54 protein-coding genes (1 of these 54 running past the window's edge) are annotated in these 55,988 nt (G+C 73.2%); 35 read left to right on the forward strand and 19 right to left on the reverse strand.

The annotated features are described in order from the left end of the window. The coding region (locus tag AB0J46_RS45650) for an acyl-CoA dehydrogenase family protein (RefSeq protein WP_364341930.1) at positions 1 to 122 on the reverse strand (122 nt) is incomplete at its 3' end. 74 nt (positions 123 to 196) lie between these two features. On the opposite strand from AB0J46_RS45650, the gene AB0J46_RS45655 reads away from it, so the two are divergent. The 6 genes from AB0J46_RS45655 (at position 197) to AB0J46_RS45680 (ending at position 5,475) form a co-directional block, all read left to right on the forward strand. Continuing rightward, a complete protein-coding gene (locus AB0J46_RS45655) occupies positions 197 to 754 on the forward strand; it encodes a hypothetical protein (RefSeq protein ID WP_364341803.1) in 558 nt (185 codons plus the stop codon). A gap of 136 nt (positions 755 to 890) precedes the next feature. Then, on the forward strand, positions 891 to 2,249 hold the full coding sequence (pafA, locus tag AB0J46_RS45660; RefSeq protein WP_125642647.1) for a Pup--protein ligase: 1,359 nt from the start codon (positions 891 to 893) through the stop codon (positions 2,247 to 2,249). An 89-nt stretch (positions 2,250 to 2,338) separates the two neighbouring features. Further along, positions 2,339 to 3,277 carry an FKBP-type peptidyl-prolyl cis-trans isomerase gene (locus AB0J46_RS45665; RefSeq protein WP_364341805.1) on the forward strand — a complete coding sequence of 313 codons (939 nt, stop codon included), beginning with the start codon at positions 2,339 to 2,341 and terminating at the stop codon, positions 3,275 to 3,277. A 94-nt stretch (positions 3,278 to 3,371) separates the two neighbouring features. Continuing rightward, the gene (locus AB0J46_RS45670; RefSeq protein ID WP_364341807.1) at positions 3,372 to 4,295 is read left to right on the forward strand and encodes an FKBP-type peptidyl-prolyl cis-trans isomerase; all 924 of its coding nucleotides are present in this window, start codon (positions 3,372 to 3,374) and stop codon (positions 4,293 to 4,295) included. A 19-nt stretch (positions 4,296 to 4,314) separates the two neighbouring features. Continuing rightward, the gene (locus tag AB0J46_RS45675; protein WP_364341809.1) at positions 4,315 to 4,962 is read left to right on the forward strand and encodes a helix-turn-helix domain-containing protein; all 648 of its coding nucleotides are present in this window, start codon (positions 4,315 to 4,317) and stop codon (positions 4,960 to 4,962) included. Positions 4,963 to 4,995: 33 nt separating this feature from the next. Then, positions 4,996 to 5,475: a DUF3291 domain-containing protein gene (locus AB0J46_RS45680; protein WP_357706945.1), complete on the forward strand. Its 480-nt coding sequence runs from the start codon at positions 4,996 to 4,998 to the stop codon at positions 5,473 to 5,475. Here AB0J46_RS45680 and AB0J46_RS45685 read toward each other — a convergent pair. Further along, positions 5,421 to 6,488: a DUF3866 family protein gene (locus AB0J46_RS45685; RefSeq protein ID WP_364341811.1), complete on the reverse strand. Its 1,068-nt coding sequence runs from the start codon at positions 6,486 to 6,488 to the stop codon at positions 5,421 to 5,423. The genes AB0J46_RS45680 and AB0J46_RS45685 overlap by 55 nt on opposite strands. Before the next feature lie 38 nt (positions 6,489 to 6,526). Here AB0J46_RS45685 and AB0J46_RS45690 point away from each other — a divergent pair, with 38 nt between their 5' ends. The 10 genes from AB0J46_RS45690 (at position 6,527) to AB0J46_RS45735 (ending at position 16,984) form a co-directional block, all read left to right on the forward strand. Further along, positions 6,527 to 7,489: a WYL domain-containing protein gene (locus AB0J46_RS45690; RefSeq protein WP_358299042.1), complete on the forward strand. Its 963-nt coding sequence runs from the start codon at positions 6,527 to 6,529 to the stop codon at positions 7,487 to 7,489. Continuing rightward, positions 7,486 to 8,454, forward strand: coding sequence for a WYL domain-containing protein (locus AB0J46_RS45695; RefSeq protein WP_364341813.1), 969 nt, complete (start codon positions 7,486 to 7,488; stop codon positions 8,452 to 8,454). The genes AB0J46_RS45690 and AB0J46_RS45695 overlap by 4 nt, the downstream gene beginning before the upstream one ends. Next, the gene (locus tag AB0J46_RS45700; RefSeq protein WP_364341815.1) at positions 8,451 to 8,669 is read left to right on the forward strand and encodes a hypothetical protein; all 219 of its coding nucleotides are present in this window, start codon (positions 8,451 to 8,453) and stop codon (positions 8,667 to 8,669) included. Before AB0J46_RS45695 ends, AB0J46_RS45700 begins: the two co-directional genes overlap by 4 nt. 13 nt (positions 8,670 to 8,682) lie before the next feature. Next, on the forward strand, positions 8,683 to 9,033 hold the full coding sequence (gene tatA / locus AB0J46_RS45705; protein WP_358299048.1) for a Sec-independent protein translocase subunit TatA: 351 nt from the start codon (positions 8,683 to 8,685) through the stop codon (positions 9,031 to 9,033). 36 nt (positions 9,034 to 9,069) lie between these two features. Then, positions 9,070 to 9,951: a twin-arginine translocase subunit TatC gene (gene tatC, locus AB0J46_RS45710; protein WP_364341932.1), complete on the forward strand. Its 882-nt coding sequence runs from the start codon at positions 9,070 to 9,072 to the stop codon at positions 9,949 to 9,951. A gap of 16 nt (positions 9,952 to 9,967) precedes the next feature. Beyond that, on the forward strand, positions 9,968 to 10,852 hold the full coding sequence (locus tag AB0J46_RS45715) for a YegS/Rv2252/BmrU family lipid kinase (RefSeq protein WP_352364096.1): 885 nt from the start codon (positions 9,968 to 9,970) through the stop codon (positions 10,850 to 10,852). A gap of 79 nt (positions 10,853 to 10,931) precedes the next feature. After that, positions 10,932 to 13,658, forward strand: coding sequence for a DEAD/DEAH box helicase (locus AB0J46_RS45720; protein ID WP_358299052.1), 2,727 nt, complete (start codon positions 10,932 to 10,934; stop codon positions 13,656 to 13,658). A gap of 574 nt (positions 13,659 to 14,232) precedes the next feature. Continuing rightward, positions 14,233 to 15,882, forward strand: coding sequence for an ABC transporter ATP-binding protein (locus tag AB0J46_RS45725; protein ID WP_364341818.1), 1,650 nt, complete (start codon positions 14,233 to 14,235; stop codon positions 15,880 to 15,882). A 128-nt stretch (positions 15,883 to 16,010) separates the two neighbouring features. After that, positions 16,011 to 16,589: a helix-turn-helix domain-containing protein gene (locus AB0J46_RS45730; protein ID WP_364341820.1), complete on the forward strand. Its 579-nt coding sequence runs from the start codon at positions 16,011 to 16,013 to the stop codon at positions 16,587 to 16,589. Positions 16,590 to 16,813: 224 nt separating this feature from the next. Further along, entirely contained in the window at positions 16,814 to 16,984 is a 171-nt protein-coding gene (locus tag AB0J46_RS45735; protein ID WP_352331507.1) for a hypothetical protein, read from the forward strand. Positions 16,985 to 17,104: 120 nt separating this feature from the next. Here AB0J46_RS45735 and AB0J46_RS45740 read toward each other — a convergent pair whose 3' ends face one another. Both AB0J46_RS45740 and AB0J46_RS45745 read right to left on the reverse strand, forming a co-directional pair. After that, positions 17,105 to 18,520 carry an RNB domain-containing ribonuclease gene (locus AB0J46_RS45740; protein WP_364341934.1) on the reverse strand — a complete coding sequence of 472 codons (1,416 nt, stop codon included), beginning with the start codon at positions 18,518 to 18,520 and terminating at the stop codon, positions 17,105 to 17,107. Positions 18,521 to 18,556: 36 nt separating this feature from the next. Then, entirely contained in the window at positions 18,557 to 18,889 is a 333-nt protein-coding gene (locus tag AB0J46_RS45745) for an STAS domain-containing protein (RefSeq protein WP_364341822.1), read from the reverse strand. Between the two features lie 270 nt (positions 18,890 to 19,159). Between AB0J46_RS45745 and AB0J46_RS45750 the strand changes: the two genes are divergently transcribed. After that, a complete protein-coding gene (locus AB0J46_RS45750; RefSeq protein WP_364341824.1) occupies positions 19,160 to 21,250 on the forward strand; it encodes an alpha-galactosidase in 2,091 nt (696 codons plus the stop codon). Between the two features lie 118 nt (positions 21,251 to 21,368). Here the strand turns inward: AB0J46_RS45750 and AB0J46_RS45755 are convergent, their stop codons facing one another. Then, positions 21,369 to 21,767, reverse strand: a complete 399-nt coding sequence (locus tag AB0J46_RS45755; RefSeq protein ID WP_352324746.1) for a DUF3592 domain-containing protein — start codon at positions 21,765 to 21,767, stop codon at positions 21,369 to 21,371. A gap of 168 nt (positions 21,768 to 21,935) precedes the next feature. Here AB0J46_RS45755 and AB0J46_RS45760 point away from each other — a divergent pair, with 168 nt between their 5' ends. The 3 genes from AB0J46_RS45760 to AB0J46_RS45770 all read left to right on the forward strand — a co-directional run bounded on the left by AB0J46_RS45760 (position 21,936) and on the right by AB0J46_RS45770 (position 25,508). Then, complete coding sequence (locus AB0J46_RS45760; protein ID WP_364341826.1) at positions 21,936 to 24,074, forward strand: FUSC family protein; 2,139 nt, start codon at positions 21,936 to 21,938, stop codon at positions 24,072 to 24,074. Between the two features lie 84 nt (positions 24,075 to 24,158). After that, positions 24,159 to 24,662 carry a MarR family transcriptional regulator gene (locus AB0J46_RS45765; protein ID WP_352364113.1) on the forward strand — a complete coding sequence of 168 codons (504 nt, stop codon included), beginning with the start codon at positions 24,159 to 24,161 and terminating at the stop codon, positions 24,660 to 24,662. 198 nt (positions 24,663 to 24,860) lie between these two features. Next, positions 24,861 to 25,508 (forward strand): DedA family protein, encoded by a 648-nt coding sequence (locus AB0J46_RS45770; RefSeq protein WP_352364115.1) that lies wholly within the window; start codon positions 24,861 to 24,863, stop codon positions 25,506 to 25,508. Here AB0J46_RS45770 and AB0J46_RS45775 read toward each other — a convergent pair. The 4 genes from AB0J46_RS45775 to AB0J46_RS45790 all read right to left on the reverse strand — a co-directional run bounded on the left by AB0J46_RS45775 (position 25,452) and on the right by AB0J46_RS45790 (position 28,417). Next, the gene (locus AB0J46_RS45775; RefSeq protein WP_358299066.1) at positions 25,452 to 26,192 is read right to left on the reverse strand and encodes a GntR family transcriptional regulator; all 741 of its coding nucleotides are present in this window, start codon (positions 26,190 to 26,192) and stop codon (positions 25,452 to 25,454) included. The genes AB0J46_RS45770 and AB0J46_RS45775 overlap by 57 nt on opposite strands. A gap of 28 nt (positions 26,193 to 26,220) precedes the next feature. Continuing rightward, on the reverse strand, positions 26,221 to 26,922 hold the full coding sequence (locus tag AB0J46_RS45780) for an HAD family hydrolase (protein ID WP_364341829.1): 702 nt from the start codon (positions 26,920 to 26,922) through the stop codon (positions 26,221 to 26,223). Continuing rightward, positions 26,919 to 27,644 (reverse strand): hypothetical protein, encoded by a 726-nt coding sequence (locus tag AB0J46_RS45785; protein WP_364341831.1) that lies wholly within the window; start codon positions 27,642 to 27,644, stop codon positions 26,919 to 26,921. Before AB0J46_RS45785 ends, AB0J46_RS45780 begins: the two co-directional genes overlap by 4 nt. A gap of 110 nt (positions 27,645 to 27,754) precedes the next feature. Continuing rightward, positions 27,755 to 28,417: a GntR family transcriptional regulator gene (locus AB0J46_RS45790; RefSeq protein WP_364341833.1), complete on the reverse strand. Its 663-nt coding sequence runs from the start codon at positions 28,415 to 28,417 to the stop codon at positions 27,755 to 27,757. Positions 28,418 to 28,477: 60 nt separating this feature from the next. Between AB0J46_RS45790 and AB0J46_RS45795 the strand changes: the two genes are divergently transcribed. Next, positions 28,478 to 29,665, forward strand: a complete 1,188-nt coding sequence (locus AB0J46_RS45795; RefSeq protein WP_358299074.1) for a CoA transferase — start codon at positions 28,478 to 28,480, stop codon at positions 29,663 to 29,665. Further along, the gene (locus AB0J46_RS45800) at positions 29,662 to 30,492 is read left to right on the forward strand and encodes an aldolase/citrate lyase family protein (protein WP_364341835.1); all 831 of its coding nucleotides are present in this window, start codon (positions 29,662 to 29,664) and stop codon (positions 30,490 to 30,492) included. The genes AB0J46_RS45795 and AB0J46_RS45800 overlap by 4 nt, the downstream gene beginning before the upstream one ends. Here AB0J46_RS45800 and AB0J46_RS45805 read toward each other — a convergent pair. Further along, positions 30,489 to 31,127, reverse strand: coding sequence for a TetR/AcrR family transcriptional regulator (locus AB0J46_RS45805; protein ID WP_364341837.1), 639 nt, complete (start codon positions 31,125 to 31,127; stop codon positions 30,489 to 30,491). The genes AB0J46_RS45800 and AB0J46_RS45805 overlap by 4 nt on opposite strands. 130 nt (positions 31,128 to 31,257) lie before the next feature. Here AB0J46_RS45805 and AB0J46_RS45810 point away from each other — a divergent pair, with 130 nt between their 5' ends. The 9 genes from AB0J46_RS45810 to AB0J46_RS45850 all read left to right on the forward strand — a co-directional run bounded on the left by AB0J46_RS45810 (position 31,258) and on the right by AB0J46_RS45850 (position 40,649). Beyond that, a complete protein-coding gene (locus AB0J46_RS45810) occupies positions 31,258 to 32,238 on the forward strand; it encodes a sugar ABC transporter substrate-binding protein (RefSeq protein ID WP_364341839.1) in 981 nt (326 codons plus the stop codon). A gap of 52 nt (positions 32,239 to 32,290) precedes the next feature. Beyond that, positions 32,291 to 33,331 carry an ABC transporter permease gene (locus AB0J46_RS45815; protein ID WP_364341841.1) on the forward strand — a complete coding sequence of 347 codons (1,041 nt, stop codon included), beginning with the start codon at positions 32,291 to 32,293 and terminating at the stop codon, positions 33,329 to 33,331. Then, positions 33,328 to 34,083: an ATP-binding cassette domain-containing protein gene (locus AB0J46_RS45820; protein WP_364341843.1), complete on the forward strand. Its 756-nt coding sequence runs from the start codon at positions 33,328 to 33,330 to the stop codon at positions 34,081 to 34,083. Before AB0J46_RS45815 ends, AB0J46_RS45820 begins: the two co-directional genes overlap by 4 nt. 109 nt (positions 34,084 to 34,192) lie before the next feature. Next, positions 34,193 to 35,152, forward strand: a complete 960-nt coding sequence (locus AB0J46_RS45825) for an alpha/beta hydrolase (protein ID WP_364341936.1) — start codon at positions 34,193 to 34,195, stop codon at positions 35,150 to 35,152. An 88-nt stretch (positions 35,153 to 35,240) separates the two neighbouring features. Beyond that, entirely contained in the window at positions 35,241 to 35,657 is a 417-nt protein-coding gene (locus tag AB0J46_RS45830) for a nuclear transport factor 2 family protein (protein ID WP_364341845.1), read from the forward strand. A gap of 186 nt (positions 35,658 to 35,843) precedes the next feature. After that, positions 35,844 to 37,163: an MFS transporter gene (locus AB0J46_RS45835; protein ID WP_364341847.1), complete on the forward strand. Its 1,320-nt coding sequence runs from the start codon at positions 35,844 to 35,846 to the stop codon at positions 37,161 to 37,163. After that, positions 37,160 to 38,095 carry a hypothetical protein gene (locus AB0J46_RS45840; protein ID WP_364341849.1) on the forward strand — a complete coding sequence of 312 codons (936 nt, stop codon included), beginning with the start codon at positions 37,160 to 37,162 and terminating at the stop codon, positions 38,093 to 38,095. Before AB0J46_RS45835 ends, AB0J46_RS45840 begins: the two co-directional genes overlap by 4 nt. After that, positions 38,092 to 39,147, forward strand: coding sequence for a DUF917 domain-containing protein (locus AB0J46_RS45845; protein WP_364341851.1), 1,056 nt, complete (start codon positions 38,092 to 38,094; stop codon positions 39,145 to 39,147). Before AB0J46_RS45840 ends, AB0J46_RS45845 begins: the two co-directional genes overlap by 4 nt. Continuing rightward, positions 39,144 to 40,649: a helix-turn-helix domain-containing protein gene (locus tag AB0J46_RS45850; RefSeq protein ID WP_364341853.1), complete on the forward strand. Its 1,506-nt coding sequence runs from the start codon at positions 39,144 to 39,146 to the stop codon at positions 40,647 to 40,649. The genes AB0J46_RS45845 and AB0J46_RS45850 overlap by 4 nt, the downstream gene beginning before the upstream one ends. 21 nt (positions 40,650 to 40,670) lie before the next feature. On the opposite strand, the gene AB0J46_RS45855 is transcribed toward AB0J46_RS45850, so the two are convergent. The 3 genes from AB0J46_RS45855 to AB0J46_RS45865 form a co-directional block, all read right to left on the reverse strand. Beyond that, positions 40,671 to 41,891, reverse strand: a complete 1,221-nt coding sequence (locus AB0J46_RS45855; RefSeq protein ID WP_364341855.1) for a right-handed parallel beta-helix repeat-containing protein — start codon at positions 41,889 to 41,891, stop codon at positions 40,671 to 40,673. A 124-nt stretch (positions 41,892 to 42,015) separates the two neighbouring features. Next, positions 42,016 to 43,644, reverse strand: coding sequence for a hydantoinase B/oxoprolinase family protein (locus tag AB0J46_RS45860; RefSeq protein WP_364341857.1), 1,629 nt, complete (start codon positions 43,642 to 43,644; stop codon positions 42,016 to 42,018). Then, the gene (locus AB0J46_RS45865) at positions 43,641 to 45,668 is read right to left on the reverse strand and encodes a hydantoinase/oxoprolinase family protein (protein WP_364341859.1); all 2,028 of its coding nucleotides are present in this window, start codon (positions 45,666 to 45,668) and stop codon (positions 43,641 to 43,643) included. Before AB0J46_RS45865 ends, AB0J46_RS45860 begins: the two co-directional genes overlap by 4 nt. A 135-nt stretch (positions 45,669 to 45,803) precedes the next feature. Here AB0J46_RS45865 and AB0J46_RS45870 point away from each other — a divergent pair, with 135 nt between their 5' ends. After that, complete coding sequence (locus tag AB0J46_RS45870) at positions 45,804 to 46,424, forward strand: YigZ family protein (RefSeq protein WP_364341861.1); 621 nt, start codon at positions 45,804 to 45,806, stop codon at positions 46,422 to 46,424. Positions 46,425 to 46,430: 6 nt separating this feature from the next. Here AB0J46_RS45870 and AB0J46_RS45875 read toward each other — a convergent pair whose 3' ends face one another. Next, positions 46,431 to 47,666 carry an isochorismate synthase gene (locus AB0J46_RS45875; protein ID WP_352329030.1) on the reverse strand — a complete coding sequence of 412 codons (1,236 nt, stop codon included), beginning with the start codon at positions 47,664 to 47,666 and terminating at the stop codon, positions 46,431 to 46,433. Positions 47,667 to 47,884: 218 nt separating this feature from the next. Between AB0J46_RS45875 and AB0J46_RS45880 the strand changes: the two genes are divergently transcribed. The 3 genes from AB0J46_RS45880 (at position 47,885) to AB0J46_RS45890 (ending at position 50,257) form a co-directional block, all read left to right on the forward strand. Next, a complete protein-coding gene (locus AB0J46_RS45880) occupies positions 47,885 to 48,715 on the forward strand; it encodes an SGNH/GDSL hydrolase family protein (protein WP_364341863.1) in 831 nt (276 codons plus the stop codon). Positions 48,716 to 48,834: 119 nt separating this feature from the next. Beyond that, positions 48,835 to 49,398: an RNA polymerase sigma factor gene (locus AB0J46_RS45885; RefSeq protein WP_364341865.1), complete on the forward strand. Its 564-nt coding sequence runs from the start codon at positions 48,835 to 48,837 to the stop codon at positions 49,396 to 49,398. Further along, complete coding sequence (locus AB0J46_RS45890; protein ID WP_364341867.1) at positions 49,391 to 50,257, forward strand: CU044_5270 family protein; 867 nt, start codon at positions 49,391 to 49,393, stop codon at positions 50,255 to 50,257. Before AB0J46_RS45885 ends, AB0J46_RS45890 begins: the two co-directional genes overlap by 8 nt. Before the next feature lie 69 nt (positions 50,258 to 50,326). Here the strand turns inward: AB0J46_RS45890 and AB0J46_RS45895 are convergent, their stop codons facing one another. From AB0J46_RS45895 to AB0J46_RS45915, 5 genes are all read right to left on the reverse strand, one after another. Further along, positions 50,327 to 53,512, reverse strand: coding sequence for a S8 family serine peptidase (locus tag AB0J46_RS45895; RefSeq protein WP_364341869.1), 3,186 nt, complete (start codon positions 53,510 to 53,512; stop codon positions 50,327 to 50,329). 92 nt (positions 53,513 to 53,604) lie between these two features. Then, on the reverse strand, positions 53,605 to 54,318 hold the full coding sequence (locus AB0J46_RS45900) for an HNH endonuclease family protein (protein WP_364341871.1): 714 nt from the start codon (positions 54,316 to 54,318) through the stop codon (positions 53,605 to 53,607). Between the two features lie 79 nt (positions 54,319 to 54,397). Continuing rightward, complete coding sequence (locus AB0J46_RS45905; RefSeq protein ID WP_364341873.1) at positions 54,398 to 55,450, reverse strand: hypothetical protein; 1,053 nt, start codon at positions 55,448 to 55,450, stop codon at positions 54,398 to 54,400. Next, entirely contained in the window at positions 55,447 to 55,773 is a 327-nt protein-coding gene (locus AB0J46_RS45910) for a helix-turn-helix transcriptional regulator (RefSeq protein ID WP_364341874.1), read from the reverse strand. The genes AB0J46_RS45905 and AB0J46_RS45910 overlap by 4 nt, the downstream gene beginning before the upstream one ends. Positions 55,774 to 55,873: 100 nt before the next feature. Further along, positions 55,874 to 55,988, reverse strand: partial view of a glycosyltransferase family 4 protein gene (locus tag AB0J46_RS45915; RefSeq protein WP_364341876.1) — the final stretch only. Its footprint extends 1,220 nt past the window's final position; the window shows 115 of its 1,335 coding nt (coding positions 1,221-1,335); its start codon lies beyond the right edge, outside the window; the stop codon is at positions 55,874 to 55,876.

Raw genomic sequence — 55,988 nt, forward strand, 5'->3', positions numbered from 1 at the left:
TGGATCTCGGTGGCCAGGTCGGCGAGCTTGAGCTGGACGGCCTGGAAGTCGGCGATGGGCTGCCCGAACGCGGTGCGCTCGCGCGCGTACTCCAGATGTCCCGTGAGGCCACCGCCCGCCACAGGGCCCGCGCTGTGTGACCTGTATCACTGACATGGCGGTGAACCCCGGGGCGCGAGGCGGGATCTCAGCAAGCGTGAACACAACGATGCGCACCCTCCTCGCCGGCGGCACCGCCGCCGCCGCGCTGCTGGCCTCCGGCGTCGCCGCCCACGCGGCCACCACCGCCACCGCGACCGCGAGCCAGGCCGCCACCGCCTACCCGGCGTACAAGAAGCCCGCGATCTTCGGCACGAGCTTCCAGGCCGACCCCGGCCACGACTTCACCAAGGGCATCCACTCCCGCCACAACGGCATCCTGCGCGGCTGGATCACCGACGTGCGCGACGGCGTCGCCGAGTACGAGCCCATCAAGTGGAAGCGGTCCAAGACCACCGAGGGCTACTTCGTCGGCCCGCCCGAGGGCGACGTGACGGCCTACGCCTCCCCGATCGCCAAGGACGTCGTCTTCCTGTCGGCCTACGGCTGCAAGCCGGTGATGGCGGCCATGACCGTCGACCGCAACACCGGCCTGGGCGCCAAGCGCTGCCCCACGTCCGTGCTGGTCAAGAGGCACGACAAGCAGCGGCAGCCGTCGCTCATCACGGTGTACCAGGGCAAGATCGTCAAGGTGCAGGAGATCTACACCCCGTGATCCCGGCTCCGCGCTTCGCGGGGGCGGGCGCGGACCTGGTAAAACCCACCCAGCAAATCTGGCAAATGGGACGTCCGCCGGAAAACACCTGTGAAGATCTCTCCCGATCGCCGATCCGTGGGCATAGTGTGAGGTGATGGATCGTCGCATCTTCGGGCTGGAGAACGAGTACGGCGTGACCTGCACGTTCAGGGGACAGCGCAGGCTGTCCCCCGACGAGGTCGCGCGCTACCTGTTCCGGCGGGTCGTGTCCTGGGGCCGATCGAGCAACGTCTTCCTCCGCAACGGCGCACGTCTCTATCTCGACGTGGGCAGCCATCCTGAGTACGCAACACCCGAGTGTGACAACGTCATCGAACTCGTCACGCATGACAAGGCGGGCGAGCGCATCCTTGAGGGCCTTCTCGTCGACGCCGAGAAACGCCTGCGCGAAGAGGGCATCGCGGGTGACATCTACCTGTTCAAGAACAACACCGACTCGGCCGGCAACTCCTACGGCTGCCACGAGAACTACCTGGTGGGCCGGCACGGCGAGTTCGGCCGCCTGGCCGACGTGCTGATCCCGTTCCTGGTGACCCGGCAGATCGTGTGCGGGGCGGGCAAGGTGCTCCAGACGCCGCGCGGCGCCGTCTACTGCGTCTCGCAGCGGGCCGAGCACATCTGGGAGGGCGTCTCCAGCGCCACCACCCGGTCCCGGCCGATCATCAACACCCGCGACGAGCCGCACGCCGACGCCGAGCGCTTCCGCCGCCTGCACGTGATCGTCGGCGACTCGAACATGAGCGAGACCACGATGCTGCTCAAGGTCGGCGCGACCGACCTGGTGCTGCGCATGATCGAGGCCGGCACGGTGATGCGCGACCTGTCCCTGGAGAACCCGATCAGGGCCATCCGGGAGGTCTCCCACGACATGACCGGCCGCCGCCGGGTGCGCCTGGCCAACGGCCGGGAGGCCTCCAGCCTGGAGATCCAGCAGGAGTACCTGTCCAAGGCCCAGGACTTCGTCGACCGGCGCGGCGGCGACGCCATCACCCGCCGGGTGCTGGAGCTGTGGGAGCGCACGCTGCGCGCGGTCGAGACCGGCGACCTCGACCTGGTCTCGCGCGAGATCGACTGGGTGACCAAATACCAGCTGATCGAGCGCTACCGCAAGAAGTACGACCTGCCGCTGTCCTCGCCCCGGGTGGCCCAGCTCGACCTGGCCTACCACGACGTCCACCGCAAGCGCGGCCTGTTCTACCTGCTGCAGAAGCGCGGCTCGGTCGAGCGGGTGGCCTCCGACCTGAAGATCTTCGAGGCCAAGTCGGTGCCGCCGCAGACCACCAGGGCGCGCCTGCGCGGCGAGTTCATCCGCAAGGCGCAGGAGAAGCGGCGCGACTTCACCGTCGACTGGGTTCACCTGAAGCTGAACGACCAGGCCCAGCGCACGGTGCTGTGCAAGGACCCCTTCCGCAGCGTGGACGAGCGCGTCGACAAGCTCATCGCCGGCATGTGAGGCAACGGCCGGGGCGTGGTGTTTACCTCGGCCCTACCTCGATGTCGGGTAGGGTGACGCGAATCTGACGTCTTTTCCGAGGGAAGTCCATGCGCCGCGCTCTGGCCGTACTGGCAGCCGTGCCTTTGATCTTCTTCGCCGCCGCGTGCGGCGACACCGACGCCGGGGCGAACGGAGGCGCCACCACCGGCACCGACGCGGCCGGGCTCACCGTCACCGGGAACGTGGGCGTCAAGCCCACGGTGACCTTCCCCGCCGGCTCGCCGGCGACGAAGTCCTCCTACAAGGTGATCCAGCCGGGCACCGGCCCGGAGGTCAAGACCGGCGACAAGCTGATCGTCAACCTGACCGTCTACAACTGGGACGGCAAGGGCAACGCGATCCAGGGCTCCTCCTACGACACCAAGCAGCCCGAGACCGTCCCGGTCAACGAGCAGCTGCCGGAGGTGCTGCGCGACGGCTTCACGAAGGTCAAGCACGGCGGCCGGCTGCTGGCCGTGCTGGCCAACGACTCGGCCCCGGCGGGGCAGGCCACGGCCGGCGCCGAGCCGACGAAGGTGTTCGTGCTCGACGTGGTCGGCGCCCGGCCCCCGGCGCTGAAGGCGGCCACGGGCAAGGAGACCGGCCAGACGCTCAAGGGCGTCAAGGTGGACAACCCGGGTGGGGAGAAGGCCCCGACGCTGACCACCAAGACCGACGAGAAGCCGTCCAAGGAGCTGGTGGTCAAGACCATCATCGAGGGCACCGGCGCCAAGGTGCAGCCCACCCAGACGCTGACCGTCCACTACACCGGCAAGATCTGGGGCACCGACAGCCAGTTCGACTCCAGCTGGGAGCGCGGCGAGCCGGCCGAGTTCCCGCTCGCGAACGTGATCCAGGGCTGGCAGAAGGGCCTGGCCGGGGTGCCGGTCGGCAGCCGGGTCGTCATGAGCATCCCGCCGGACCTCGGCTACGGCGACCAGGCCCAGGACAAGATCCCCGCCAAGAGCACGCTGGTGTTCGTGATCGACGTGCTGGCGGCCTCCTGACCGGGTGATCTCCTGACGGGCCGTCCGACGACGCGGTAGCATCTCGTGGCCCGGTGGCGTCTCGCCGCCGGGCCACTTTGTCGTGGGAGGGCAGATGCGCCGCCGTACGATCGTGCCGTCGCTGGCGTCGCTGCTGCTGGCCGCCGCCTGCACGGGCCCGACGGCGGGCGAGCCCGCGCCCAAGGCGGCGGAGAAACTCGACCTGAAGGTGGGCGGCGCGTTCGGCGCCCGGCCCACGATCGTCTTCCCCGCCGGCCGGCCCGCCGCCGATCTCCGGGTCGACGAGCTGACCACGGGCGGCGGCGACCGGCTGGGTGACGACGACGTCGCGGTCGTCCAGTACACCGCGCACGTCTGGGACGGCCGCGACAACCGCCTGGTCGACTCCAGCTTCAACCGGGGCGCCCCGGCGGCCTTCCCGGTGCGCTCGCTGCTGCCGGGGCTCGGCAGGGCGCTGCGCGGCCGTACGGTGGGCAGCCGGGTGCTCGCGGCCGTCCCGCCCGATCAGGGCTTCGGCGCCACCCCGCCGCGCGGCGTCGGCCCGGCCGACGACCTGGTCTACGTCGTGGACATCCTGGGCGCCCACCGCAAGGGCGTCTCGGTCGAGGCGGCCGGCGGGTCGCTGGCCGGCGTCCGGGTGACCGGCGGCGAGCGGCCGAAGGTGTCGATCCCGGCCGCCGTGCCGCCGCGCGCCTTCACCGCCAAGGTGCTGCGGCGGGGGAGCGGCAGCCCGGCGCAGGCCGGGCAGCTCCTGGTCACCCAGTACGAGGGCGCGATCTGGGCCCGGCGCGAGGTCTTCGACGCCACCTGGTCGACCGGCCTGCCGAAGGCGTTCCGGATCGGCGACGGCACCGTGATCAAGGCGTGGGACAAGGCGCTGGTCGGGGTGCCGGTCGGCAGCCGGGTGCTGATGGTCGTCCCGCCCGCCTACGGCTACGGCGCGCCCGGCCATCCCGCGTACGGGATCAAGGGCTCCGACACCCTCGTGTTCGTCGTGGACGTCCTGGCCGCCTACTGAGGCTCCGTAGACTCCGGCTGTGAGCAGTGACGACGACCTGCAGGCGCTCGGCCTGCTGCACGACCCCGTGCGCCGCAGCCTGTACGAGGCCGTGACGGCCGGCGGCGGCGACGTCGGCAGGGGCGAGGCCGCCGAGGCGGCCGGCGTCTCCAGGACGCTGGCCGGCCACCACCTCGACAAGCTCGTCGAGGCCGGGCTGCTGGAGAGCGGCTTTCGCCCCCAGGACAGGAAGGGCCCCGGCAGCGGCCGCCCGGCCAAGGTCTACCGCAGGGCCAAGGGCGAGCGCACGGTCAGCCTGCCCCCGCGCGACTACGCGACGCCCGCCGCGGTGCTGGCCGACGTGGTGGAGCTGCTCGGCGCCGAGGAGCAGGCCGAGCAGGCGGCCCGCCGGGCGGGCGCGCGCATCGGCAGAGGGCGCGGCGGCGAGCCCGTCGACCGGGTGCTGCGCGAGCGCGGCTACGAGCCCTACGACGAGGGCGGCGCGCTGCGGCTGCGCAACTGCCCCTTCCACCTGCTGTCGCAGGAGCAGCCGCTGCTGGTGTGCTCGATGAACCTGGCGCTGTGCCAGGGGCTGCTGGAGGGCATGGGCGAGGACCCGGGCAGGGCGCGGCTGGATCCGAGACCGGGGGAGTGCTGCGTCTCGCTTTCTAAAACAAATGAAGATTGACATAGAAGCCGCGAGAGTGATGTGCTGAGCCCCATGCATCTGGCCCAGCTCAACGTCGCGCACCTGCGCGCGCCCATCGACGCCCCCGAACTCGCCGAGTTCGTCGCCCTGCTCGAACCCGTCAACGCCGTCGCCGACGAGGCCCCCGGCTTCGTGTGGCGGATGAAGGAGAGCGAGAGCGACCCCACCGCCACCGTCGTGCACGACTTCGGCGACCACCTGCTGATCAACTTCTCGGTGTGGGAGTCGTTGCAGACTCTGTGGGACTTCACCTATCGCAGCGTCCATCTGGGCGTGCTGCGCCGGCGCAGGGAGTGGTTCCTGCGCGTGGCCGAGCCGTACATGGTGATGTGGTGGGTGCCCGAGGGGCACATCCCGTCGCTGGCCGAGGGCATGCGGCGGCTGGAACGCCTCAGGACCGAGGGGCCGAGCCCCGAGGCGTTCACGTACAAGGACTCCTACGACAGCAGCGAGGCCGCCAGCCTGCCCGCCGCCGCCGAGGTCAGGAAGTAGGGCAGGTCCTCCTCCAGGCCCCTGCCCATGGTGGACAGCTTCACGGGCGCGGCGCGCAGCGCCTCGTGCAGGCCGTCCACCGGCACCGGCACCAGCCGGTGCCGGGCCGCCAGCGGTTCGGCCTGCTCGCGCACCCGCTCGCCGAACGCGCCGGGCAGCTGCGGCACCGCCACGTCGGCCGGCGAGAGTGCTACCCGGCCGTAGGCGGTCAGCGAGTGGTGGGAGACGCCGACGTGCCGCTCGCGCGCGTCGCCCTCGCTGACCCGCAGCGCCGCCACCGGACGGCCGCCCAGCACCCCGGCGGCGTTGACCGCCTCGCCCGCCGCCACGCCCGAGAAGCCCCAGCGGGTGCCCGTCCCCAGGTTGCCCGGGCCCTGCGTGACGATCGCCACGTCGGCCCGCAGCACGTGCCTGGCCGCCAGCAGCCCGGTGTGGACGGTGACCGTCTCGACGTCGCCGCCGAACGCCTGGCCCGTCGTCACCACCCCGGCCAGCCAGCCGGTCTCGCGCAGCCGGGCCGCCGACATCGAGAACCAGGCGGGCAGCGCGCCGCCGTCCTGCATCACGTACGCCACCCGCTTGCCGGGAGCGCCGTCGTACAGGCCGGACAGGATCGGGGCCAGCGCGGAGTGCAGATCGGCCACGATCACCGGCATCCCGGCCAGGTCGTCGGCCTCGCTCAGGACGTCGTGGAACGGCGAATCCTGCTCGTCGGCGCCCAGCACCGTGGCCTGCAGCGGCGTGTAGCGGGCCTTCACCAGGTGCCCCGGGCCCACCGGATCTTGCGGCAAACGGTTCGGGACGGCCACCACCATGGCGTAACCTCCCGTACCGAGACCCATCGCGAGTGCGGTCGTGTTGAGCAGCACCTCGTCACCGGGTTCCGGGCGGCCCACCAACGGGGGGTAGGCCAGTGCCCGGCACTCACCTTCGGGAACGGCGACATCCAGCTCCACCGCTCCCGGCCACTCGCGTCGGATCCGGACAACCTCGCCCTTGCGCCATCTGATCACGGGGGCAGGGTAGCGTCGATGAAGGAGGAGTGAGGCAGATGTCGCGCCGTAAGACCGAGCGGTTGCTGAATCTGGTGATCTGCCTGCTCGCCACCCGTCGCCCGCTGTCGGCCGAGCAGATCCGCCAGGCGGTTCCCGGCTACGACCGCGACGGCGACGAGGCGTTCCAGCGCATGTTCGAACGCGACAAGAACGAGCTGCGCGAGATCGGCATCCCCATCGACGTCGTGCGCGACCCGTGGGAGGACGAGCCGGGCTACCGCATCGACCCGCAGTCGTACGAGCTGCCGGAGATCACCCTGGAGGCCGACGAGGCCGCCGTGCTGGGCCTGGCGGCGCAGGTGTGGCAGCGGGCCAGCCTGGCCGAGGCCGCCTCGGGGGCGCTGCTGAAGCTGCGCGCCGCCGGCGTGGCCACCGACGAGCCGGTCGGCGGCCCGATCGGCGGCGGCGCCCTGGAACTGCGCGTCGACACCCGCGACCCGGCCTTCCCCGCCCTGTGGGACGCCGTGCGCGACCGCCGCGTGGTGCGCTTCGACTACCGCGCCTCCGGCAGCGAGACCGTGCGCGCCCGCACCGTCGAGCCGTGGGGCGTGGTCAGCCGGCGCGGGCGCTGGTACCTGGCCGGGTTCGACCGCGACCGCGCCGCGCCGCGCGCCTTCCGCCTCAGCCGCATCGCCGGTCCGGTCACCGCCCTCGGCCGCCCCGGCGTGGTCGAGGTGCCCCACGGGGTCGACCTGCGGGCCATGGTCGGCTTCCCCGAGGAGCCCGTGGACGAGCGCGTCGCCGTCATCCGGGTGCGCCGGGGAACCTGCGAGGGCCTGCGCCAGCTCGCCAGGGCCGTGCACCCGCGCGAGGACGGCTGGGACGAGGCCGAGCTGGCCTTCGCCGACCCCGAACGCCTCGCGGGCTGGATGGCCAGCCTCGGCGCCGACGTCGAGGTGGTCGGGCCGCCCGACGCCCGCGAGGCCGTCATCCGCCGACTGAAGGGAGCCCTGGCATGAGCGGTTCGGCTGACCGGCTGCCCAGGCTGCTGGCGCTGGTGCCGTACCTGATGTCCCACCCGGGGGCCCAGGTCGGCGAGGTCGCCGAGGTGTTCGGGCTGAGCGAGAAGCAGCTCATCGACGACCTGCAACTGGTGTGGATGTGCGGCCTGCCCGGCCACACCCCAGGCGACCTCATCGACGTCTCCTGGGACGGCGGCGAGATCATCATCGACAACGCCGACACCATCGCCCGGCCGCTGCGGCTCGGCATCGACGAGGCCAGCGCGCTGCTGGTCGCGCTGCGCATGCTGGCCGCCACGCCCGAGCTGGCCGACGTGGCCGCCGGCGACGCGCTGCCGCGCGTGGTGGCCAAGCTGGAGCGCGCCGCGGGCGAGGGCGCGGCCACCGTCAGCAGCCAGGTCGCCTTCGACGTCGAGGCCGCCCCCGACGCGCTCGGCCGGGTGCGCGAGGGGCTCACCGCCCGGCGCCGGCTGTCGCTGCGCTACTACGTGCCCGGGCGCGACGAGGTCACCCCGCGCGAGGTCGACCCGACCCGGGTCGTGGTCGTCGACGGTCGCACCTACCTGGAGGGCTGGTGCTACCGGGCCGAGGCGATGCGGCTGTTCCGGCTCGACCGGGTGCTCGGCGTCGACGTGCTCGACGTGCCGGCCGACCCGCCGGCCGAGGCCGAGCCCATCGACGTCACCCGCGGCGTCTTCCGTCCCTCGCCGACCGACGAGCTGGTCGAGCTGGAGGTCAGCGCCGCCGGGCGGTGGGTGGCCGAGTACTACCCGTGCGAGGAGGTCACCGAGCTCGGTGAAGGACGGCTGAAGATCTCGTTGCGGGCGCGTGACGAGGACTGGATCGTCAAGCTGGCGCTGCGGCTCGGCGACACCGGCCGGGTCGTCTTCCCGCCCGCGATGGCCGAGACCGTGCGCGGGGAGGCCGAGCGGGCCCTGGCCCTGTACGCTCAGCACCCATGACGTGGATCTTCTTGGCCGCCGGGCTGGTCCTGGCCGGGCTGGCCGTGCTCGGCGTCGCGGGCGCCAGGGCCGCCGCCGCGGCACGTTCCCTGAAGAGGGAGGTCGCCGCGGCGAAGGCGCGTCTGGAGCGGGGGCAGGTCAGATTGACGCCCCAGGAGGATGAGACCACGGCCCCTGGGGGCGTACCATCGGGGCTGAAGACCGGCACTCGCTGATAAAGGACGTTTCATGTCGAACCTTGGAGTTCCCGAGCTCCTGATCATTGCAGGCGTGCTCGTCCTGCTGTTCGGTGCCAAGAAGCTGCCCGACGTGGCCAGGGGCGTCGGCAGGTCGCTGCGCATCTTCAAGTCGGAGACCGCCAAGCTCCGCGATGACGACGACGACACGCCCCACACCACGGTCCAGGCGCAGCCGGCCCCGGCCCCGGCCCAGCAGGCCGCACCGCAGCCGATCACCCCCGCTCCCGCCCCGGCCCCCGCCGCCGCCCCGGCGCTCTCGGCCGAGGAGCAGGCCCGCCAGCTCGAGGAGCAGGCCGCCCGCCTGCGCGCCAGCGCCGCCCAGGCCGACAAGCAAGGCTGACCCCCCTTCCTCCTCCTTCACCCCCTGGACGTGCGAATGGCGCTGCTCAAACGGTCGAGAGATTCCGGATCGGCCCCCGACCCCGAGGGCCGGATGCCGCTCATGGAGCACCTGCGCGAACTGCGCAACAGGTTGCTCATCTCGGTTCTCGCGGTGGTCGTGGGCATCGTCGTCGGCTGGATGCTGTTCGACCCGGTGTGGGAGGCGCTGCGCGCGCCCTACTGCGAGACGGTGCAGTCGCGCCAGCTCAACGGTCACTGCAGCCTGGTCTACAACGGCATCTTCCAGTCCTTCTTCATCACCCTGAAGGTCTCGGCGATGGTGGGCGTCGTGGTGGCCTCACCGGTCTGGCTCTACCAGATCTGGGCCTTCGTCACCCCGGCCCTCTACCGCAACGAGAAGCGCTACTCGATCGCCTTCCTCGGCCTGGCCGTCCCGCTGTTCGTGTTCGGCGCGGGCCTGGCCTACGTCATCATGGACACCAGCCTCGGCATCCTGCTGAGCTTCTCGCTCGAGGACACCGTCGCGACGATCTCGATCGACGAGTACCTCGACTACGTCCTGATCATGTTGATGATCTTCGGCGTGTCGTTCGAGCTGCCGCTGCTGCTGGTCTTCCTCAACGTCATCGGCGTCCTGTCCCACGCGACCGTCAAGAAGCACCGGCGTACGGTGATCTTCGCGATGTTCGTGTTCGGGGCGGTCATCACCCCCGGTGGCGACCCGCTCACCATGATGGCGCTGGCCGCGCCGATGATCATCCTGTACTTCCTCGCCGAGCTCTTCATGTACGTGCGTGAGCGCCGCAGGCCCGCGGGCGAGGACTTCTCGCACCTGTCCGACGACGAGGCCTCGCCGCTGGCGGACGCCCCGTCCGACGCCGCCTCCGACGCCGAGGATTCCGACGGCGCCCGATAGGCGATAGGTTCCGGGCGTGGCCCCCCAAATCGCCCTGCTCGTCAACCCCGCCGCACGCGGCGGGCGCACCCTGCGACTGCTCGAACCCGTCGCCCGCCGGTTGCGGGCCGGCGGCGCCGAGCTGTCGGTGATCGTCGGCGCCGACGCCGCCGACGCCCTCGAACGTGCCTGCACCGCCGTCGCCGAGCGCCCCGACGCGCTGGTCGCCTTCGGCGGCGACGGGCTGGTCCACCTCGCCGTCCAGGCCGTGGCGGGCACCGACGTGCCGCTCGGCATCATCCCGGCCGGCACCGGCAACGACTTCGCCGCCGCCCTGGGGCTGGCGCGCGACCCGCTGGCCGCGGCCAGGACCGTGCTGCGGATGCGGGCCCGGCCGGTCGACGCGGCCCGCGTACGGGCCGGGGAGTCGGAGGAGCTGTTCGCCGGGGTGCTCTGCTGCGGCTTCGACTCGCGCGTCAACGAACGCGCCAACCGGCGCACCTGGCCGCCCGGCAAGGGCCGCTACCTGGTGGCGGTGGCCGAGGAGCTGCGCGCCTTCCGGCCCATCCCGTTCCGGGTCACGCTCGACGACGGGGAGGTGGTCGAGCAGGAGGCCATGATGGTCGCCGTGGCCAACACCCGCTCCTACGGGGCCGGCATGCGTGTGTGCCCCGACGCCTCGCCCGACGACGGCCTGCTCGACGTGATGATGGTCGGCGCAGTGTCCAAGGGCGAGTTCCTGCGCGTCTTCCCGGGCGTCTACCGGGGCACCCACGTGGGGCACCCGGCGGTGTCGGTGCGGCGGGCCCGCCGGGTCACGCTGGAGGCGGCCGACGTGGTGGCCTACGCCGACGGCGAGCGCGTGGGGCCGGTGCCGGTCAGCTGCGAGATCCAGCCCGGCGCGCTGCGCGTGATCACCTGATCCGCGACACGAAGGCTGTTCGCCGCGGGCCGAGTCCGCCGGGACGGACCGGAATGGCGATTTCGGTAGGCTGACGGGTATGACAACGCCAGCGGAACGCTACGCGGCCTTCCGTCAGAAGCACGGAGACGACGGAGGGGCGCTGAGATCGTTCCGCGGTCTCTACGACTTCGAGCTCGACGACTTCCAGCTCGACGCCTGCCGGGCCCTGGAGGCGGGCGACGGCGTCCTGGTGGCCGCGCCCACCGGGTCGGGCAAGACGGTCGTCGGCGAGTTCGCCGTCCACCTGGCCCTGGAGCAGGGCCGCAAGTGCTTCTACACCACCCCCATCAAGGCGCTGTCCAACCAGAAGTACAACGACCTGGTCAAGCGCTACGGCACGGCCAAGGTCGGTCTCCTGACGGGCGACAACAGCGTCAACGGCGAGGCCCCCATCGTGGTCATGACCACCGAGGTGCTGCGCAACATGCTCTACGCCGGCTCGGCCACCCTGGCCGGGCTGGGCTTCGCCGTCATGGACGAGGTCCACTACCTCGCCGACCGCTTCCGCGGCGCGGTGTGGGAAGAGGTCATCATCCACCTGCCGGAGTCGGTGCGCCTGGTGGCGCTGTCGGCCACGGTCAGCAACGCCGAGGAGTTCGGCGAGTGGCTGGGCGAGGTGCGCGGCGACACCACGGTCATCGTCGACGAGCACCGGCCGGTGCCGCTGTGGCAGCACATGATGGTCGGCAACCGCGTCTACGACATGTTCATGACCGACGACCTGACGCCGCGCATCAACCCCGCGCTGATGCGGGTGACGCGCGACGCCGAGCGGCTGATGGCCGGGCGGCGCGGGCGCGGCGGCTACGGCAAGGTCCACCGCTCGCGGCCGCCCGACCGCGTCCAGGTGATCGAGAAGCTCGACTCCGAGGGGCTGCTCCCGGCGATCACGTTCATCTTCTCGCGGGCCGGCTGCCAGGCGGCCGTGCAGCAGTGCCTCTACGCCGGCATCCGGCTGACCACCGACCGCGAGCGCCACGAGATCAGGCAGCTCGTCGACGAGCGCACCGCCCACCTGCCCGACGAGGACCTGGCCGTGCTGGGCTACCTGGAGTGGCGCGACTGCCTGGAGCGCGGCCTGGCCGCCCACCACGCGGGCATGCTGCCGGCCTTCAAGGAGGTCGTCGAGGAGCTGTTCACCCGCGGCCTGGTCAAGGCGGTCTTCGCCACCGAGACGCTGGCGCTCGGCATCAACATGCCCGCGCGCAGCGTGGTGATCGAGAAGCTCGACAAGTGGAACGGCGAGACCCACGCCGACCTCACCCCGGGCGAGTACACCCAGCTCACCGGGCGGGCCGGGCGGCGCGGCATCGACGTCGAGGGGCACGCGGTGGTGCTGTGGCAGCCGGGCATGGACCCGCTGTCGGTGGCCGGGCTGGCCGGCACCCGCACCTACCCGCTGCGCTCCAGCTTCCAGCCGTCCTACAACATGGCCGTCAACCTGGTGGGCCAGTTCGGCCGCGAGCGCGCCCGCACGCTGCTGGAGGAGTCCTTCGCGCAGTTCCAGGCCGACCGGGCGGTCGTGGGCCTGGCCAAGCAGCTGCGCAAGCACGAGGAGGCCCTGGAGGGCTACCAGGAGGCCATGACGTGCCACCTGGGCGACTTCCCCGAGTACGCCGCGCTGCGCCGGCGTCTGTCGGACCGCGAGGCCGAGCTGTCCAAGCAGCGCGGCGCGGCCCGGCGCGCGGCCGCCGTGCGCTCGCTGGAGGCGCTGCAGCCGGGCGACGTGATCCGGGTGCCGGGCGGGCGCCGGGCGGGCCTGGCGATCGTGCTCGACCCCGGGCGCAACCCGCGCGGCCACGGCCCGAGCCCGCTGGTGCTGACCATCGGCAAGCAGGTCAAGAAGCTCGACCCGGCCGACTTCCCGGTGCCGGTCGAGCCGTTGGAGAAGCTGCGCATCCCGAAGAACTTCAACGGCCGTTCGCCGAAGGAGCGCGCCAACCTCGTCTCCACCCTGCTGGCCAAGATCGGCGACCGCGACCTCGGCAAGCCGGCCAGGGCGCGCGACCACTCGGTCGACGACGACGAGGTCAACGAGCTGCGCCGGAGCATCCGCCAGCACCCCTGCCACGGCTGCGACGAGCGCGAGGACCACGCCCGCTGGGCCGAGCGCTACTACAAGCTGCAGCGCGAGACCGAGGGACTGCGCCGCCGCGTCGAGGGCCGCTCCCACGTCATCTCCCGCACCTTCGACCGCATCTGCTCGGTGCTGGAGCAGCTGGGCTACCTCGACGGCGAGGCCGTCACCGACGAGGGCCGCCGCCTGGGCCGCCTCTACACCGAGCTCGACCTGCTGACCGCCGAGTGCCTGCGCGGCGGCCTGTGGGAGGAGCTCGAACCGGCCGAGCTGGCCGCGTGCGTGTCGGCGCTGGTGTTCGAGTCGCGGCAGTCCGACGACGCGCGCCGTCCCAAGATCCCGGCCGGGCGGGCCGAGGACGCGCTGTCGTCGATGATCCGGCTGTGGGGCGAGCTGGAGGGCATCGAGTCCGACCACGGGCTGTCCACCATCCGCGAGCCCGATCTGGGGTTCGCGTGGGCGGCCTTCCGATGGGCCAAGGGCCACAGCCTCGACGCGGTGCTGCTGGAGGGCGTGGCCGGCAACGAGCTGGCGGCCGGCGACTTCGTGCGGTGGATCAAGCAGCTGATGGACCTGCTCGGCCAGCTCGGCAACGCCGCTCCTGAGGGCAGCAAGATCAAGCAGACCGCGGGCAAGGCGATGGACGCCATGCGACGCGGCGTCGTTGCGTACTCGTCGCTCACCTGAGGGCTCACCTTGAGGGCTCGCCTGAGCCGCGGGAATGTCCGCGAAGGGCGGGCGGATCCGGCCGGATCCGCCCGCCCTTCGGGTTTTCCGATTAGGTGAGAACCAGTTCTGAGTAGCATCTTTGGGCGTTCCGTGACCGCTATCAGCGGATTTCGCGATTTACGGCTCATTTAAGTGGCCGGCAGTAGTGCCTTTGTGGCCGGGATTCGGCGGTCAATTCTCCCTTTAAGTCTGAACTTCGAGTGATTTGCGGCGAATTCGTGGGTATCGTCCCATTTGTCGAATGGAACAGCCATACGGGGGAGGAAAACATGGCTAACAACCAGCTGACCCAGCCCGGCTTCCAGGAGTCCTGGCGCTGCCGCCGTCGCCGGTGGTACCGCCGTCGCTGCTGCTACCGCAGGTGGTGGGGCTGGGGGTGGTAGAGCAACCCCGTGAGAGCCGGCGGCCCAGCCGCCGGCTCTCCCTTACGCTCTCCGGCCGTGAACTCGCTCCTGCCGTTTCCATCCGTCGAACCTTTCGCGAGTTCTGGCCGGACACCAAAGGTCTGCGCCGGTTCTTCGCGTGTGGCGTGGTGTTCGCCGTCCTCGCAGCACTCTGCGAGGTCGCCGCGATCCGCCTGTTCGGGCACATCACGGACGACGTGCTCGCCACCCGCGATCTGGACGCCTTCTGGGCGCCCGCCTTCACCTGGCTCGGGCTCGCCGCCTTCGCCGGGCTGACGTCCTTCGTCGGGACGTACGCCACGGCCTACGGCGCGGAACGTTTCCTGCTCGCCCTGCGCGACCGCGTGTTCGCGCACATCCAGACCCTGTCGCCGGACTTCTCGGAGAACCGGCGGCTCGGTGACCTCATGGCCCGGCTGACCGACGACATCCAGGCCATCGAGGAACTGGTCGGCTCCGGCCTGGTCAAACTGTTCACCACCGCGGCCAGCGTGGTGTTCTTCGCCGGCGCCGCCTTCCTCATCCGCTGGGACCTCGCCCTCGTCACGATGGCGCTGATCCCGGCGTTCCTGGTCGTCTCGAAGCTGTTCGCGGCCAGGTTCAGGACGGCTGCGGCGCGCGAGCGGCTCAGCAACGGCGCCATGAACAGCGTGCTGGAGGAGGGCCTGGCCAACCAGGCGCTCGTCCAGGCCTACAACCGGCAGGGGGCCGAGTCCGGGCGCCTGCACGGCGAGGGCCGCCGCTGGCTGCGCGCCAACCTGTCCCAGGCCTGGCTGTCGGGGCTCTACCAGCCCGTCGTCCAGGTCATCGAGACGGTCTGCCTGATCGTCATCATCGGGTTCGGCGCCTGGGAGATCGTTTCCGGACGGCTCACCCTGGGCGGCCTGCTCGCCTTCGCCGCCTACCTGGCGATGCTCTACCCGGCCGTGCAGAGCCTGGGGGAGCTCGCGCTGACGGTGTCGGAGGCGGCGGCGGGATCCGACCGGGTGATCGAGGTCCTGCACGTCCGGCCCCTCGTCACCGACCCCGAGGGGGCGGTGGCGCTGCCCGGCCGGGCCGAGGGACGGGTGGAGTTCGACGGCGTCGGCTTCACCTATCCGGGACGCACCCGTCCCGCCGTGCGCGATGTGTCGTTCACCGCCGGGCCCGGCGAGCTCGTCGTCTGCACCGGGCCCAGCGGGAGCGGCAAGTCGACGCTGGCCAAGCTGCTGCTGCGGTTCTACGACCCGGAACGCGGTCGCATCCTGGTCGACGGCCGCGACATCAGGGGCCTGACGCGGGAGTCGCTGCGTGCCAACGTGGCGATCCTGCACCAGGAGACGCTGCTGTTCTCGGGGTCCGTACGCGACAACATCGCCTACGGCCGGCCGGGGGCCTCGCTCGACGAGGTGATCAGGGCGGCCGAGGCGGCGGGCGTGCACGACTTCGTCAAGCTGCTGCCCCAGGGGTACGACACCCCGGTCGGGCAGCGGGGCCGGCTGCTGTCCGGCGGCCAGCGGCAGCGGATCGGGATCGCCAGGGCCATCCTGCGCGACGCGCCCGTCCTGGTGCTCGACGAGCCGATGACCGGGCTGGACGACGCCACCGTCGCCCAGGTCATGAAGCCGCTGCGGCGGCTGATGGCCGGGCGCACGACCATCCTCATCACCCACGACCTGCGTCACGTGCCCGAGGGGGCGCGAGCCGTGGAGCTGGAGCCGGTGCCCCGCGAGGAGCGCATCCGGCTCAAGCGCGTCGGCTCGTTCGGTCTCAGGCCGCGGCTGACGACGCCGCCCTGAGCGGCGGTTGCGACAGGTCCCACGCGGCCGCCCCTCCTGGCTCCGGCCAGGGCGGGCGGCCGCGCCACGCCGGGCTACCGCCCGGTAGAATCGGAGCCCTCCCTCCGCTTGCCGAAGGCAGGTTCCCCATGGGCGACCACAGCTCCGCCCGGCCGTTACGCGCCGACGCCCGCCGCAACCGCGAGCGGGTCCTGCAGATCGCGCAGGAGGCGCTGGCCGCCGACGGGCTGACCATCTCCCTCGACGAGATCGCCCGCCGCGCCGGGTTCGGGGTCGGCACCGTTCACCGGCACTTCCCCACCGAGGAGGCGCTGCTGGAGGCGGTGCTGCTGGGCCGGGCCGAACGTTTCGTGGCCGACGCCCGCGCGCTGGCCACCGCCGAGGACGCCGGGCGGGCCTTCTTCGGCTGGTTCCGCCGGGTCGCCGAGCAGGCCGCGGCCCACCAGGCATTGTGCGACCTGCTGGACGGTGGCGCGGGGCCGGCGCCGCGACCCGGCTCGGCGCTGGAGGCCGACCTGGCCGACGCGGTCGGGCGGCTGCTGGCCCGCGCGCAGCGCGCCGGGGCCGTACGCCGCGACCTGTCCGCCGACGACGTCCGCGACCTGCTGCGCGGCGCCCTGGCGGCCGAACGCCACGCGCGGGGCAGGGGCGCGGCCGGGCGGATGGCGGCCGTGATGTGCGACGGCATGCGCGCTGGGGCCGACTGACGCGGCCGTGATGTGCGGCGGGGCGGGCTGACGCGGCTGTGATGTGCGGCGGGGCGGGTCGGAGCCGACTGACCGGCCGGTCAAGGGGGTGTCGTCATATGGCTACAGATCGTCACCCTCGGGGCAGTTTCTCCGCCGAATCCGGCGGACATCCCCAAGACGTAGGAAAGGGATCCCCCTTCAGGCCCATCGGGCCGGGGTCCGGTCAGCTCGGGAGGTAACCCGTGTTCGCTCTCATCGCCGCCCTGTTCTTCCTGCTCGCCCTGATCTTCGACATCGCCGGCACCGCCGTCGGCAACGTGCTCACCGCGGGCACGCTCACCACGGCCGGGCTGCTGTGCGTCGCCCTCCACCTGCTGGGGGTCGGCGCGGGATGGTCGCCGCTCAAGCGGTGAGGGCAGGTCCACCGGGGGGGCCGCGCGCCAGGTCGTCCAGCGCGCGGCCCTCGCCGTGCCCGCGGGCGCCCGGCGGCACGGCACTCGCCGTGCCTGCGGGCACCGGCCCCGCGGCGGGCTTCAGGCCAGGGTGAAGCGGACCTCGCGGGTGGCCGGGTCGGCCTGCGTCAGGCGGACGGTGACCCGCTCGCCCAGCGGCAGGACGCCGTCGCAGCGGGCGATCACGGCCGGCTCGACGAGCTGCACCTGGCCGCCGCCGCGGCGCTCGTCCACGTCGATCACCATCGCCTCGAACGACTGCCCGATCCGCTCCCGCAGCAGGAACGCCTCCACCAGGTCCACGCAGGCCCGGTCGACCGCCCCGGCGCGGCGGCCGGTCGCCGACATGATGTCGGGCAGCAGCGGCAGCGCGGCCCGTACCTCGGCGGGCACCGGCTCGCCCGCCGCGACCGCCAGGCACACCTCGGTCGCGTACCGGTCCACCAGGCGCCGCAGCGGCGCCGTGACGTGCGCGTACGGCGCCGCCACCGCCGCGTGCTCGGCCAGCTTGGGCGGCGCGCCGTCGAAGGCCGCGTACCCGGCGCCGCGCAGCAGCACCTTCGACTCCTGCAGGAACGCCGCCTGCTGCGGGTTCTTCGGGTCGAGGTCGTGCACGACCTCCCCGTAACCGGCGCCCTCGGGCCACGGCACGCCGAGCGCCTGCGCGACCCTGCGCACCTTGGCCAGGTCGTCCGGCTGCGCCGCGGGCAGCACGCGCAGGATGCCGATCTCGGCGTCCAGCATCATCGAGGCCGCCGCCATGCCGGTCAGCAGCGAGATCTGGGCGTTCCACGCCTCGGCGGCCAGCGGCACGCGGAACTCCAGCCGGTAGCCGCCGTCGGCGTCCCGGACGACCTCCTGCTCGGGCGTGGGCAGGGTGACGCCGCCGCGCGCCCGCTCCAGCCCCAGCCGCAGCGCGCCGATCTCGGCCAGCAGGCTCAGGGTGCCGTCGGCGGTGCCGGTGTCCACGGCCGCCTGCACGTAGGCGTAGTCGAGTCGTTCGCGGCTGCGCACCCGGGCGCGCTGCACGTCCGCGCCGACGATCCGGCCCTCGGCGTCGAGGTCGACGCGCCATACCGCGGCCGGACGGATCGCGCCCGGCAGCAGGCTCGCCGCGCCCTCCGACAGCACCTTGGGATGCAGCGGCACCCTGCCCACCGGCAGGTACACCGTCTCACCCCTGGTACGGGCCTCGACGTCGATCGGGCCGCCCGGCCGGACGAAGGCCCCGACGTCGGCGATGGCGTACCAGACGCGGTAGCCGTCGCGCAGCCGTTCCAGGTGCAGGGCCTGGTCGAGGTCCATCGAGCCCGGCGGGTCGATGGTCACGAACGGCACGTCGGTCAGGTCTTTGGCGTCCAGCCTGGGCACCTGCGCCACCCAGTCGGCCTCGTCGAGCACGTCCTGGGGGAACCCGGCGGGCAGCCGCTGCTCGCGCAGCACGCGGTCGAACCCGTCCTCCAGCCTGGCGGGGATCGGGCCAGGAACCTGAATCATCGACACGCCCACAACCTACTCAAGGCGGGCGTACCGTTACGACTGGGGCGTCAGGTGGGCGTCGAGGCCGGTGATCCGCAGCAGGCGCTTCATGTTGGGCGGGACGTTGGCCAGCCGCAGGCGGGTGTGCCCGCGGGCGGCCTGGTTGTGCAGGGAGACCAGGATGCCGAGCCCGGCCGCGTCGATGAAGGACAGGCCGCCCACCTCGATCACCACCGACATGTCCGGCCGCCGCGCCCGCCCGGCCTCCTCCAGCACGCCGAGCAGGTGGCCGCGGACGGCCTCGGTGGTGGCGATGTCGAGCTCGCCGCTCAGGGAGACGGTCACGGTCGTGTCGTGGCGGCTGGTGGTCAGGTGAAGAGAATCCATGTCGGCTCCCCGCTGTTGGTCCGGGCGGAGGAAAGTGGTGCTGACTACGGGGACCCGCCCCTGGCCGAAGGCGCCGGATGCGATGATCGTCACGCAGCGCTACGGTCTGTTTCCGAAGAGGAGTGTACATGCCCTCCTGTCCGGGCTCGGGGAGCAGGCCCCCTCCGTGCGAAGAGCCCGCGGGGACCGGCGCCACGGGCGTTGCGGGCGGGGGCGTACTGCCCGGTAACGTCTCGTTCCACCTGATCTACTGACATAGAGGAGCGTGACGTGCCCCCCGTCATCCTTTCCGCCGCCGGTTCGGCCCTGGTGCTCGACGACTCCGGCCCCGGGCTGCCGCGGGTGCGGCACTACGGCGCCGACCTCGGCGCGGTCGCCGGAGCCGACCTGGCGCCCGCCCTGCTGTCGCTGACCCCCGCGCCGGCGCTGCTGCCCGGCCAGGACGAGTCCTGGTTCGGCCGGCCGGGCCTGTCCGGTGACCGGGCCGGTGAGCACTGGCCGGTGCGCTGGAGCGCCGAGAGCGTCGAGACGGCGGCCGAGCCGGGCGCGGGCGGCCGCGTCACGGTCGCCGCCGTGGACGTCGAGGCGGGGTTGCGGCTGCTCAGCGAGCTGGTGATGGACGCCTCCGGCGTCGTCATGATGCGGCACACGGTGACCAACACCGCGGCCTCGCCGTACCGGCTGCAGGGGCTGACGTGTGCGCTGCCGCTGCCCGCCAGGGCCGGGGAGCTGCTGGACTTCACCGGACGGTGGGCGCTGGAGAAGGTGCCGCAGCGCAGGGAGTTCGGGCAGGGGGTGTGGTCACGGGAGAGCCGCCGCGGCCGGACCGGGCACGACGCGACCGGCCTGCTCGTCGCCGGCACGCCCGGTTTCGGGTTCCGCTCCGGCGAGGTGTGGGCCGTGCACGCCGGCTGGAGCGGCGGCCACGTCCACTACGCCGAACGGCTCGTCGAGGGGCAGGCCGTGCTGGCCGCCGGCGAACTGCTCGAACCCGGCGAGATCACCCTCGCCCAGGACGGCGCCTACACCACCCCGTGGGTCTACTTCACCTGGTCCGGCAGCGGCCTGGACGAGGCCGCCGGCCGCCTGCACGACCACCTGCGGGCCGCCCGTCCGCTCCCGGTCCGCCCGGTCACCCTGAACAACTGGGAGGCCACCTACTTCGACCACGGCCTCGACCGGCTGCGCGAGCTGGCCGACAAGGCGGCCGCCGCCGGCGTCGAACGGTTCGTGCTCGACGACGGCTGGTTCCGCCACCGCCGCCACGACCGCGCCGGGCTCGGCGACTGGTACGTCGACGAGGACGTGTGGCCCGGCGGCCTGCACCCGCTGGCCGAGCACGTACGCGAGCTGGGCCTGCAGTTCGGCCTGTGGTTCGAGCCCGAGATGGTCAACCCCGACTCCGACCTGGCCCGCGCCCACCCCGACTGGATCCTGGCCCGCGCCGCCCGTCCGCCCGCGCTCTGGCGCAACCAGCAGGTGCTCGACCTGGCCCGGCCCGAGGTCTACGACTACCTCCTCGACCGCCTGGACACGCTGACCCGCGAGTACGCGCTGGACTACATCAAGTGGGACCACAACCGCGACCTGGCCGAGCCCGTCCACGACGGGACGCCCGGCGTGCACGCGCAGACGGCCGCGGTCTACCGGCTGATCGACGAGCTGCGCCGCCGCCATCCCGGGCTGGAGATCGAGTCGTGCTCGTCGGGCGGCGCGCGCATCGACTACGGCGTCCTGGCCCGCACCGACCGCGTGTGGGCCTCCGACAGCAACGACGCCCTCGACCGGCAGGCCATCCAGCGCTGGACCGGGCTGCTGGTGCCGCCGGACCGCATGGGCTGCCACGTCGGCGCGCCCCACGACCACATCACCGGCCGCGCGCTGCCGCTCGCCTTCCGGGCGGCGACCGCGATGTTCGGCCACATGGGCGTGGAGTGGGACCTGACCTCGGCGAGCCCGCAGGAGCTGGAGGAGCTGGCCGTCTGGATCGCGCTGCACAAGCGGCTGCGGCCGGTGCTGCACGCGGGCCGGGTCGTGCGGGCCGACCATCCCGATCCCTCGACGCTCGTGCACGGGGTCGTGCTGCCCGAACGGGCCGTGTTCGCCTGCGTCCAGCTCACCAGCCGCGTCACCGTCAGCCCCGAACCGTTGCGGCTGCCGGGGCTCGACCCGGCCGCGCTGTACGAGGTGCGCGCCGCGGGGCCACTGCCGGAGGGCGCGGGGCTGCCGCAGTGGGTGTTCGCGCCGGCGCGGCTGCCGGGGGCGGCGCTGGCCGAGCTGGGGCTGCCGGGGCCCGCGCTGCGTCCGGCCTCGGCGCTGCTCTTCGAGGTCGAACGGGTGGCACAGGGCCGGCAGAGCTAACCACTCGATCGCGGGCCCAGCCGCCCGCTTCCGTTGCATGAGGACCACTCCCGGTCGCGCGGTGCTCAGGCCGGGCCGGTTCCCGTGAGGGTGCTCGGTGGTGCGGTCTGCGGGGTGGTCAGTGGGCGGCCGGGCGCCAGGGGGCGTCGGCGGGGGAGGGGCGCCAGGCTGCCCAGTCGATGCGGACCCGGTCCGGCCGGGCCGGGTCCACCTTCACGGGCAGCACCGCGCCCGGGACCACCAGGCCCATGGGGATGCGCGGCAGCGTCTGGCGGTGGGCGACCCGGTAGGCGGGGCCCTCGTGCGGCTGCACCACCAGCCCGAAGCTGACGACGGGCTGGTCGTTGACGGACATGTGGGTGTCGGCCATCGACTCCACCACGGCCTGCGCGGGAATCCCGGTCGCCAGGAGCCGCCGGCCGTTCCTCGCCATGATCAGGAACGGCACGCCGACCGCGGCCGTGATCAGCGTCGTCCCGGCGGTGATCGCCACAGCCAGCAAGATTCCCGTGGTCACTGTGCTTCCCCAGTTCTGTCCTCCGCCCGGCGTCCGGGCGGCTCGTTCCGTCTGATCTCGAAGGAGTTTCTAGCCGGGACGGCTTGACCGCCGCTTGATCGCCGGTTGCAAGATCCCGTCGCCGACCTGGTTTATTTCACAGGTAAAACACCTGGTAACCTTTTGGGGATGTCCAGTTCCCTCCGGTCCCGTGCCCGGTCCCTGCCGGCCCCTGCTTCGCCGTCGCCGGGGCCTCCGTCGGGGTTGTCGTCGTGGGTGTCGGCGCGGTGGCGGGCGCGGCTGCCCGTGCGTGCGGCGCTGCGGCTGGGGCCCGTCGGTGACATCTGGCACAAACCCGCCCTGAGCGCCGTCGTCGCCCTCGCCGTCCCGCTGCTCGCCCTTCTGTGGGCCGGACGGCTCGACCTCGTGCCCTACGCCGCCGGCGGCTCGATGTGCGCCTTGTACGGTCACGGCCTTCCGTACGCGGCCCGTGCCAGGGCGCTGGCCTGGGTGGTGCTGGGCATGACGTCCGGTACGGCGGTCGCGTTGGTCGCCTCGGCTCTCACCGGCTCGGTCGCCGTCCGGGTGGCGGTGGCCGCCCTGCTGGCCGGGCTGCACAAGGCGGTCTGCGACGCCACCCGGATCGGGCCGCCGGGGAACGTCGTGCTCACGTTCGTCGCCGCCGGTGCGGTGTTCGTGCCGCAGGAACTGGGCGACGTGCCGGCCCACGTCGGCCTCGCGCTGCTCGGCGGGCTCCTCGCCTGGACGGTCGGCATGGCCCCCGTCCTCCTCCGCCCCGACGGCCCCGAACGCATCGCCGTCGCCCGCGCCCTCGAATCCACCGCCCACCTCCTGCGTACGACCCCCAAGCCCCGCACCCTCCCGGAGCCCCGCACTCTCTTCGAGGCCCGCGCTCTCTCCGAGACCTGTGACCTCTCGGAGGCCCGCGACGTCCCTGAGGGGCGCGAGGCCGCCGCGGTCCACCAGGCGCGCCATGCCGCTGCGGCGGCGGTCAACGCCGCCTGGCAGACGCTGTTGCGCTCCGGCGTCCCCGCTCGGCGCCGTGACGCGCTGGCCCGGCTGCTGGTCCGCGCCGAGTCGGCCGCCGCTGGGCTTGCCGGGGACACCGGTCCGGGCGCTGCGAGGGCTTCGGGCCTTCCGAGGGCTTCGGGCCTTGCGAGTGTTTCGAGCCTTCCCGGTGTTGCTGGCCCTCCCGGTGTTCCGGGCCTTTCCGGTGTTCTGGGTGTTCCGAATGTTTCCGGTGTTTCGGGGGCTGAGGCGGTTCATGGGGCTCCGGCGGCTTCCGGTGTGGCGCGGCGGGCCACCCCCGGAGAGCTCGCCGGCTGGGCCCGCGACCTGCGCAAAGGGCGCCCGCTGCCGTCCCCGCGCGAGGTCGCGCTGTCCGCGGACGAGCGGGCCGAACTCGAAGGCGTCGCGGCTGGACGGGACGAGTCCGCGAGAACCGGAACGGACAGGCCGGGACGTGCGGCAGCGGCCGCCGGGGTGCGGCGTGCGGCGGGGGCCGGCCGAGCGCGGCGCGCGGCAGCGGCCGCCGGAGTGCGGCGTGCGGCGGTGGTCGGCGGGGTTCGGCGTGGGGCATTGGGCGTGGGAGTGCGGTGTGGGGCAGAGGGTGGCGTCGTGCGGGTGGTGGGCGAGGTGGTGAGGCGGTGGCGGGTGGTCGGGATGGTGTTCGCCGGGGCCGCTGTGGCCGGTTGGGGGTCGATGGCGTTGGGGGTGGGCAGGCCGTACTGGGCGGTGGTGACGGCGGCGGCCGTGTTCGCGGCCAACACCACCCTCTCCTGGAGCCGCGCGATCCAGCGCGTCGTCGGCAACCTGCTGGGTGTCGGGCTGTTCACCCTGGTCGCCCCCGTGACCCGGCTCGGCGCGGTGGCGCTCGTCGTGGCCGTTCTGGCGTTGCAGTTCGCGACGGAGGCGGCCATCACGCGCAACTACTGGCTGGGAAGCGTCTTCGTCACGCCGATGGCCATCCTCATGGGGGAGTTCGCCGGGACGCGGCCGGTGGCCGAGCTCGTGGCCGATCGCTGGCTGGACACGTGTCTCGGCGCGGTGGCGGGGCTGCTGGCCTGCGTGCTGGTGCCGGACCGGCGGGCGGCCCGGCGCGTACGGGCGGGGCTCGTACGTCTGGAGCGGATGCTGGCCGGGACGCCGGAACCGGGGGAGCGTGACCGGCTCCGCGCGGCGCTGGTGGAGGTCCGCGAAGCGGCCGACGTGGCTTCGGGCGAGTGGTGGACCGGGGCGCTTCCCCATGAGCGCATCGCCGCCGCCGAGCGCGCCGGCCACCGCAGACTCGCCACCCTGTACGCCTGATCGCTCCAGCCGGGGCCGGGGCGGCGCCGTCGGCGCGTACGATCGGAGCCACCGGAAGATCGGCACGATGAGAGGAACGAGCACGTGGAGGACGCCGTCGCGAAGGCGTTGCGGCAATGGCGGCAGGTCCTTCCCGACGCCGACCTCGACACGATCGCCGTCATCGGCAGGCTCAACCGCTGCGCCGCGCTCCTGCAGCAGGCCGCCGACGCCCCGCTCGGGCGCGCCGGGGTGAGCCGTCCCGAGTACGACCTGCTGTGCGCCCTGCTCAGGGTCGGCGGCGAGCTGACGCCGGGCAGGCTGGCCCGCGAGACGTTCGCCTCGGGAGCGGCGGTGACCAAGCGGGTCAGGCGGCTGGAGGAGATCGGCCTGGTCGCCCGGCGGGTGGACGAGCGAGACCGGCGCGTCGCCCACCTCTCGCTGACCGGACGCGGCAGGGAGCTGATCCTGCGCCTGCTGCCCGAGCAGCTCGACTACGAGACCGAGCTGCTGGAAGGGCTTCCCCGCGACCGCGAACGCCAGCTCGCCGACCTGCTGGCCGAACTGCTGCTCGTCCTGGAGGGCCGCCTCGGCGGCCTGCTCGGCTGAGCCCCCGCCACCTCAAGCACCCCCACCGCCGCACGGCGGGCCCGCCGACAGCGGCCCGGGAGTGGGCGGGGGAGCGCGACCCGGGAACGTCGGCCGGGTGCGCGGCCTCAAGAGCGCGGCCCCAAGGAGTGCGGCTCGGGCGTGAGGTTCGGGTGGCGGACGGATGGAGGAGGCGGGGAGCGGGGTTAGGGTGGCCGCGTGCATATCGACGAATGGCTGCAAGCGATCCCCGCCGCCTGGTTGTGCGCGATGGTCGCGCTCGTGATCGGCCTGGAGAGCCTCGGCATCCCGCTGCCCGGCGAGATCGTGCTGGTCAGCGCCGCCATTCTGGCCGCCAAGGGCGTGGTCAGCCCGGTCGCCGTCGGCGTGTGCGCGAGCGCGGGGGCGATCGTGGGCGACTCCGCCGGCTACGCCATCGGGCGCAAAGGCGGCCGCCGGCTGTTCGAACGGCTGGGCCGCCGCTTCCCCCGCCACTTCGGCCCCCGCCACGTCGCCAAGGCCGAGAACTACTTCCACCGGTACGGCGTCTGGGCCGTGTTCGTCGGCCGCTTCATCGCGCTGCTGCGCATCCTGGCCGGGCCGCTGGCGGGGGCGTTGCGCATGCCGTACTGGCGGTTCGCCGTGGCGAACGTGCTGGGCGGCATCGTGTGGGCGGGCGGCACCACCGCGGTGATCTACTATCTCGGCATGGTGGCCGAGAAGTGGCTGAAGGGCTTCTCCTGGGTCGGGCTCGGGGTGGCCGTGCTGTTCGGCATCGGCACCACGCTCTACCTCAAGCGCCGCGCGGCCTCAGCGCTCGATGAGGGTGACCTCGAGGGAGTAGTGCGAGGCCCGATAGACGTGTGAGCCGTGCTCGACGGCCCGGCCCTGGTCGTCGTAGGTCGTCCTGATCATGGTGAGCAGCGGCGCGCCGCGGCGCTCGTCGAGCAGCTTGGCCTCGATCTGGCCGGCGGCGCGGGCCCCGATGCGCTGGTTGGCCACCCGCATGCGCACGCCCGCGCCGCGCAGCAGCTCGTACAGGCCGCGGCCCTCCAGGTCGGCGGCCGAGAGCGGGGCCAGGCCCAGCGGCAGCCAGTTGTGCAGCACGGCGAGCGGCTCGCCGGCGGCGAAGCGCAGGCGTTCGAGGTAGAGGATCTCGGTGCCGGGCTCGACGCCCAGGATGGCCGCCTTGTCCTCCTCGACCGGGCGCGGCTCCAGCGCGAGCACCTGCGTGGCCGGCTCCTGGCCCGAGCGGCGCAGGTCGTCGTAGAGGCTGGTCAGCTCGACCGAGCGCTTGACCTGGCCGTGCACCACCTGCGTGCCGACGCCGCGCTTGCGCACCAGCAGGCCCTTGTCCACGAGGTATTGGATCGCCTGGCGGATCGTCGGCCTGGACAGGCCGAGCTTGTCGGCGAGCAGGATCTCGTTGTCCAGCCGGGAGCCGGGCGCCAGGTCGCCGCGCCGGATCGCCTCGGCGATCTGCTCGGCCACCTGGAAGTAGAGCGGCACAGGGCTGGATCGGTCCAGGTCGATGGCCAGGTTCGGGGTCATGCTGATCAGCCTAACCGAGGTCAGAATGTCAAGACAAATAGCGAGTGGCGAGCAGCGCGGGCAGCCCGGCGAGCGAGGTGAGGCGGGGGAACCCGGCCGGCGCCGCCTCGACTCCCAGCCGGTCGATCCACACCGAGGGCATGCCGGCCGCCGCCGGGCCGCGTACGTCGTTGTCGAGGTCGTCGCCCACCAGGAGCACCTGCCCGGGCGGCAGCCCGAGGGCCCGCGCGGCGGCGGCGTAGCAGGCGGCGGACGGCTTGAAGTGCCCGCCCAGGCCCTCACCGGTCAGCACCGGGCCCACGTCGAGGCCGAGCGCCCGGATCTTCGCCTCCTGCACGCCCTGCGACCCGTTGGTCAGGACGCCCAGCGTGTAGCCGCCCAGCCCGGCCAGCGCCGGGGCCACGTCGGGGTAGGCGGCCCAGCCGCGCCGGTAGTGGTCGGTATAGCTCGCGAAGGCGGCCTCCAGGTCGGCGGGCGCCTCCACGGACAGCTCCCGGCACAGGGCGCGCACCCGGCGGCGGCGCTGCTCCTGCCAGGAGCACTCGCCGGCCTGCCAGGCGGCCAGGTGGGGGATCTCCAGCGCCGCCCACAGCGCGGCGACCTCGGGCAGGCGGGGATGGCCGGGGGTCAGCTCCGACGCCCACGCGGTGATCGCGGCGTCGGCCGCGCCGCGATGGTCGAGCAGGGTGCCGTCGAGGTCGAACAGGATGCCCTTGATGCTGCCGCTCACCCGGCGAGCATATCGGCGGCGACCCGGGCGGCCGTCTCGCGCGGCGGGTAGCCCAGGGTGAGGCCGCGCACCGAGCGCGGCGCGGCGGCGAAGCGCGCCTCGGCGTCCTCGCCCAGCACGTAGGCCAGGGCGGGGGACAGGCCGCGATGCGACTCCAGCGCCGCCACCTCGGCCGCGGCCCGCCCGGGGGGCAGGGCCTCGTGGTAGTCGGCGATCAGGGAGTCGAGGTCGAAGAGCCGCTCGTAGGGCTCGGTGGTGCCGGCCACGACCCGGACGGCCGCGCCTTCGGCGCGCGCCCGGTAGACCAGGCCGGTGCCGCCGCTCTTGGCGAACCAGCGCAGCGCCTCCTCGGCGGGCAGGGTGAAGGTGCCGTACGGCTTGCGCCCGTACAGCAGGGCCTCGGCGATCCAGCGGTCGCACCAGTGCTCGTCGCGGTACGGCGTCGGCGCCCCCGGGTCGCAGCTCAGGCCCTGGGCCAGCACCGGGTTCCAGGCCGAGACCAGCGGGCTGCTGAAGCGCGGCATGCGGGGGCCCAGGCAGCGGCTCAGCGCGTAGCCGTACCAGACGGTGACGACCTCGGTGCGCCGCTTGGGACGCCTGCGCTCGTAGGCGCCGTTCATCACCTGGCCGTCGGGGTGGCGCCAGGGGCCGGGTTCGGTGGCCTGGTCTGTGGGGACCCGGGGGGTGCGGTAGTCGGGATTGAGCGTCCACACGTCCGCCACAGTGTCGGCTCCTTCGGCGTCGGGGTCGCGGCAAGACCATCAGAGTGACTCATCGTGCAACACCCGTCACGCTGAATCAATGAACCGGTGGTGAACGATGATGTTTGTCATCAGTGGTGCTTGCGGTACTCGCCCGCCTGCCGGATGTGGTCGATCATGACCCGTTCCGCGGCGTCGGCGTCGCCCGCCTCCAGGGCGGCCAGCAGCCGCTCGTGCGCCTGGAGCTGCCGCGCGACCTGTTCCGGGTCGAGCCACAGCGACGCCTCGGCGGGCACCGGGACGCCGTTGCGCACCGACCTGGCGTGGGCGCCGAGGAAGGCCGGGCCGCCGATGTCGACGACGCGCAGGTGGAAGCGGCTGCTCTGCTCGGCCAGCCGGTCGTGCCTGCCCTGCTCGGCGTCGGCGGCCATCTCGCGGTGCAGGTCGCGCAGCCCGGCGAGGTCGTCGGCGGTGATCCGGGCGGCGGCCAGCCGCGCCCCCAGGCCCTCGACGACCGCGCGCAGCCCGTAGTACTCGGCCAGGGCGTCGTCGCCGAGGTCGATGACGGTCGCGCCGTGGTGGGCCTCGTAGCTGATCAGCCGGTCCTTCTCCAGCCGGCGCAGCGCCTCGCGCACGGGGGTGACCGAGACGCCGAGCCGCCGGGCGACGGCCCCGGCGCGCAGTGCGGTGCCGCCCGGGATGCGGCCGCCGCGGATCTCGTCCAGCAGCACGCTGTAGACGTAGTCGGCCTTGCTCATGGGCGGCATGGGAGGCGTCGGCTCGCTGGCTGTCATGTCCTCAGTCTCTCGCACGGCCGGTCGCGGCTATTACTTATTTCTTATAACTTACAAACTATGACAAGTCTGGCCGACCTGCGGGTCATCGACGCGGCGACGCTGTTCGCCGGTCCCTCCGCCGCGATGATGCTCGGCGACTTCGGCGCCGACGTGATCAAGATCGAGCACCCGCGCCGCGGCGACCCCTCGCGCGGCCACGGTGCCTCGGTGGACGGCGTCGGCCTGTGGTGGAAGTCGTTGTCCCGCAACAAGCGCACCGCCGCCGTCGACCTCTCCCGCGCCGAGGGCCAGGAGATCCTGCGCCGCCTGGCCGAGCGCTCCGACGTGCTGATCGAGAACTTCCGTCCCGGCACCCTGGAACGCTGGAACCTGGCCCCCGAGGACCTGCTCAAGGCCAACCCGCGGCTGATCGTGGCCCGGATGACCGGCTTCGGGCAGATCGGCCCGATGGCCGGGCAGCCGGGGTTCGGGACGCTGGCCGAGGCCATGAGCGGGTTCGCGGCCATGACCGGCGAGCCGGACGGCCCCCCGACACTGCCGCCGCTGGCCCTGGCCGACGGCATCGCCGGCCTGGCCATGTCCTACGCGATCATGGTGGCCCTGCACGCCCGCGCGGCGACCGGCCGCGGGCAGGTGATCGACCTGGCCATCATCGAGCCGATCCTGGGCCTGCTCGGGCCGCAGATGACCGCCTACAAGGCGCTCGGGGTGGTGCCGCGGCGCACCGGCAACCGGTCCAGCAGCAACGCCCCGCGCAACACCTACCGCACCCGCGACGGCCGCTGGGTGGCGATCTCCACCAGCGCCCAGCCCATCGCCGAGCGGGTCGTCACCCTCGTCGGGCGGCCGGACCTGGTCGAGCAGCCCTGGTTCGCCAGCGGTCACGGCCGCGTCCAGCACGTGGACGAGCTGGACGAGGCGGTCGCCACCTGGATCGCCGCCCGCGACGCCGACGAGGTGATCGCCCGCTTCGAGGAGGCCCAGGCCGCCGTCGCCCCCATCTACGACGTCACCGACCTGGCGACCGACCCGCAGTACGCCGCGCTCGGCACGTTCGTCGAGCTGCCGGACGCGGAGCTGGGCACGGTCACCCTGCAGAACGTGCTGTTCCGCCTGTCGGAGACGCCCGGCGAGATCCGCTGGCCCGGCCGCCCGCTCGGCCACGACACCGACGAGGTGCTCGGCGAGCTGGACTACCCGGCCGAGACCGTCGCGGCCCTGCGCGAGGCCGGGGTGATCGCGTGAACGCCCCCGTCACCTGGCTGTACGTGCCCGGCGACCGTCCTGAGCGCTTCGCCAAGGCCGCCGCCTCGGGCGCCGACGTCGTCATCATCGACCTGGAGGACGCGGTCGCGCCCGCCGCCAAGGACGCCGCCCGCGCCCACGCCGTCGCCTACCTGCGCGGGCCCAGGCAGGCCGGGCCGCGCGTCCACGTCCGGGTGAACGACGTGACGACCGCGCGCGGCCTGGACGACCTGGCGGCCGTGGGCGAGCTGGCCGACGCCGTACGGCTGCCCAAGGTCGAGTCGGCCGCCGCGCTGGACGCCCTGCCCGGCACGTCCCCCCTGTACGCGCTGCTGGAGTCGGCGGCCGGGATCGTCGAGGCCCGCGCCGTGGCCGCGCACCCGCGGGTGGCCGGCGTGGCGCTGGGCGAGCAGGACCTGGCCGCCGAGCTGTCCCTCACCGACGAGACCGCCATGAACCACCTCAGGCTGCAGGTCGTCCTCGCCGCCGCGGCCGCGGGCCTGCCGCCGGTGCCCATGTCGGTCTACCCCGACATCAAGGACGAGGACGGGCTCCTCGCCTCCTGCCGGGCCGGCCGCGCGCTCGGCCTGTTCGGCAGGACCGCCATCCACCCCGCGCAGCTCCCGGCCATCCGCCGGGCCTTCCGCCCCACCGAGGAGGAGACGGCCAGGGCCGCGGAGATCGTCGAGGCGGCCGAGCGGGCGGGCGCGGGGGCGGTGGCCCTGCCCGACGGCCGCTTCGTGGACGCCCCGGTCCTCGCCAGGGCCCGGCGCGTGCTGGACCTGGCCCGCCGGCTCGCCCCCGCGGACCGGCCCGGACCCGGTTAACGGGACGGGTACCAGCGGACCTGCAGCTCCTCGTCCGCCGGGGCCGGGCCGGGCAGGTCGCGGTGGGCGGGCGGCACCCGCAGCGAGTCCATCATCAGCGTCAGGTAGCGGTGGCGGAGCTGGGAGGTGCGCTCCTCGTCGCCGAGCTTGATCGAGGCGATCTGCTCGAACAGCAGCGCGATGTCGGCCACCGTGACGTCGGCCCGCAACACGCCCGCCTCGACCGCCCGGCGGTGCAGCCGGGCGGCCAGGTCGCCGGCGCGGACGGCGTCGTGGTAGAGCTCCTCCGTCGGCTGGAAGGTGCCGGCCAGCTTGATCGTCAGGGAGTTGGTGTCGGCGTCCACGATGCCGCGCAGGTAGGAGGCGAACGCCTCCCACGGGTCGCCCTCGTCGTCCATCGCGCGCTGGGACACGTCGGCGTAGAGCTTCAGCCCGTCGCCGCACAACTTCTGCAGCAACGCCTCCTTGCTGGGGTAGCGGCGGTAGAGCGCGCTGATCCCGACGCCCGCCTTCTCGGCCACGGCCGCGATGGGGGCGCCCGGATCGGCGGTGAAGACCGCTCTGGCCGCCTGGAGGATCAGCTCGTCGTTGCGGGCGGCCTGCGCCTTGCGGCCGCTCATGGGTGCGCTGGTCATGCCTCCAGCATACGGGAACGAAAGATTCCGTTCTACTTGCGGTGAAGATCGAAGCGCTGGTCCGTATGTCTATACAAAGAGATCACATTGCGGTAGAACCAGGCTAGCCCGTTGGTCTTGGAGGTATTCGATGAGACGTACCCCGATCGTGCTGGCGCTGGCCGGCGTACTCGCCCTGACCAGCTGTTCCTCCTCCGCCGAGCAGGGCGCGCAGAGCGCCGCGCCCGGCTCGGCCGCCGCCCCGGCGGCCGGCGGCGGCAGCTTCGCCGTCATCACCCACGGCGGCGCCGGGGACGCCTTCTGGGACGTGGTCAAGAACGGCGCCGAGGCCGCCGGCAAGCAGTACGGCGTCAAGGTCACCTACCAGGGCGACGGCGACCCCGCCAAGCAGTCGCAGCTCATCGACCAGGCCGTCGCGGAGAAGGTGGACGGCCTCGTCGTCTCCATGGCCAACCCCGACGCGCTCAAGGAGGCCGTCGGCAAGGCCGTCGCGGCGAAGATCCCGGTCGTCACCATCAACTCCGGGGCCGACTCCTCCAAGGCGTTCGGCGCCCTCACCCACGTCGGCCAGTCCGAGGACGTGGCCGGGCGCGGCGCCGGCGAGCAGCTCAAGGCCGCGGGCGTCACCAAGCTGCTGTGCGTCGTGCACGAGGCCGGCAACGTCGGCCTCGACCAGCGCTGCAAGGGCGCCGAGCAGACCATGGGCGGCACGGTCGAGCGCCTGCAGGTGGACGTCGCCAACCTGGCCGACGTCACCTCCAAGGTCACCGCCAAGCTGCAGTCGGACAAGCAGGTCAACGGCGTGCTCGCGCTCAACCCGGCGGTCGCCGTGGCGGCCAGGGACGCGATCAGGGACTCGGGCTCGCAGGCCAGGCTCGCCACCTTCGACCTGTCGGGCGACGTGGTCGCCGCGATCAAGGACGGCGAGATCCTGTTCGCCGTGGACCAGCAGCAGTACCTGCAGGGCTACCTGCCGATCACGTTCCTGAAGCTGTACAAGGACAACCTCAACACCGTCGGCGGCGGGCTGCCGGTCAACACCGGGCCAGGCTTCGTCACCAAGGACAACGCCGAACAGGTGGCCAAGCTGGCCGAGGCGGGCACCCGATGAGCGGCCGCCGGGACGCGGGCGGGGACGGGGCCGGGGACGGGGAGGGCCGCCGATGACGGCCGCTCCCGCTCAGGCCGACGAGCGGGTCGCCCGCGTCGGCCTGGCCCGACGCCTGATCGTCCGGCCCGAGCTCGGCGCCGTGGTGGGGCTGGTCGTGGTGTTCGCGTTCTTCGCCGCGCAGTCGGAGGTGTTCCGCTCGCCGGCCGGGATCGCCAACTGGCTCGACCCGGCCGCCACGCTCGGGATCATGGCGGTCGCGGTGGCGCTGCTCATGATCGGCGGCGAGTTCGACCTGTCGGCGGGCGTGCTGACCGGCACCAGCGGGCTGATCCTGGTCACGCTGGCCACCCGTTACGGGTTCGGCGTGTGGCCGGCGATGCTGGCCGGGCTGGTCGTGGCGCTCGCCGTGGGGTTCGCCAACGGCCTGGTGGTGACCCGGACGAAGCTGCCCAGCTTCATCGTCACGCTGGGCACGTTCCTCATGCTGCAGGGCGTCAACCTCGGCGTTACCAAGGCCGTCACCGGGACCGTGCAGGTGGGCGGGCTGCGCCGGGCGGCCGGGTTCGACGGCGCCAGCGCGCTCCTCGCGGGCACGATCCAGATCGGCGGCACCTCGTTCCGGGTGGCGATCCTGTGGTGGATCGCGATCACCGCGCTGGCCACGTGGGTGCTCATGCGCTCCAGGCCGGGCAACTGGATCTTCGCCGTGGGCGGCGACGAGCAGGCCGCGCGGGCGGTCGGGGTGCCGGCGGCCCGGACGAAGATCGCGCTGTTCATGACCACGGCGGTGGCCGCCTGGCTGGTCGGCTCGATCCTGGCGCTGCGCTACACCTCCGTCCAGGCCAACATCGGCATCGGGCAGGAGTTCGTCTACATCATCGCGGCCGTCATCGGCGGCTGCCTGCTGACCGGCGGGTACGGCTCCGCCGTCGGCGCCTCCATCGGCGCGGTGATCTTCGGCATGGCCGACAAGGGCATCGTGTTCCTGGGCTGGGACGCCGACTGGTTCAAGTTCTTCCTCGGGGCCATGCTGCTGCTCGCCACGCTGGCCAACCGGATGGTCCGGCGCTACGCCGAGGAGGTGCGGCATTGATCCTGCAGACCCGCGACATCGGCAAGACGTTCGGCTCGGTGCTGGCCCTGCGCGGGGTGTCGATGGGCGTGGAGGCGGGCTCGGTCACCTGCGTGCTCGGCGACAACGGCGCCGGCAAGTCCACGCTCATCAAGATCCTGGCCGGGGTGCACCAGCACGACACGGGGACGTACCTGGTGGACGGCGCCGAGGTGCGCTTCGCCGGCCCGCGCGAGGCGCTCGACCGCGGCATCGCCACCGTCTACCAGGACCTGGCGATGATCCCGCTCATGTCGGTCTGGCGGAACTTCTTCCTCGGCTCCGAACCCCGCAAGGGGCTCGCCTTCGACGTGGCCAGGGCCCGCCGGGTGGCGGCGGAGGAGCTGCGCGCCATGGGCATCGACATCCGGGACGTGGACCAGCCCGTCGGCACGCTGTCGGGCGGCGAGCGGCAGTCGGTCGCCATCGCCAGGGCCGTGCACTTCGGCGCCCGGGTCCTCATCCTGGACGAGCCCACCTCGGCGCTGGGCGTCAAGCAGGCGGGCGTGGTGCTGCGCTACATCGCCCGCGCCCGCGACCGGGGGCTCGGCGTGGTGTTCATCACCCACAACCCGCACCACGCCTACCCGGTCGGCGACCGGTTCCTGCTGCTCAACCGCGGGACCAGCATGGGCGAGTACGCCAAGTCCGACATCGGCAAGGACGAGCTGACCGCGCTGATGGCCGGCGGCGCGGAGCTGGCGGAGCTGGACCACGAGCTCCGGCGCGAATGAGCGCCGCTTGATCGGAATTTGACGAAACCGGGCGATCGGATCGAGGTAGGCCAAGGCAGGAACCGGGGTGGACCACACTGACGACCCGGGGGCGGCCACCGTGACGACGATGATCAGCAAGCAGATCGTGCTGGAGAAGGCGGCGCAGGAGTTCGCCGACGCCAACGCCAAGCGGCCCTTCATCTACGAGCTGCCGCCCGAGCAGGGCCGCGAGGTCCTGGAGAAGCTGCAGTCCGATCCGGGCGTGCCCAAGCCGGAGATCGACGAGGAGTGGATCCAGGTCCAGGGCGGCCCGACGGGCATCGTGCCGGTGCGCATCGTCAAGCCCAAGGGCGCCACGGGCACGCTGCCGGTCATCTTCTACATCCACGGCGCGGGCTGGGTGTTCGGCTCGGCGCACACGCACGACCGGCTCGTGCGCGAGCTGGCCGTGCGGACCGGCGCCGCCGTCGTCTTCCCCGAGTACGACCGCGCGCCCGAGGCGAAGTACCCCACGCAGATCGAGCAGAACTACGCCGCCGCCCAGTGGGTGGCCGAGCACGGCGCGGAGAAGGGCCTGGACCCCTCCCGCATGGCCGTGGCCGGGGACTCAGTGGGCGGCAACATGTCGATCGTGCTCACGCTCATGGCCAAGGAGCGCGGTGACGTGCGGCTGCTCGGCCAGGTGCTGTTCTACCCCGTCACGGACGCGAACTTCGACACCGAGTCCTACAAGCAGTTCGCCACGGGCTACTACCTCAACCGGGACGGCATGAAGTGGTTCTGGGACCAGTACACGACAGATCCGGCGCAGCGCGCGGAGAGCCACGCCTCGCCGCTGCGCGCGAGCGACCAGGAACTGCGCGGCCTGCCGCCGGCCCTGGTGCTGAACGGCCAGGCCGACGTCCTGCGGGACGAGGGCGAGGCGTACGCGGCCCGGCTGCGGGAGGTGGGCAACGACGTCACGGCGGTCGAGCTGGCGGGGATGGTGCACGACTTCGCCATGGTGGACCTGCTGCGCGACACCAACGCCAACAAGGCCGCCATGAGCCTGGCGGTCGCCAAGTTGCGCGAGTGGCTGAACACCTGATCTACAACGTAAAGACGCCTGCGTTCCACGCTGCCCATACGGTGAGAAAGAACCATATTTCTCCACCAAGACAAAGGAGTACGGAAGCGTGGCACGCGACGCTGTCTGGGCCGTTATTACCGGCATGTACGACGCCTACGCGCGAGGCGACAGGCAGGGCATCGACCGGCTCCTCCACCTGGAGGCCACGATCTGGGACTCCGCCGAGCCCGGCCTGATCACCAGCAGGCGGCAGCTCGAAAGAGTGCGCGACGCGCGGCCGTCGGACGGCCCGGCGGAGACCTCCGTCCGGGCCATCGACGAGATCGTGGACGTGTGGGGCGACACCGCCCTGGCCCGGTACCTGCTGCAGGTGGACTTCGAGCACGGCGACCCCGAACTCGTCCGGACGACCAGCGTGCTGCGCCTGGTGGACGGCGAGTGGAAGATCGTCCACGTGCACGAGAACACGCTCAGCTCGTGCACCAGGCCACACACGGACGACGAGCGCGCGGACACGCCCTGACGGCCTGACCGGGCGCGGGCGCGCCACGCGGGGGCCCGGCAGGAACCCCGGCAGTGACCCGGCAGTGACCCGGCAGTGCGCCGCGCACAGCCGGGCCGGCCCCGGCCGGGCGTCGCGCACACCGAGGCGGAAGGGGGACGGCCCTATGGTGCGGCAATACTTCGCGCCCCCCTCCGAGGAGCTTGCATGACCGCCACCGACGCACCGACGCTCCCCATCGGGGCGGCGTTCGACCGGATGCCGTTCTCCCGCCGGCACGTGCTCATCGCGCTCGCCCTGTTCATCGCCTTCGTCATCGAGTCCTGGGAGCAGCTCGCCCTGGTCTACGTCTCCGGCGACCTCGGGCCGGCGTTCGGCATCGACGAGGCCGGGATCGGCGTCGTGCTGTCGGCGGTGGCGTTCGGCATGATCCCCGGCGTGCTGGTCTGGGGGCCGCTCGCCGACCGCGTCGGGCGCCGGCCGACCGCGTTCTGGTCGCTGCTGGCCTACGGCGTGATCGCGCTCGCCTCGGCGTTCGCGCCGAACATGGCGACCCTGGTCGCGCTGCGCGTCTGCTCCGGGCTCGCGCTGGCCGGGGTCTACACGATCACCTTCCCGCTCTTCCTGGAACTGCTGCCGACCAGGCACCGGGGCCGGGCCGCGGTCTACCTGTCGATCGGCTGGCCCATCGGCATGCTGGCGGCCATCGCCGCCTCGGTGACGCTCGGCGGGCTCGGCTGGCACGTCGTGGTCATCGCCAGCGCGGCGGCCGGGCTGTGGGCGTTCGCGATCAGGGCGTGGGTGCCCGAGTCGCCGTACTGGCTGGCCGCCCGCGGGCGGCAGGAGGAGGCGCGGGCCGTGCTGCGCGTCCTGGGCAGCCCCGACGCCGAGGCCACGTTCACGATCGCCGGAACGGTGGCGAGCGCGCGCGCCGGCCACCCCATGGATCTGTTCCGCGGCCGGCTGGCCCGGATCACCGTGCTCATGCTGCTGCTCAACTTCGTCTTCAACTGGGGCTACTGGGGGCTGCAGACCTGGCTGCCGACGCTGCTGCAGGCCAAGGGCCTGTCGCTGTCGGCCTCGCTCGGCTTCGCCGCGCTCAGCGCGCTGATGATGATCCCCGGTTACGTGAGCGCGTCCCTGCTGACCGGCCGGTTCGGCCGCAAGAAGGTCTTCCTGTTCTACGTGGTCGCCGCCGTGCTGGGCGGCCTGTGGTTCGCCACCGCGAGCACCCTGACCGGCCTGTACCTGGGCAACTTCGTCCTGTCGTTCTTCAGCCTGGGCGCGTGGGGCGTCTGGAACACCTGGAACGGCGAGTTCTACCCGACCGCCCTGCGCGGCACCGGCTACTCCTGGGCCACGGCCTCCCAGCTCGTGGCCACCACGGTCGCGCCGTCGGCGGTGGGCGCGCTGCTGGCGCACGCCACCGGCTTCACCGCGACGATGCTGGTGATCAACGCGTTCATGGTGGCCACGGCGCTGCTGGCGATGCCGCTGCCCGAGACCGAAGGGCGCGAGCTGGAGTGATCCTCGGCGTCGCGCTGGACGGGCCGTCGCCGGCGGTGGTGGCCGTCGGCGACGGCGCGCCGCCGTCGCAGGCCGTGCGCGCCTGCGTGGCGGTCGACCTCGACGGGATACCCCGCGCGCCGGTGGCCGCGATCCGCGTCGGCGGGCCGTGCCCGCCGGTGCTGCGGCCGGTGGCCGACCCTGGAGTGGCGACGATCGTGCGCGGCGGGCACAGCCTGACCGGCCGCCCGCTGGCGCCGCTGGACACCGGCGCGGTACGCGAGTTCGCCGCCGGCTGCGGCCTGATCGACTTCGCGGTGACGGCGACCGGCTCGCCGATGCTGGCCGACCACGAGCTGGCGGTGGCCGCGATCATCGCCGCCGAGGTGCCCGCGGCCAGGATCACGCTGTCGTACGAGTTCGGCCGCCCCGGCCTGCGGGAACGCGAGGCGCACGCGATCCGGAACGCGGCGCTCGGCCCCGAGGCGGGCCGGATCGCCGACCGGGTGGCGCGGGAGCTGCCCGGGGTGCCGGTGTTCTTCGCCCGCACCGGCAGCGGCCTGGTGTCGGCGCACTACTTCCGCAGGTTCCCGCGAGCCTGCGACCGCGGCGGGACGACCAGCCTGCGCCGCGGCCGGGCCGCCCTGGCCACGGCGGACGTCCCGGCGCCGTTCCAGGTGATCGAGTCCGCGGGCGAGGACCTGCTGGCCGCGGCCTACGGCGCGGCGCTCGCCCGTCCCGAGGCCCAGGTGGAGCGCATCGTGCAGGCCCGCGGCCGGGCCGAGCTGGACCGGGCGCTGCAGGACGCCAGGGACGAGGCCCTGACCCGCGTGGTCAGCGCCGGCGCCGCACCCGGCTTCGCCCGGATCGCCGAGACCACCGTCAACCCGCTGTCCTACCTGCCCGACGGCTTCTACCGGGTGCGGGTCACGGCCGAAGGCGCGACGCCGTGACCCGGCTCGTCGGCCCCGAAGAGCTGCGCCGCTTCTCGGCGGGGTCGCGGCTGTTCGCCACGGGCGCGGGCGAGTCCTCCTACGGCCTCACCCTCGCCTGGGCGGAGTCGGTGCTCGGCGACGGCGTCGAGCTGGCCGCCGCGCACGAGCTGGACCCGGGGACGTTGTGCATGGTGGTCAGCCTGGTCGGCTCCACGACCGCGCTGGGCGAGCAGCTGCCCGCGGGCGACGAGCCCGTACGGGCGGTGCGGGCGCTGGAGCGGCGGCTGGGGGAGCGGGCCGGAGCCGTGGCGGCGCTCAACCTGGCGGCCGAGAACGCGCTGATCCCGCTGGTCGCCGCGGCGGCCCTGGGCGTGCCGCTGGTCGACGGCGACGGGACGGGCCGGGTGTTCCCGCTGGTGGAGCAGACGACGTACACGCTGGGCGGGCTGAGCGCGTCCCCGCTGGCGCTGGCCGGGGCGTCGGGGGAGCTGGTGCTGCTGGAGACCGCGGGCGGCCGGGTGGAGGAGCTGCTGCGTCCCGTCGTGCTGGCGGTGGGCGGGTGGGCGGTGGCCGCCTGCTACCCGATGGCGGCGCGGGACCTGGCCCGGGTGCTGGTGCCGGGCACGGTCAGCCTGCTGCTGGCGGCCGGGGTACCCGGCGCGCCGCGCTCGGCGGCCGCCCCGTACGGGGTGCGCACGCTGTGCGCGGGCCGCATCCTGGCCGTCGAGGGCAGCACGGGGCACGGCGCCGACGTGGCCATGCCCTCGCTGCCCTCCAGCATCGTGGTGCAGGAGACGGGCGGCCTGCGCAGGCTCGTCCGGCTGGAGGCGCACAACGAGATCGTGCTCGCCCTGGCCGACGGGGCGCCGGTGGCGATGGCGCCGGACCAGATCTGCATGATCTCGTCCGCCGACGGCCTGGTCGTGGACGTCGACAAGGCGGCGCCCGGCATGGAGGTGGAGGTCATGGTGGTCAAGGCCGCGCCGGTCTGGCACACGGACGCGGGGCTCGCGCTGGGCGGGCTGCGGGCGTTCGGGATCCCGTTCGAGCAGCGGGCGGGGTCGCCGTGAGCGGCCTGCGCGAGCCCGGCTGGGAGGCGCCGGTCACGGTGGCGGAGCTGGTCAACACCGGCCCGCTGGCCGGGGCCAGGATGTACGGCGGCGGCGACAACCCCGTGCACCAGGTCCGCATCGTGGACGACCTGTCGGTGTTCGGCGCGGTGACGCCGCACACGGCGGTCGTGCTGATCGGCGCGGCGGCGGGCGGCGGCTGGGCGGTCGAGATGGCCATGCGCCGGGCCTGGGAGCAGGCGGCGGCCTGCGTGATCGCGCCGTCGGGCGGCCTGAGCGCCGGGTCGGGCGAGGTGCTGGCCGAACGGCTCGGCGTCACCCTGATCTTCGTGGACGAGGACCCGCTGATCGTCGCCGTCCGGGTGGCCTCGGCGGCCTCCAGGCCGGAGGCGGCCCGCACGCAGCTCGTCGCCCGCTGCGCGACCCGGCTGGCCGACGCGGGTCCCTCGGCGCGGCGGGTGCTCGGGGTGCTCAACGCCGAGCTGCCCGGCACGTCGGTGGCCTTCCTCGACCGGTACGGCCTGCACGTCGCCGGCCGCCAGAGCGCCACCCGCGCGCCGGGCGAGCACGAGCCGGCCCGGCCGCCGGGGTCCCGGTGGGCGGCCGAGGTCGAGGTGCCCGGCCAGGAGGGTCCGGCGCTCGGGACGCTGGTGGCGGCCGGCACGTCCCGCTCACCCGGCTGGCCCGCGGTGGTGCGGACCGTGCTGGGCCTGGCGGTGGCCCCGCTGGCGGCGTGGGCGGCCCAGGAGCGCCTGCGCGCCTCGCGCGACTTCGCGCTGCAGTCGGCGCTGGCCCGGCGGCTGCTCGCGGCGGGCCGGCCGGCCCACGAACCGGCCGGCGACGGCGGCATCTGGCTGGAAGGCGCCCCGGCCGAGGCCGTGGCGCTGGGATGGGGGGTGCGCGGCACGCTGACCGCCTACCACGTCCGCCCGATGGGGGCGCTGGCCGACGACGGACCGCTGGTGCAGGCGCTGGTCACCGCGGCGCTGGGCCAGGTGCCGGTGCTGCGGCGCGGCGAGGGCTGGGCCGGGTGGTCGCCGGAGCCGCCCGGGGAGCTCGCCGAGCACCTGCGGCGCTGCGTGCACGGCATGCCCTGGCCGTGCGCGGCCGGGGTGGGCGCGGCGGTGGAGGGGCTGGAGGCGGTGGGGGAGTCGCTGCTCGGCGCCGAGGCGGCGGCGTTCGTGGCCGGCGCGGGCACGGTGGCCCGCGCCGACCGGATGGGACCGGCCGAGCTGCTCGGCGCGCTCCCGGCGGGGGTGCTGCGCGCGCCGGCGACCGTCGTGCTCCAGCCGCTGCTGGCCGTCGACAAGGACGGCACGCTGCTGGTGACGCTGGCCGCCGTCCTGGACGAGGGCGGCGCGCTCAAGGCCGCCGAACGCCTGGGCGTGCACCGCAACACGGTCACCACCCGCCTGGACCGCATCAAGGCCGCCGGCTTCGACCTGGACGACGCCGCCACCCGCCTGGCGCTGCAGCTCGCCTGCCACGTGCTGCTGCGCTGAGCCGGGGGCGGCGTCGCCGGGTCAGTAGCCCCTGGTGAGGTGGACGCCCGCGCCGACCTTGCGCCGCTTCCCGACGCCGTCGAGGAGGTTGCCCGAAGAGGCGATCGACATCGACTCGCCCTCGCCCTTGGCCAGCAGGATGCCGGTCTCGCGCTTGGTGCCGTGGCCGACGACGGTGTTGCCGGTGATCGCGGCGTGGCCCGCGCCGTAGTTGACCGCGTCCAGCGCCAGGTAGACGAAGTCCACGCCGTCCGGGAGCGGGCCGGTCGCGGCGATCTTGCGCTCGGGCGGCGCCGCACCGCTCTGGCGGGCCTTGCGCAGCTCGGCCAGCGCGTTCGGCGGCGGCAGGAACTTGTGCACGCGGTTGCCGGTGATCGTGGTGGCGGCATCGCCCTGCAGGTCGCAGCGGATGCCGTAGTACGTCTGGCCCGCCGTGCCCTCGGCGCCGAAGTCCTCGATGTAGTTGTCCTGGATCGAGGTGCCGAAGCAGCGGTGGGCGTCGATGGCGTTCTTCGGCGTCCCGTACAGGTGCAGGCCGCTCATCGTCCAGCCGGCCGCGTTGTCGCTCTGGATGGCGCTGGTGCCGCTGAAGCCGATCCAGGAGCGCTGCAGCGTCCAGTCGGTGACGGAGTTGCCGGGGTCGACGACGCGGATCCCGGCCTCGGCGGCGCCTTCGATGTAGACGTCGCTGATGACGCTGTTGACCATGGTGTTGCGCAGCGCCGTGCCGTTCCTGGACGGGTTGCTGATGCGGATGCCGTCGGACGGCGTGCCGTAGATGTCCACGTCGTAGACCCGGGTGTTCCACGAGCGCAGCAGCAGGCCGACCGTGCCGGTGTTGTGGTCGCGGTTGCCGTCGATGGTCAGCCGCTCGACCCGCACGCTCTCGCCGCTGAACTCGGTGTCCTCCAGCCAGCCCTTGGAGGCCAGCACGGCGGGCAGGTCGGCGCCGTCGGCCTGCTTGAGCACCGTGCCGGCCTTGGCGTCGCCCCGGTAGGTGCGCCGGTCGGCCAGGCTGATCGTGGCGTTGATCAGGCACGGCCCCGTGATGACGATCTCGTCGCCGTCCTTGGAGGAGTCGATGGCGGCCTGGATCGCCGCGGCGTCGCCGGGGGCGTCGGAGCAGGCGGCCTCCACCCTGGCGGCCGAGGCGGGCGCGGCCGGCGTCAGCACGGCGACGCCGGCCAGGCCGGCGGCGAGCGCGGCCGAGCCCGCGAGCAGGCGCGTTCGTAACGCAGTCATGAGAGTCCCCTCGTGAAGATGGTCATGACGGGGACACAGCCTCCCCAGGCTTCGCGTGCCCCCGCGTTGTCGATCATCTTCACAGACCGGAGAACAATCCGTGCGATTTTCGGTCGAATGCGGATCAGTTCGTGATCATGCCCTCGGCCAGGTCGGCCGCCCGCGCCAAGGGGGAGCGCCGGTCGGCCGGGCCGTAGCCGCCGCCTCCGCCGGACTCGCAGCGCAGCACGTCACCGGCCGACACCGGCAGGGCGTTGACCTTGAGCATCCGGCGCTCGCCCGCCGTGCCCGGATTGAGCGTCACCCGTGGGGGAGCGCCCGCCGCGCCGCCGGCCAGGCCCCACGCGGGCGTGACCGAACGCTCGAACCACAACGACAACGAGGTGTCGCCGCAGAACTCGTACTCCCGCACCACGCCGTTGCCGCCGCGCCACTGACCGGCGCCGCCGGTGTCCGGACGCATCTCGTAGCGGCGCACCCGGACCGGGAACAGCGTCTCCAGCACCTCGATCGGCATGTCCCGCAGCGAGCCGTTGACGTTGTTGATCAGGCAGGACTCGCCGTCGCCGCCCTCCCACGCCCCCCAGCCGCCGACCGTGGCCTCCTGGGAGACGTACAACTTCCCGGTACGCGGGTCCGTCCCGGTGAACTGCACGATCATCGAGTCCCCGTACGAGGCCGCCGCCGCCCTGCCCGGCAGCGCCGGGGCCAGCGCCTTGACCACCAGGTCGATGAGCAGCCCCAGGTGGGAGTAGTAGTACTGGCAGGCGGCCGGCGACCGCGCGGCCAGCATCGAGCCCGGCCGGGTCCCGACGCTCAGCGGGCGGAAGGAGCCGCCGTTCAGCGGCACGTCCCCCGACACCAGCAGCTTGTACCCCACCCGCACCGCCGCCACGGCCTGCGCCGCGCCGCAGTTGACCGGCCCGCGGGCCTGGTCGGCGCAGTCGGTCAGGTCCACGTGCATCGACTCGCCCGACACCGTGACCCGCACGTTCACCGGCAGCGGCGTGGCCAGGTCGATGCCGTCGTTGTCGAGGAAGCCGGACGCCTCGTACACGCCGTCGGGGATCGCGGCGATGGCCTGGCGCTCCATGCGCTCGGTCTGGGCGAAGATCTCGTCCCGGGCGGCCATGACCGTCTCCAGGCCCCAGCGCGAGACGATCTCCTGCAGCCGTCGCTGGCCGGTCATCGCGCAGCTCACCTGGGCCCGCATGTCGCCGAGCGTGGCGTGCGGGAAGCGCACGTTGCGGGCGATCACCTCGTGCAGGTCGCGGCACGGCCGCCCGCCCGCGTACACCTTCACCGGGCCCAGCCGCAGGCCCTCCTGGAAGATCGAGGTGGAGTCCATCGAGCCGCCCGGGTCCTTGGAGCCGACGTCCAGCCAGTGGGCGCGCGAGGCGGCGAACCCGGCCAGCTCGCCGCCGGCGAAGATCGGGCCGTAGACGGTGACGTCGTTGAGGTGGGTGCCGCCGACGTAGGAGTCGTTCAGCACCCACACGTCGCCCTCCTGCCACACCTCGCGGCCGTACATGCGCTCGGTCTCGCGGGTGCACACCTCCAGGTTGCCCAGGAAGATCGGCAGGCCGGACGACTGCCCCAGCACGTTGTGGTCGCGGTCGAGCAGCGCCACCGCGCAGTCCTTGGCCTCGTAGATCACCGGCGTGTACGAGCTGCGGATCAGCGTGGTGTTCATGTCCTCGGCCGCCTGCAGCAGAGCACATCGGATGATCTCGGTGGTGACTGGGTCGATCACTGGACGTCCACCTTCACGATGAGGAAACCGTTGTCGTCGACGGCCGCCAGGCAGCCCGGCGGGATGACCGTGGTCGCGGTCTCCTCGACCACGATCGCGGGCCCGGCGAACGAGCCGGACAGGCCCGCCCGCCGCAACACGGGCGTGCGGTGCACCACCCCGTCGAAGATCACGTCCCGGACGTTCCCTGCCGTCTCCTCGCGCGGCTCGGCGGCCCCGGCGGCGGCGCGCGGGAACGAGCCGAACCCGGTGCTGCGCAGCATGACGAACTCGACCGGCGCCTCGGGGGTGGCGTGGCCGTACCGGCTGGTGTGCGCCTCGGCGTAGCGGGCCGCGACCGCGGCGAGGAAGCCCGGCTCGCCCGGCTCGGCGGCGTCGCGCAGCGGGACGGTGAGCGTGTAGTCCTGGCCCTCGTAGCGCATGTCCACGGCGTGCTCGACGCGGCGGCGCTCCTCCGGGACGCCCTGCCCGGCCAGCGCCTCCAGCGCCTCCCGCTCCAAGGTCGCCAGATGCCCCGACATGTCGTCGCCGTCGAGCGTGTCCTGCGGCCGGAAGTACGGGTGCGTCAGGTCCCGCCGCACGTCGGCCTCCAGCATGCCCCAGGCCGAGAACGCCCCCGGGAACCGCGGCACGACCACCTCGGAGATGCCCAGCTCGCGGGCGATGAAGACGGCGTGCATCGCGCCCGCGCCGCCGAAGGCGACCAGCGCGAACTCCCGCGGCTCCACCCCGTGCTCGACCGTCAGCGTGCGGATGGCCTGGGCCATCTTGGCGTTGGCCACGTCGCAGACGCCCTCGGCCAGCCGCAGCGGGTCCAGGTCCAGCTCCCGCGCCAGCGTGACCACGGCCGCGCCGGCCGCCTCCTCGTCCAGCGTCATCAGCCCGCCCGCGAACCAGGCCGGGTCCACCCGGCCGAGCACCACGTTCGCGTCGGTCACGGTGGGCCGGGTGCCGCCCCGGCCGTAGCAGGCCGGGCCCGGCACGGCCCCGGCCGACTCCGGGCCGACGCGCAGCGCGCCCGCCTCGGCGTAGGCGATCGAGCCGCCGCCCGCGCCGATGGTGTGCAGGTTCACGATGGGCATGAGCACCGGGTGGCCCTCGATGCGGGCCTCGGCGCTGACGTCGGGCCGCCCGTTCACCACGAGCGAGACGTCGAAGGAGGTGCCGCCCATGTCCACGCAGATCGCGTTCTCCCGGCCCAGCATGCGGGCCGCGGCGACGCCGCCCATCGTGCCGCCGACCGGCCCCGACAGCAGCGTCTGCAACGGCCGCCGCATCGCGTACGAGGCGTTGACCAGCCCGCCCGACGACTGCATCACGTGCACCGGCACCGACAGGCCGCGCTCGGCGAAGCGCCGCTCGATCCTGGCCAGGTACCCGCGCACGACCGGCCCGGTGTAGGCCTCCAGCACCGCCGAAGAGGTGCGCTCGTACTCGCGCCACTCCCGCGCGACCTCGTGCGAGAGCACCACGAGCACGTCCTCGCCCAGCTCGGCCCGCAGGATCTCGCCCGCGCGCAGCTCGTGCGCGGGGTCGGCGAAGGAGAACAGCAGGCACACGGCGACGGCGTCGAAGCCCTCCTCGCGGGCGCGCCGCGCGGCCCGCCGCACCGCCTCCTCGTCGAGGGGCTCCAGCTCGCGGCCCCGGTGGTCGAGGCGGCCGCCGGCCTCCATGACGTCCTGGCGCGGCACGAGCGGCGACGGCTTGCGGTAACGCAGGTCGAACATGCGGTCGCGGTTGCCGCGGGCGATCCGGTAGACGTCCCCGGCGCCCCGGCTCGCCAGCAGCAGCACCCGCGCGCCCTTGCGCTCCAGCAGGGCGTTCAGCCCCTGCGTGGTGCCGTGCACGAAGAAGGAGATGGCCGCGGGGTCGTCCACGACCCGGCCGAGCGCGGCGAACACGCCTTCGGCCAGGTCCCCCGGCGTGGTAGGCGCCTTCGAGGCGGTGACGGCACCCGTGCGCTCGTCGTAGCAGACGACGTCGGTGAAGGTGCCGCCGATGTCCATGGCGACGCGATAGGTCATGCGCCGCACCGTACGCGCGCGGCGGCGCCGCGATCATGGGCGTCCTGCACAGGGACGGGACGCCTCCCGTGCATCGCGCTCAACCCGATGAACCCACTCAAAAATCTACAACGTAAAGGCGGTAGCCTGGCGGGCGTGTCCCAGTCGTACCTCACCCTCGCGACCGGCGTCGAGCACGAGACCGAGGTGCGCCGCTCCCGGTTCGTCTGCGCGCTGGCCCCCGCCCGTACCGTCGAAGAGGCCGCCGCCTTCATCGCCGCCCGCCGCCGCGAGCACGCCGGCGCCACCCACAACTGCACCGCGTACGTGATCGGCGGGCGGCTGCAGAAGGGCGACGACGACGGCGAGCCCGGCGGCACGGCGGGCACGCCGATGGTCCAGGCGCTGCTCGGCCGGGGGTTCAACGACGTGGTCGCGGTGGTCACGCGCTATTTCGGCGGCGTCCTGCTGGGCGCGGGCGGGCTGGTGCGCGCCTACGGGGGAGCGGTGACCGAGACGCTTGACCTGGTGGAGCCGGTGCGGATGGTGCCGGCCAGGCTGGTGAGCGTCTCGGTGGCCCACGACCAGGCCGGCCGGGTGGAGAACGACCTGCGCGCCTCCCGCTACGCGCTGCGCGAGGTGACCTATGCGGCCGGGGTGACGTTCTCGGTGGCGGTGGGGGAGGACGAGGTGGCGGCGTTCGGCGAGTGGGTGGCCGCGCTGACGGCCGGCCGGGCCCGCGTGGAGGTGGGCGAGGGCGTGCACGTGCCCGGCTGAGGCCGCTCAGCCCTCCAGGGCGTACTGCATGACGCGGAACTTGGCCTGGGCCTCGGCCAGCTCGGCGGCCGGGTCGGAGTTGCCCATGATGCCGCCGCCGGCGAACAGCCGGGCGCGGTTGCCCTCGATCAGCCCCGAGCGCAGGGCGATGCCCCATTCGCCGTCGCCGTGGGCGTCGATCCAGCCGACCGGGCCCGCGTAGCCGGCGCGGTCCATGCCCTCCAGCTCGCGGATGACCTTGATGGCGGTGTCGGTCGGGGTGCCGCCGACGGCGGCGGTGGGGTGCATGGCGGCCACCACGTCGAGGACGGACGCGCCGTCGGCCAGCCGCCCGGTGACGTGGCTGGCCAGGTGCTGGACGTTGGGCAGCACGAGGAGTTCGGGCTCGTCGGGGGTGTGCAGGGAGGAGCAGAGGGGGGCGAGGGTCTGGCGCACGGAGGCGATGGCGCACTCGTGCTCGTGGCGGTCCTTCTGGGAGGCGAACAGCGCGGCGCCGCGGGCGACGTCGTCGGCCGGGCCGGTGCCGCGGGCGGTGGTGCCGGCCAGGACGAGGGACTCGATCTCCTGCCCGGTGCGGCGGATGAGCAGCTCGGGGGTGGCGCCGACGAGGCCGGCCACGGAGAAGGTGTAGCACTCGGGGTAGCGCCGGGCCAGCCGGGTCAGCAGCAGGCGCACGTCGATGGGGTGCTCGGCGGTGGCGAGCAGGTCGCGGGCGAGCACGACCTTCTCCAGTTCGCCGTCGCGGATGCGGCGGGCGGCCCGGGCGACGACGTGCTCCCATTGGGGGGCGGTGAGGCTGCCGTCGCCGTAGCTGATGCGGCCGGGCTCGCGGATGGGGCTGAACGTCTCCAGCGGGGCCTCGCCGACGGTGGTCAGCCAGGCGCGGCCGCCGCGGCGGGCGAGCACGGCGCGGGGGACGACGAGCACGGACCCGGGGGCGTCCTCGTCGAAGGTGAAGCTGCCGAAGGCGACGGGGCCGGAGCCGGAGCCGGGGGCGCGCCCGGCGTCGTCGGCGGGCGCGTCGCCGAGGACGGTGCGCAGCCACTCGCGGGCCCAGGCGAAGCGGCCGGGGCCCGGCGGCACGGCGACGCGGGCGGCCTGGCCCCATCCCACCAGGCCCTCGCCGTTCCTGATCCAGGCGTAGGGCGCCGTCTTCGGGAGGGATGCCAGCAGGTCACCGGGGTCGCCGACAGGGGTGGTGCGAACCGGTAGCGGGCGGGTTGTTCCGAGCGCGACACTCACTCAAGACACTCTATGCGGGAACTGAACACGTTCGACTCGGACCCCCGTGAATGCGGTGTTACTGCCCACGAGCCAGGAAATAACCGGATCTTGACGTTCATTGAGGGCGCCCACCTCGCGGACGCACTGTCAAGCGGCGATAGGAAGACGGTCCTGAAATGGCAGACCTCGCCTGAAGGACATGGTGCGTCCTTGATCGACTCCCTACCTTTGGGGCCATGATCGGTCGTCTGTCCCCTGTCGTCACCGCCGTCCTCGTCCTGGCCGCTTCGGGCCCCGCGCAGGCCGTCGCCGCAGCTCAGCCCGTCCCTGAGACGATGGCGGCGCTGGGCGACTCGATCTCCACCGGCTTCAACTCGTGCGGCTGGTACGTCTCCTGCGCGGCCCGTTCCTGGGCGGCCGGCGACAACGCGCAGGTGGACAGTCACTACCTCCGGCTGCGGGGCCTGGCTGGAACGCTCCACCGGGAGAACTTCGCGGTGCCCGGCTCGACGAGCGCCGACCTGCTCGGCCAGGTCAACCAGGCGATCGCGGCGAAGGCCGATTATGTGACGATCCTCATAGGCGCCCAGGACGCGTGCAAGCGCACCGAGCGGGAGATGACGCCGGTCGCGCTCTACCGCCGGCGCATGGACGCCGCGCTGTCGGCCCTGCGTGCCGGCATGCCGCAGGCCAGGGTGTTCATCGCCAGCGTGCCCGACCTGCGGCGGTTGTGGCAGGTCGGCAAGGGCAATCCGCTGGCCCGTACGTTCTGGACCGTCGGGAAGATCTGCCAGACCATGCTGGCCGACCCGGCCTCGGTGAAGAAGGCCGACGTCGAGCGGCGGGCCCGGGTGCGGGCGCGGGTGATGGCCTACAACAGGGAGGCGGCGCTGGCGTGCGAGGCGATGGGGCCCTCGTGCGACACCGACGAGGGGGCGATCTTCTCCTTCCCGTTCACGCTCGACCACGTCAGCAAGTGGGACTTCTTCCATCCCAACCTCGCCGGGCAGAAGGCGCTGGCCGAGCAGACGTTCGAGCACGGCTTCGTGTGGGAGGACCCGCGCTAGCCCGGTCCTGGTGAGTGGCCGCCTTCCGGCGCGCGGGAAGAAAAGGCGCGTGCGCCGCGAAGGATGGGTGAAAGTAATGATCACCCACCGGAAGGCACACTCATGACGGAGACGGGCACATGACCGCCGACGTGGGCGAGCAGGTGACCGACGCCGACCTCGTCGCCGGGTACCGGCGGAACCCCGAGCTGTTCACCGCCGTGTATGACCGGTATTTCCATGACGTCTACCGGTACGTGGCGGGACGCCTGGGCGCCCAAGTGGCCGAGGACATCGCGGCCGAGACGTTTCTGCTGGCGTTCGACCGGCGTGACCGCTTTGCGCTGGAAAAAGGTGCTCTGCGGCCCTGGTTGCTCGGCATCGCCACCAACCTGGTGGCCCGGCACCGCCACAAGGAGGCCCGCCGGTACCGGACGCTGGCCCGGCTCGACCCCGTGCCGGTCGTGGAGGGGCACGAGAACCGGGTCGTCACCGCCGCGACCGCGCAGCCGTACCTGGCCATGGCGCTCGCCTCGCTGAACGGCGGCGAGCGTGACGTGCTGCTGCTCCTGGCGCTGGGCCAGCTCAGCTACCTCGAGATCGCCCAGGCGCTCGGCATTTCCCTCGGCACGGTGGGCTCACGGCTCAGCCGGGCCCGTGCCAAGATCCACGCCCTCACCGACAAGGAGACCCCTCATGCATGACGTGGAAGAGATCGCCGCCTTGCTGGACGAGCCTGAGCCGTCCGCCGGGGCGGTCGCGCGCGGCAGGGAGCGTCTGGAGCGCAGGGTGCTGGCGGGCCGGGCGCGCCGGCGCGTCGGCTGGTTCGTCCCGGGAGTGGCCCTGGCCGCCGCCGGTGCCGTCGCCGCGGTCGTGTTCGCCACGGGGGCGCCCACGAACGACGGCGCACCGGTCACGGGCAAGGAGGTCCTGCTCATGGCCGCCGTCCGCGCGGAACGTACGCCCCAGGGCTCCGGGACGTACTGGCACGTCACGCGCCGGTGGCTCTCGTCGGACGCCCCGCCGATAGAGAGCTGGACCAGGCGCGACGGCAAGCGCTGGACCAGGGCCGTGCCGGGGGATCCCGCCGGCGCCGTCATCCAGGCGCCGGAGGGGAAGACGCTCAGGCTCAAGGGCGCCAAGGTGAGCTTCGAGGAGCTCGAAGGGCTGCCGACGGACCCCGAGGCGCTGAAGGCGTCGCTCGTCGCGCGCAAGGGCCAGGAGAGGGACATGTCCGCGTCCGAGATGCGCGGCGATCCCACCCTCACCCTGCTCGCGCTGATCACGGACCTGCCGGCGCCCGGGGAGGTCCGCTCGGCGGCGTTCCGCGCGCTCGCCGCGACACCGGGGGTGGAGAACGCGGGCGCGGTCGAGGGCGGTCAGCATCTGCGCATTCCCGACCCCGATGGCGACACGGACATCGAACTGGTCATCGATCCCGAGGAGGCCCGGGTGGTCCGCGCCAACCTCATCCTCGTCGACGACGGCGACCTGGCGTTCAGCGCCCAATTCATCTCCGTGACCACCGAGTGGACGGACCAGCTTCCCGCGGTGAAGAGCTGAAGCCGTCCGCCCCCGGGCTGGAAGGCCCGGGGGCGGACGAGTCGTGATTCAGCTCATCGGCCGTACGGGTCAGCCCACGGCGTAGGCGCGGGTCACGGTCTGGGTGACGCCGTTGCCCGCCTTGTCGGTGACGGTCGCGCGCAGCGAGACGTACCCCGCGGTGGCGGGGTTGTCCAGCCGCGCCGTCCAGCCCGATCGGCTCGCCCGGACGTGCACCGGTCGCCACGTCCTGCCGTCGTCGGCGGACGCCTCCAGCTTGATCGAGGAGACCGCCGCCGTGGCGGCGCCGGGAGCGCGTTCGACCTGGATCGGGACGGTGGTCCGTGATCCCGGCCTGGCGCGGTTGGCGTCACCGAGGCCCTGGGGCGCGTAGCGCACGGCCATCAGCGGCAGCGGCTCGGGCTTCGCCATACGGGCCGAGCGGAAGGTCCAGACGGCGTCGACGCCCGTGGACAGCTCCGCCTCCGATCGCCGGGTGGAGGCGGTCAGGGTGTAGGCGGTGTCGGCCTGCGGCAACGTGGCGGTGAGCGTGCACTCCGCGCCGGGGTAGGGCAGGCAGCCGGTGATGCCGGTCGTGGCGATCTGCTTGCCGTTCCCGGTCAGGGTGAGGGTGCCGGTCGCGGTCGCGTCCATGCCGGTACGTCCGGCGACTCCGCTGCTGTACAGCCCGTGGGCGGGGAAGGCCAGGGTGTCGCCAGCCCGGCTGCCGCCGGTGGCGGCGAACGAGGGGCCGGTCACCGCGGCGTTCCAGACCTGGGTGAAGTTCCTGTCGCGCACCGGGCCGGTGCCGAGCTCGGTCAGGCCGCCCGTGATGAACTCGTCGTTCCACGCGAATCCCGGGGTGAGGTACCTTGTCACGCTGCTCGGCAGCGGGATGCCGTCCCAGACGCCCATTCCTGGCGAGGGGGCGTCGCCGGGCGGCACCGCCGCCGTGATCAGCGTGCCGGTGGCGCCCGGGACGGTCGAGCGGTAGGTCTCGGTCGCCTTGACCAGGTCCCGGGTCCGCGCGGCGTACCCGGGGGCGTCGGGGAAGCCGTCCGTCCTGTGGTCGACGAGGTCGTAGCGGTACGGGCTGGGCGTCGTGTCCTTCTTGGTCCAGGTTGTCTGGGCCAGGTAGGTGAGCCCCGGCTGCCGCACCGGGACGACGTAGAAGCCGCCGGAGTAGCCGAACGCGCTCATCGCGGTCCACCAGGCCCCGTTGGCCACGGAGAGGGCGAATCCGGAAGCGGGGACGGCGGTGGGGTCGTCCACCGTGAACGTGATCCGCTTCGCCTGGCGGCCGTCGACCGTCAGCGACACGTCGGCGTCGCCGACCTCGAACGGCCGGTGCGCGAGCGTCAAGCTGTGCTCCGCCCTCCCGAGGATCTCGGTGTAGAGGTTCCAGCGTCCCTTCGGCAGCCTGATCCTGGCCGTGCCGCCGTGGAAGACGAGGTTGCGCGGCGCGCCGGTCGCCTGGTCGTAGACGACGCCCTGCACGTACTCGGTGGCGGCCCCGTTCCTGTCCTGGACGGTCACCGTGACGTCATGGGACTCCGGCTCCACATAGGCACCGGCCGGGGTGCGGACCACCGTGTCACCGGCCGTGGCGGTGACGATGCCCGGATGGTCGCCGGGGCCCTTGCCCTCGGCGTTGATCGTCACCGTGACCGACGCCTGCCCGCCCGCGGGCACCTCCAGCCGTTGCGGCGACAGCGTGAGCACGTCGGAGCCGGCCGCGAGGTCCAGGGTGACGGGCGTGGCCCCGGCGTTGCTGTAGGTGATCTTCCCGGTGGCCCGCCGCTCGCCCGGCTGGTCCCAGGGGAAGGCGGCCCACACGCCGGTGGGAGTGGCGATCACCTCCTGGGCCAGCGAGCGGAGCACGTCCACCCGCCCGGTGCCCTGCTGGTACGGCGTGGCGCCGTCGGTCGGCCGGGCACTGCCGACGAGCGCCGCCTTGAGCTGCTGCCCACTCCAGTCGGGATGGCGCTGGGCGAGGATGGCCGCCGCTCCCGCCACGTGCGGACTGGCCATCGACGTGCCGCTCATCGCCACGTGGGTTCCGTCGGCGGTGCCCGCCGCGGCGGCGGCCACGATGTCCACGCCGGGGGCGGTGATGTCCGGCTTGACCGCATGGTCGCCGATACGCGGGCCCGTGCTGGAGAAGTCGGCCACCTGGTCGGAGCGGTCCACCGCGCCGACGGTCAGCGCGGCGTCCGCGCTGCCGGGGCTGCTCACGCTGCCCGCGCTCTGCTCGCCCTCGTTGCCCGCGGCCGCCACGAACAGGGTGCCCGTGGCCTGCGACAGGGTGTTCACCGCCTGCTCGATCGGGTCGAGGCCGGCTTCGTCGGGGCCGCCGAAACTCATGTTGACGATCTTGGCCTTGACCTCCGTGGCGGCCCACTCCATCCCGGCCAGGATCGTGGAGTCGCTGATCTGCGTGCCCAGCTTGCCGAAGGCGATGCGGGCTCCCGGCGCCACGCCGCGGTACTTCTCGCCGGCGCCGGCGATGATCGAGGTGACGTGCGTGCCGTGCCCGAGTCGATCAGTCATGTCAGGCTCGTCGGAGAAGTTCCGCGACTGGGTGACCACGTCCTTCAGGTCGGGATGCGTGGGGTCGTACCCGCTGTCGAGCACGGCGACCGTGACGCCCTGTCCGGTGAGACCACGCTGCCACGCCTCGGTCGCGCCGATCTGCCTGGTGCTGCGGTCCAGGGTGTACGAACGCCGGCCGTCGAGCCAGATCCTGCCCTTGCCCGCGGCCAGTGTGGACGCCCCGCCGAGCAGGCTCCGCCACGTCTCGCCCGCGCTTTTCTTGGCCACCCGCTGGGCCGTCATGTCGAGGGCGGCCAGCCGCCGGGTGGTGGCCGCGCCGCGCAGCGCGGGGGCGCTTCCCTGCGGCGACTGGGTGATCAGCGGGATGTCGGGCGTGTCCGCGTCGCCGTAGCGCCAGGCGAGCAACTGGGTGACGTCGAACAGCCGCTCGTCCAGCACCCCCTGGGCGACCAGGGGCGCGGCGTCGGACGGGACGACGTACAGGTGCCCGTCTCGGTAGCCGGAGGAGAAGTGCACCTCCCGGGCCGCGCCCGGCTCCACCCGGAAACTCCTGCCCGTGACCACGACCCGGTCGCCCGTGAGCAGCGTCACGCTGCCCGCCGGGCCGGAGCGCGGCTGACCGGGACGTGCCTGGCCCGCGTCGGCCGTGCCGGTTCCCGTTGTCGCGCCCATACCCAGCGTGCCTGCCAGGACCGCTGCCAGCAGTCCCTTGCCTAACGTCATTGATCCTCGCAAGAAGAGAAAACGATCGCTTTCCTCTCCTCTTCCGCGTAATGCGGATTCTTCTTCCCCGGGCCCCTGAGGCGGGGGACGAGCTAGCGGCACTGCGCGAGCATGGCGTTCTTGTCGGCCCTGGTCACGGGCAGGTCATACTTGAGCGCGACCTGGGCGAAACGGGTGACGTACGCGCAGCGGACGCGGCGCTGGGGAGGCAGCCATCCGGCCGGGCCGGAGGCGTCCTTCTCCTCGTTGGCGCGGCCGTCGACGGGTAACAGGTTGAGCGGGTCGTTGGCGAAGTCGAGGCGTTTCGACATCGGCCAGCGCGGCGCGCCCATGCGCCAGCCGTAGTTGAGCGGCACGACGTGGTCCACCTGCACCTCGTCGGCCTCGGACTTGTGCCAGGAGATGAGCCGGCCGGTGTAGGGGTCGGTCAGCTCCATGGCGACGACCTCGCAGCTCGACCCGGGCCGGTACTCGACGCCGGTGCCGTCGCGGGCGAGCAGGTCGTCGCGGGTGCGGCAGCCGTTGCGGGCGTAGGGGACGCCGGTGGCGGTGTCGGCCCAGTTCTCGCCGTACCGGCTGCGGGCGTAGCCGGTGTTGGGGCCGCGGCCCTTGACGCGTAAGCGGCCGATGAGGGCGCGCGCCCTGGCCTTGTCGCCGTCGGACAGGATGGGTGCGAGGCCGGGCAGCGTCCCGCTGGCGTTGCTGAGGGGGCTGGCGGCGGTGGCGGCGGGGCTCTTGGCGCTGCCGATGAAGGAGGCGACGATGACGGCTCCGGCGAGGATCGCGATGGCGTCCTTCGTGCTCAAGCAGCCCTCCGTGGCTCCCGCGGGCGAAGTTGTCTAGAGAATTCCCGCCATCGCCGGATTTGACACAGGAAGGCTTCCGTCACTGATCGACCCCGCGCCGCCTCACCCGCACTCCCCACCGCTCGCGCAGCTTCTCCACGCCTGCCCAGTACACGACGACGCCCGGGATCGTGAAGACCGCCGATCCCCATCCCTGCTGCAGGAACACGTTGCCGATCGCCAGCAGCAACGGCGGGCCCAGCACGCCCCACGTACGCCACTCCGAGCCCAGGACCCAGCAGGCCAGACGGTGCAGCCGGAACCATCGGGGACGCAGCGGCTCCTTCAGGGCCGCCCGGAGCCGCCACACCCCGCGCAGTTGCCGGAGGGCGTACCGGGACTGCCCGGCGGGTGTGGCTCCCGTCCGCGCGAGATGGTGGAGCTCGGCGTGGAACTCCTCGGCGTACCGGGCTCTGTGGGCGGGTGGCAGCAAGCGGAGTTCGACGTCGATGAGCTTCTCCGCCGGGCGTGCGGCGGCGACCGCCCGCGCCGCGGGGACGCCGGTCGCGGCGTTCCGCGGCGGTGGGCCCGCCGGGTCCTGCGCGGAGAACGTGGCCGCCTGGTCGGCGAGCCGCCGGTGCAGCCCCGCCCCGAGGACCCACGCGTCGGGGAAGCCGCCGAGCAGGGCGCGGGCCGTCTCGTAGGCGGGCGACAGGTCGCGGACGACGGCGGTCTCGACGGCCCGGAACAGGCGGTGGACGACGAGCAGGTCCTCGCGCAGGCGGGCGTCGAGCGCGCGGGCGAGAACGAGCAGGCCCTCCAGCGCGCGGACGAGCCCGGAGTCCTCGGCCGGCGTTCCACGCAGGTCCTGTTCGACGAGCGCGATCAGGTGGTTCGTGTCCTCGTGCGCGATGCGGAGCTGCAGGTTCACGGTGGTGAGCAGTTCGAGGGTGCCGTGCGGGCCGCCGCCCGGCAGACGACGGCCGAGCGCGCGCTGGCCGGCGGTGCCGAGGTCGAGCGTGCGCAGCTCGGTCAGCGGCGCTTCGACCTGCGCGAGTCCGGCGCCCGCCGCCTTCAGGAGGTGGCCGATCCGCCGGGTCTCGCGTAACGCCTCGCCGGACAGGCCGCGCCTGGCCGGCGCCAAGGTGTTCACGCCACACCGCCGGAGGGCCGCAGCCGCAGGGCGGCGCGCTTGGCGGCGGAGCGGTCGAGCGCCTGCCTGGCCAGCTGCGCGCCGTCGGGGGTGAAGCGGTAGTAGCGGCGGCGCGGGCGGCCCTCCTCGCGCGGATCCAGTTCCTCCCAGTTTGACTCCAGCCAGCCGAAGCCTTCCAGCCGGGCCAGGATCGGATGGATGGTGCCGCTGGGCAGCCCGGCCGCCGCGCAGATCTCCAAGCCGTACATGGCGCGGGTGGGGTCTTCGAGCAGGGCGCGGAGCACGAGCATGGTCGGCATGGTCATGCGGGGGAGGCTTCCCATGGTCTAACTCTACCTAGGGGTGTCGCGGGCCGCCAGATCCCTCGACGCCGCCCTTCGCCGAGCCGGTGGAGATCCGGCTCGGCGGCGTGACGCCGTCCCGCTAGGCCCGGGGCCCGGCCGGCCCGGTGGCCTCGACGGGGGTGGAGGTCTCGTCGGCTTCGGGGGTGGGGCGGGGCGGGCGGACGTACGTGCCGTTGCGGCGGGCCACCAGTTCG

The organism is Nonomuraea sp. NPDC049758 (assembly GCF_040674635.1).
In the GTDB taxonomy this organism is placed as follows: Bacteria; Actinomycetota; Actinomycetes; order Streptosporangiales; family Streptosporangiaceae; genus Nonomuraea.

What these genes read in the sequence shown, in the direction of transcription:
- tatA (WP_358299048.1), top strand. Translation starts at nt 8,683, where the DNA reads ATGTCGAACCTTGGAGTTCCCGAGCTCCTGATCATTGCAGGCGTGCTC.
- AB0J46_RS45665 (WP_364341805.1), top strand. Translation starts at nt 2,339, where the DNA reads ATGCGCCGCGCTCTGGCCGTACTGGCAGCCGTGCCTTTGATCTTCTTC.
- AB0J46_RS45700 (WP_364341815.1), top strand. Translation starts at nt 8,451, where the DNA reads ATGACGTGGATCTTCTTGGCCGCCGGGCTGGTCCTGGCCGGGCTGGCC.
- AB0J46_RS45790 (WP_364341833.1), bottom strand. Translation starts at nt 28,417, where the DNA reads ATGACAGCCAGCGAGCCGACGCCTCCCATGCCGCCCATGAGCAAGGCC.
- AB0J46_RS45760 (WP_364341826.1), top strand. Translation starts at nt 21,936, where the DNA reads ATGTCCAGTTCCCTCCGGTCCCGTGCCCGGTCCCTGCCGGCCCCTGCT.
- AB0J46_RS45745 (WP_364341822.1), bottom strand. Translation starts at nt 18,889, where the DNA reads ATGGATTCTCTTCACCTGACCACCAGCCGCCACGACACGACCGTGACC.
- AB0J46_RS45730 (WP_364341820.1), top strand. Translation starts at nt 16,011, where the DNA reads ATGGGCGACCACAGCTCCGCCCGGCCGTTACGCGCCGACGCCCGCCGC.
- AB0J46_RS45670 (WP_364341807.1), top strand. Translation starts at nt 3,372, where the DNA reads ATGCGCCGCCGTACGATCGTGCCGTCGCTGGCGTCGCTGCTGCTGGCC.
- AB0J46_RS45810 (WP_364341839.1), top strand. Translation starts at nt 31,258, where the DNA reads ATGAGACGTACCCCGATCGTGCTGGCGCTGGCCGGCGTACTCGCCCTG.
- AB0J46_RS45680 (WP_357706945.1), top strand. Translation starts at nt 4,996, where the DNA reads ATGCATCTGGCCCAGCTCAACGTCGCGCACCTGCGCGCGCCCATCGAC.
- AB0J46_RS45795 (WP_358299074.1), top strand. Translation starts at nt 28,478, where the DNA reads ATGACAAGTCTGGCCGACCTGCGGGTCATCGACGCGGCGACGCTGTTC.
- AB0J46_RS45740 (WP_364341934.1), bottom strand. Translation starts at nt 18,520, where the DNA reads ATGATTCAGGTTCCTGGCCCGATCCCCGCCAGGCTGGAGGACGGGTTC.
- AB0J46_RS45890 (WP_364341867.1), top strand. Translation starts at nt 49,391, where the DNA reads ATGCATGACGTGGAAGAGATCGCCGCCTTGCTGGACGAGCCTGAGCCG.
- AB0J46_RS45825 (WP_364341936.1), top strand. Translation starts at nt 34,193, where the DNA reads ATGATCAGCAAGCAGATCGTGCTGGAGAAGGCGGCGCAGGAGTTCGCC.
- AB0J46_RS45690 (WP_358299042.1), top strand. Translation starts at nt 6,527, where the DNA reads ATGTCGCGCCGTAAGACCGAGCGGTTGCTGAATCTGGTGATCTGCCTG.
- AB0J46_RS45880 (WP_364341863.1), top strand. Translation starts at nt 47,885, where the DNA reads ATGATCGGTCGTCTGTCCCCTGTCGTCACCGCCGTCCTCGTCCTGGCC.
- AB0J46_RS45895 (WP_364341869.1), bottom strand. Translation starts at nt 53,512, where the DNA reads ATGACGTTAGGCAAGGGACTGCTGGCAGCGGTCCTGGCAGGCACGCTG.
- AB0J46_RS45775 (WP_358299066.1), bottom strand. Translation starts at nt 26,192, where the DNA reads ATGACCCCGAACCTGGCCATCGACCTGGACCGATCCAGCCCTGTGCCG.
- AB0J46_RS45885 (WP_364341865.1), top strand. Translation starts at nt 48,835, where the DNA reads ATGACCGCCGACGTGGGCGAGCAGGTGACCGACGCCGACCTCGTCGCC.
- AB0J46_RS45865 (WP_364341859.1), bottom strand. Translation starts at nt 45,668, where the DNA reads ATGACCTATCGCGTCGCCATGGACATCGGCGGCACCTTCACCGACGTC.
- AB0J46_RS45855 (WP_364341855.1), bottom strand. Translation starts at nt 41,891, where the DNA reads ATGACTGCGTTACGAACGCGCCTGCTCGCGGGCTCGGCCGCGCTCGCC.
- pafA (WP_125642647.1), top strand. Translation starts at nt 891, where the DNA reads ATGGATCGTCGCATCTTCGGGCTGGAGAACGAGTACGGCGTGACCTGC.
- AB0J46_RS45805 (WP_364341837.1), bottom strand. Translation starts at nt 31,127, where the DNA reads ATGACCAGCGCACCCATGAGCGGCCGCAAGGCGCAGGCCGCCCGCAAC.
- AB0J46_RS45910 (WP_364341874.1), bottom strand. Translation starts at nt 55,773, where the DNA reads ATGGGAAGCCTCCCCCGCATGACCATGCCGACCATGCTCGTGCTCCGC.
- AB0J46_RS45815 (WP_364341841.1), top strand. Translation starts at nt 32,291, where the DNA reads ATGACGGCCGCTCCCGCTCAGGCCGACGAGCGGGTCGCCCGCGTCGGC.
- AB0J46_RS45695 (WP_364341813.1), top strand. Translation starts at nt 7,486, where the DNA reads ATGAGCGGTTCGGCTGACCGGCTGCCCAGGCTGCTGGCGCTGGTGCCG.
- tatC (WP_364341932.1), top strand. Translation starts at nt 9,070, where the DNA reads ATGGCGCTGCTCAAACGGTCGAGAGATTCCGGATCGGCCCCCGACCCC.
- AB0J46_RS45835 (WP_364341847.1), top strand. Translation starts at nt 35,844, where the DNA reads ATGACCGCCACCGACGCACCGACGCTCCCCATCGGGGCGGCGTTCGAC.
- AB0J46_RS45720 (WP_358299052.1), top strand. Translation starts at nt 10,932, where the DNA reads ATGACAACGCCAGCGGAACGCTACGCGGCCTTCCGTCAGAAGCACGGA.